This is a genomic window from Streptomyces sp. JW3 (assembly GCF_052216785.1).
Lineage (GTDB): Bacteria > Actinomycetota > Actinomycetes > Streptomycetales > Streptomycetaceae > Streptomyces.
The window spans coordinates 1-42062 of sequence record NZ_JBQOUX010000071.1 but is presented as its reverse complement, the minus strand read 5'-3'; the positions used below and the strand labels follow the sequence as shown (position 1 = coordinate 42062).

General features: G+C 74.9%; 37 protein-coding genes. 22 read left to right on the top strand and 15 right to left on the bottom strand.

All coding sequences use genetic code 11. From position 1 onward, the window contains the following. From ACTT8P_RS25690 to ACTT8P_RS25625, 14 genes are all read left to right on the top strand, one after another. Positions 1-970 (top strand): sulfate adenylyltransferase subunit 1 (locus ACTT8P_RS25690; RefSeq protein ID WP_442834111.1); only part of this gene is annotated, 970 nt, incomplete at its 5' end. 2 nt (positions 971-972) lie between these two features. Next, positions 973-2109 (top strand): aliphatic sulfonate ABC transporter substrate-binding protein, encoded by a 1137-nt coding sequence (locus ACTT8P_RS25685; protein ID WP_442834110.1) that lies wholly within the window; start codon positions 973-975, stop codon positions 2107-2109. A 5-nt stretch (positions 2110-2114) separates the two neighbouring features. Next, positions 2115-2903 carry an ABC transporter ATP-binding protein gene (locus ACTT8P_RS25680; RefSeq protein ID WP_442834109.1) on the top strand — a complete coding sequence of 263 codons (789 nt, stop codon included), beginning with the start codon at positions 2115-2117 and terminating at the stop codon, positions 2901-2903. Then, on the top strand, positions 2890-3786 hold the full coding sequence (locus tag ACTT8P_RS25675; RefSeq protein WP_442834108.1) for an ABC transporter permease: 897 nt from the start codon (positions 2890-2892) through the stop codon (positions 3784-3786). Before ACTT8P_RS25680 ends, ACTT8P_RS25675 begins: the two co-directional genes overlap by 14 nt. A gap of 8 nt (positions 3787-3794) precedes the next feature. Then, entirely contained in the window at positions 3795-4538 is a 744-nt protein-coding gene (locus ACTT8P_RS25670; protein ID WP_442834107.1) for a sirohydrochlorin chelatase, read from the top strand. Positions 4539-4893: 355 nt separating this feature from the next. Next, positions 4894-7110, top strand: coding sequence for a hypothetical protein (locus tag ACTT8P_RS25665; protein ID WP_442834106.1), 2217 nt, complete (start codon positions 4894-4896; stop codon positions 7108-7110). Positions 7111-7114: 4 nt separating this feature from the next. Further along, a complete protein-coding gene (locus ACTT8P_RS25660; protein ID WP_442834105.1) occupies positions 7115-8353 on the top strand; it encodes a TRAFAC clade GTPase domain-containing protein in 1239 nt (412 codons plus the stop codon). Then, positions 8350-10863: a GTPase-associated protein 1-related protein gene (locus tag ACTT8P_RS25655; protein WP_442834104.1), complete on the top strand. Its 2514-nt coding sequence runs from the start codon at positions 8350-8352 to the stop codon at positions 10861-10863. Before ACTT8P_RS25660 ends, ACTT8P_RS25655 begins: the two co-directional genes overlap by 4 nt. Positions 10864-10903: 40 nt before the next feature. Beyond that, positions 10904-11080 carry a hypothetical protein gene (locus tag ACTT8P_RS25650; protein ID WP_442834103.1) on the top strand — a complete coding sequence of 59 codons (177 nt, stop codon included), beginning with the start codon at positions 10904-10906 and terminating at the stop codon, positions 11078-11080. Next, positions 11077-12660, top strand: a complete 1584-nt coding sequence (locus ACTT8P_RS25645; RefSeq protein ID WP_442834102.1) for a TRAFAC clade GTPase domain-containing protein — start codon at positions 11077-11079, stop codon at positions 12658-12660. Before ACTT8P_RS25650 ends, ACTT8P_RS25645 begins: the two co-directional genes overlap by 4 nt. Then, a complete protein-coding gene (locus tag ACTT8P_RS25640) occupies positions 12657-12779 on the top strand; it encodes a hypothetical protein (protein WP_442834101.1) in 123 nt (40 codons plus the stop codon). The genes ACTT8P_RS25645 and ACTT8P_RS25640 overlap by 4 nt, the downstream gene beginning before the upstream one ends. Before the next feature lie 82 nt (positions 12780-12861). Further along, positions 12862-13524 (top strand): vWA domain-containing protein, encoded by a 663-nt coding sequence (locus tag ACTT8P_RS25635; protein ID WP_442834113.1) that lies wholly within the window; start codon positions 12862-12864, stop codon positions 13522-13524. Continuing rightward, a complete protein-coding gene (locus ACTT8P_RS25630) occupies positions 13518-14423 on the top strand; it encodes a protein phosphatase 2C domain-containing protein (RefSeq protein ID WP_442834100.1) in 906 nt (301 codons plus the stop codon). The genes ACTT8P_RS25635 and ACTT8P_RS25630 overlap by 7 nt, the downstream gene beginning before the upstream one ends. A gap of 3 nt (positions 14424-14426) precedes the next feature. Then, the gene (locus ACTT8P_RS25625) at positions 14427-15764 is read left to right on the top strand and encodes a protein kinase domain-containing protein (RefSeq protein ID WP_442834099.1); all 1338 of its coding nucleotides are present in this window, start codon (positions 14427-14429) and stop codon (positions 15762-15764) included. A gap of 33 nt (positions 15765-15797) precedes the next feature. On the opposite strand, the gene ACTT8P_RS25620 is transcribed toward ACTT8P_RS25625, so the two are convergent. From ACTT8P_RS25620 to ACTT8P_RS25590, 7 genes are all read right to left on the bottom strand, one after another. Beyond that, positions 15798-16121, bottom strand: a complete 324-nt coding sequence (locus ACTT8P_RS25620; protein WP_442834098.1) for a hypothetical protein — start codon at positions 16119-16121, stop codon at positions 15798-15800. Then, positions 16118-17620 carry a hypothetical protein gene (locus ACTT8P_RS25615; RefSeq protein WP_442834097.1) on the bottom strand — a complete coding sequence of 501 codons (1503 nt, stop codon included), beginning with the start codon at positions 17618-17620 and terminating at the stop codon, positions 16118-16120. The genes ACTT8P_RS25620 and ACTT8P_RS25615 overlap by 4 nt, the downstream gene beginning before the upstream one ends. Before the next feature lie 34 nt (positions 17621-17654). Further along, on the bottom strand, positions 17655-18215 hold the full coding sequence (locus ACTT8P_RS25610) for a DUF1697 domain-containing protein (RefSeq protein WP_442834096.1): 561 nt from the start codon (positions 18213-18215) through the stop codon (positions 17655-17657). A 98-nt stretch (positions 18216-18313) separates the two neighbouring features. After that, entirely contained in the window at positions 18314-19519 is a 1206-nt protein-coding gene (gene mgt / locus ACTT8P_RS25605) for a macrolide-inactivating glycosyltransferase (RefSeq protein ID WP_442834095.1), read from the bottom strand. A gap of 76 nt (positions 19520-19595) precedes the next feature. Then, the gene (locus tag ACTT8P_RS25600; RefSeq protein ID WP_442834094.1) at positions 19596-20882 is read right to left on the bottom strand and encodes an ABC transporter substrate-binding protein; all 1287 of its coding nucleotides are present in this window, start codon (positions 20880-20882) and stop codon (positions 19596-19598) included. Then, the gene (locus ACTT8P_RS25595; RefSeq protein ID WP_442834093.1) at positions 20882-21715 is read right to left on the bottom strand and encodes a carbohydrate ABC transporter permease; all 834 of its coding nucleotides are present in this window, start codon (positions 21713-21715) and stop codon (positions 20882-20884) included. The genes ACTT8P_RS25600 and ACTT8P_RS25595 overlap by 1 nt, the downstream gene beginning before the upstream one ends. Then, positions 21712-22623 (bottom strand): carbohydrate ABC transporter permease, encoded by a 912-nt coding sequence (locus ACTT8P_RS25590; RefSeq protein WP_442834092.1) that lies wholly within the window; start codon positions 22621-22623, stop codon positions 21712-21714. The genes ACTT8P_RS25595 and ACTT8P_RS25590 overlap by 4 nt, the downstream gene beginning before the upstream one ends. A gap of 148 nt (positions 22624-22771) precedes the next feature. Between ACTT8P_RS25590 and ACTT8P_RS25585 the strand changes: the two genes are divergently transcribed. After that, positions 22772-23638, top strand: a complete 867-nt coding sequence (locus tag ACTT8P_RS25585) for a phosphotransferase enzyme family protein (RefSeq protein WP_442834091.1) — start codon at positions 22772-22774, stop codon at positions 23636-23638. 22 nt (positions 23639-23660) lie between these two features. Here ACTT8P_RS25585 and ACTT8P_RS25580 read toward each other — a convergent pair whose 3' ends face one another. Both ACTT8P_RS25580 and ACTT8P_RS25575 read right to left on the bottom strand, forming a co-directional pair. Continuing rightward, positions 23661-24383 carry a 3'-5' exonuclease gene (locus tag ACTT8P_RS25580; RefSeq protein ID WP_442834090.1) on the bottom strand — a complete coding sequence of 241 codons (723 nt, stop codon included), beginning with the start codon at positions 24381-24383 and terminating at the stop codon, positions 23661-23663. A gap of 102 nt (positions 24384-24485) precedes the next feature. Further along, positions 24486-25745 (bottom strand): SAV2148 family HEPN domain-containing protein, encoded by a 1260-nt coding sequence (locus tag ACTT8P_RS25575; protein WP_361172947.1) that lies wholly within the window; start codon positions 25743-25745, stop codon positions 24486-24488. Here ACTT8P_RS25575 and ACTT8P_RS25570 point away from each other — a divergent pair. From ACTT8P_RS25570 to treY, 3 genes are all read left to right on the top strand, one after another. Further along, the gene (locus tag ACTT8P_RS25570) at positions 25692-25949 is read left to right on the top strand and encodes a hypothetical protein (RefSeq protein ID WP_442834114.1); all 258 of its coding nucleotides are present in this window, start codon (positions 25692-25694) and stop codon (positions 25947-25949) included. The two genes, ACTT8P_RS25575 and ACTT8P_RS25570, sit on opposite strands and share 54 nt — an antisense overlap. A gap of 104 nt (positions 25950-26053) precedes the next feature. Then, positions 26054-28162 carry a glycogen debranching protein GlgX gene (gene glgX, locus ACTT8P_RS25565; RefSeq protein WP_442834089.1) on the top strand — a complete coding sequence of 703 codons (2109 nt, stop codon included), beginning with the start codon at positions 26054-26056 and terminating at the stop codon, positions 28160-28162. A gap of 92 nt (positions 28163-28254) precedes the next feature. Then, positions 28255-30615, top strand: a complete 2361-nt coding sequence (gene treY / locus ACTT8P_RS25560; protein ID WP_442834088.1) for a malto-oligosyltrehalose synthase — start codon at positions 28255-28257, stop codon at positions 30613-30615. 24 nt (positions 30616-30639) lie between these two features. Here the strand turns inward: treY and ACTT8P_RS25555 are convergent, their stop codons facing one another. The 3 genes from ACTT8P_RS25555 to ACTT8P_RS25545 form a co-directional block, all read right to left on the bottom strand. After that, positions 30640-31143: an SSI family serine proteinase inhibitor gene (locus ACTT8P_RS25555; RefSeq protein ID WP_442834087.1), complete on the bottom strand. Its 504-nt coding sequence runs from the start codon at positions 31141-31143 to the stop codon at positions 30640-30642. A 79-nt stretch (positions 31144-31222) separates the two neighbouring features. After that, positions 31223-32590 carry a M14 family zinc carboxypeptidase gene (locus ACTT8P_RS25550; RefSeq protein ID WP_442834112.1) on the bottom strand — a complete coding sequence of 456 codons (1368 nt, stop codon included), beginning with the start codon at positions 32588-32590 and terminating at the stop codon, positions 31223-31225. A gap of 116 nt (positions 32591-32706) precedes the next feature. Next, entirely contained in the window at positions 32707-33258 is a 552-nt protein-coding gene (locus ACTT8P_RS25545; protein ID WP_442834086.1) for an FHA domain-containing protein, read from the bottom strand. 157 nt (positions 33259-33415) lie between these two features. Here ACTT8P_RS25545 and treZ point away from each other — a divergent pair, with 157 nt between their 5' ends. Then, positions 33416-35161 carry a malto-oligosyltrehalose trehalohydrolase gene (treZ, locus tag ACTT8P_RS25540; protein WP_442834085.1) on the top strand — a complete coding sequence of 582 codons (1746 nt, stop codon included), beginning with the start codon at positions 33416-33418 and terminating at the stop codon, positions 35159-35161. 60 nt (positions 35162-35221) lie between these two features. Here treZ and ACTT8P_RS25535 read toward each other — a convergent pair whose 3' ends face one another. The 3 genes from ACTT8P_RS25535 to ACTT8P_RS25525 form a co-directional block, all read right to left on the bottom strand. Next, complete coding sequence (locus ACTT8P_RS25535) at positions 35222-36214, bottom strand: aminoglycoside phosphotransferase family protein (protein WP_442834084.1); 993 nt, start codon at positions 36212-36214, stop codon at positions 35222-35224. Between the two features lie 57 nt (positions 36215-36271). Further along, entirely contained in the window at positions 36272-37399 is a 1128-nt protein-coding gene (locus ACTT8P_RS25530; RefSeq protein ID WP_442834083.1) for an aminopeptidase P family protein, read from the bottom strand. Between the two features lie 148 nt (positions 37400-37547). Then, positions 37548-38144: a PDZ domain-containing protein gene (locus ACTT8P_RS25525; protein ID WP_442834082.1), complete on the bottom strand. Its 597-nt coding sequence runs from the start codon at positions 38142-38144 to the stop codon at positions 37548-37550. A 254-nt stretch (positions 38145-38398) separates the two neighbouring features. Here ACTT8P_RS25525 and ACTT8P_RS25520 point away from each other — a divergent pair, with 254 nt between their 5' ends. From ACTT8P_RS25520 to ACTT8P_RS25510, 3 genes are read left to right on the top strand one after another with little or no spacing between them, the layout of a single operon-like run. Then, on the top strand, positions 38399-39814 hold the full coding sequence (locus ACTT8P_RS25520) for a family 2B encapsulin nanocompartment shell protein (RefSeq protein ID WP_442834081.1): 1416 nt from the start codon (positions 38399-38401) through the stop codon (positions 39812-39814). A gap of 49 nt (positions 39815-39863) precedes the next feature. Continuing rightward, positions 39864-41126 (top strand): family 2 encapsulin nanocompartment cargo protein terpene cyclase, encoded by a 1263-nt coding sequence (locus ACTT8P_RS25515; RefSeq protein ID WP_442834080.1) that lies wholly within the window; start codon positions 39864-39866, stop codon positions 41124-41126. 15 nt (positions 41127-41141) lie between these two features. After that, positions 41142-42017 (top strand): geranyl diphosphate 2-C-methyltransferase, encoded by an 876-nt coding sequence (locus ACTT8P_RS25510; protein ID WP_442834079.1) that lies wholly within the window; start codon positions 41142-41144, stop codon positions 42015-42017. The last annotated feature ends 45 nt before the right edge of the window (positions 42018-42062 follow it).

Below are 42062 nucleotides of genomic sequence, written 5' to 3'. Positions count from 1 at the left end.
CGTCGACGCCCGCAACGGCGTCGTCGAGCAGACCCGGCGGCACGCCGCCATCGCCGCCCTGCTGCGCGTCCCGCACGCCGTCCTCGCCGTCAACAAGATGGACCTGGTCGACTACCAGGAGCCGGTGTTCGCCGCCATCGCCGAGGAGTTCACGGCGTACGCGACCGAGCTGGGCGTCCCCGAGGTCACCGCGATCCCGATCTCGGCGCTGGTCGGGGACAACGTGGTGGAGCCGTCCGCGCACATGGACTGGTACGGCGGCCCGACCGTCCTGGAGCACCTGGAGACCGTGCCGGTCAGCCACGACCTGGCGCACTGCCACGCCCGGCTGCCGGTGCAGTACGTGATCCGGCCGCAGACCGCCGACCACCCCGACTACCGGGGCTACGCCGGTCAGATCGCCGCCGGCACCTTCCGCACCGGCGACCCGGTCACCGTGCTGCCGTCCGGCCGGACCACCAAGGTCAGCGGCATCGACCTGCTCGGTGAGCGGGTCGACGTGGCGTGGACGCCGCAGTCGGTGACGCTGCTCCTCGAGGACGACATCGACGTCTCGCGCGGCGACCTGATCGTGCCCACCCAGGACGCGCCGGCCACCACGCAGGACGTCGAGGCGACCGTCTGCCACGTCGCCGACGCGCCGCTGACCGTCGGCCACCGGGTGCTGCTCAAGCACGGCACCCGCACGGTGAAGGCGATCGTCAAGGACATCCCGGCCCGGCTGACGCTGGACGACCTGTCGCTGCACCCGCACCCGGGGCAGCTCGTCGCCAACGACATCGGCCGGGTGAAGATCCGTACCGCCGAGCCGCTGCCCGCCGACTCCTACGCCGACTCGCGGCGCACCGGATCGTTCATCCTGATCGACCCGGCCGACGGGACGACGCTCACGGCCGGCATGGTCGGCGAGTCCTTCGCGTCCCCGGAGCCGGTCGTGGCCGCGGCGGACGACGACGGGTGGGATTTCTGAGCATGTCCGCCGCCGCTGTCCGCCGCGCCCTGCCGGTGCTCGCCGTCCTGCCGCTGCTGCTCGCCCTCGCCGCCTGCGGCTACGGGTCGCGGGCCAAGGCCGACGACACCGTCAAGGCGGTGCCGGGGGCGGCGAAGACGGACGGTCTGGACTCGGTGCGGATCGGCTACTTCGGCAACATCACCCACGCCACCGCCCTGGTCGGCAACCGCAAGGGGTTCTTCCAGCAGGCGCTGGGCGGCACCGAGGCGAAGTACGCGGTGTTCAACGCGGGTCCGTCCGAGATCGAGGCGCTCAACGCCGGGTCGATCGACATCGGCTGGATCGGGCCGTCCCCGGCGGTCAACGGCTATGTCAGGTCCGGTGGCGCGAACCTGCGGATCGTCGGCGGGTCGGCGTCCGGCGGGGTGAAGCTGGTGGTGAACCCGGAGAAGATCAAGTCGGTGCGGGATGTCGCGGGCAAGCGGATCGCCACCCCGCAGCTCGGCAACACCCAGGACGTGGCGTTCCTGCACTGGGCCGCCGAGCAGGGCTGGCGGGTCGACGCGCAGAGCGGCAAGGGCGACGTGACGGTCGTCCGCAGCGACAACAAGGTCACCCCGGACGCCTTCCGCACCGGGTCGGTGGACGGCGCCTGGGTGCCCGAGCCGACCGCGTCCCGGCTGGTCGCCGAGGGCGGGAAGGTGCTGGTCGACGAGGCCGGCCTGTGGCCGGAGCAGAAGTTCGTGACCACCAACATCGTGGTGCGCCAGGAGTTCCTGACGGAGCACCCCGGGGCGGTCGAGACGGTGCTGAAGGCGTCGGTGGCGACCAACCGGTGGATCGAGGCGCACCCCGAGGCGGCCAAGGCCGCGGCCAACGAGCAGCTGAAGGCCGACTCGGGGACCGCGCTCCCGGCCGACATCCTCGACCCGGCCTGGGAGTCGCTGACGGTGACCGACGACCCGCTGGCCGCCACCCTCGCCGCCCAGTCCCGGCACGCCGTCGCGGCGGGGCTGCTGGACGACCCCGACCTCGACGGCATCTACGACCTGAGCCTGCTCGACCAGGTCCTCGCAGCGGAGGGCGAGCCCGCGGTCGACGACGCCGGGCTCGGCGTCCGGCAGCACCCGCTCCTTTCCTCGTCCTTCAGGAGGTGACGACCATGGCCACGACCTTCGCCAAGGCCGCCGACGGCACCGACGCCGCCACCCGGGCCGCCCGGATCGAGCACGTCTCGAAGTCCTTCGCGGGCCCGGCCGGGCCGCAGCTGGTCCTGGACGACGTCAGTCTCGACGTCGCGCCCGGCGAGTTCGTCACCCTGCTCGGCGCCTCCGGCTGCGGCAAGTCGACACTGCTGAACCTGGTGGCGGGCCTGGACCGGCCCAGCGCCGGCACGATCGACACCGCCGGGCGGCCCGCCCTGATGTTCCAGGAGCACGCCCTGTTCCCGTGGCTGACCGCGGGCAAGAACATCGAACTCGCCCTGAAGCTGCGCGGCGTACCGAAGGCCGACCGCCGGGACCGGGCCGAGGAACTGCTCGGACTGGTCCGGCTGACGGGCGCGTACGGCAAGCGGGTGCACGAGCTGTCCGGCGGGATGCGGCAGCGCGTCGCGATGGCCCGGGCGCTGGCCCAGGAGAGCCGGCTGCTGCTGATGGACGAGCCGTTCGCCGCGCTGGACGCGATCACCCGCGACGTGCTGCACGACGAACTGACCCGGATCTGGCGCGAGACCAGGCTGTCCGTCCTGTTCGTCACCCACAACGTGCGCGAGGCCGTCCGGCTGGCCGAGCGGGTGGTACTGCTGTCCTCCCGGCCGGGCCGCGTCGCCCGCGAGTGGACGGTGGACCTGCCGCACCCGCGCCGCATCGAGGACGCCGCGGTGGCGGAGCTGTCCGTCGAGATCACCGAGGAACTGCGGGGAGAGATCCGTCGTCATGGCCGGCACTGAAACCCGTACCCCGGCCGCGGACACGGACGGCCTGGCCGGCCTGGAGGCGGGCCTCGACGCGCTGGAGACCACCGAGCGGAGCCGTACGTCCGTCCGGCACACCCTCACCCAGAAGGTGCTGCCACCCCTCGTCGCCGTACTGCTGGTGCTGGCCGGGTGGCAGGCGCTGATCTCCTTCGAGATCGTCGACGACCCGACCAAGCTGCCCGCGCCCGCCGACGTGTGGCGGGTGCTGCACGACGCCTGGCTCGAAGGCACCCTGCTCGGCTACATCTGGACCAGCGTCTCGCGCGGGCTGTCCGGTTTCCTGCTGGCGCTGGTGATCGGCACGCCGCTGGGGCTGCTGGTGGCCCGGGTCCGGTTCGTGCGGGCGGCGCTCGGCCCGATCCTGTCCGGCCTCCAGTCGCTGCCGTCGGTGGCGTGGGTGCCGCCGGCCGTGATCTGGCTGGGCCTGAACAACTCGATGATGTACGCCGTGATCCTGCTCGGCGCGGTCCCCTCCATCGCCAACGGGCTGGTGTCCGGCGTCGACCAGGTGCCGCCGCTGTACCTGCGCGCCGGGCGCACGCTGGGCGCGACCGGGCTGAAGGGCACCTGGCACATCACGCTGCCGGCCGCGCTGCCCGGCTATGTGGCCGGGCTGAAGCAGGGGTGGGCGTTCTCCTGGCGTTCGCTGATGGCCGCCGAGATCATCGCCTCCTTCCCCGACCTGGGCGTGGGGCTCGGGCAGTTGCTGGAGAACGGGCGCAACGCCAGTGACATGGCGATGGTGTTCGAGGCCATTGCGCTGATCCTGGTCGTCGGCATCGCGGTCGACCTGCTGGTCTTCAGCCCGCTGGAGCGGTGGGTGCTGCGCAGCCGCGGTCTGCTGGTGAGGAGCTGAACGCCGTCATGTCCGCACCGGTCCTGCTCGTCATCGCCCACGGCAGCCGCGATCCGCGGCACGCCGCGACCGTGCACGCCCTGGTCCGCCGGGTGCGGGCGCTGCGCCCGGACGTCCGGGTGGAGACCGGGTTCCTGGACTTCAACGTGCCGTCGGTGCCGGGCGTGCTGGAGTCGCTGGCCACCGAGGGCGTCCGGGACGTCGTGGCGCTGCCGCTGCTGCTGACCCGCGCCTTCCACGCCAAGGCCGACATCCCGGCGGTCCTCGCGGCCGCGCCGCCCCGGCTGCGGATCCGGCAGGCCGAGGTGCTGGGCCCGGCCCCGCTGCTGCTGCGCGCGCTGGAGCGGCGGCTGTACGAGGCGGGGCTGAGCCCCGCCGACAAGTCCTCGACCGGGGTCGTGCTGGCCTCGGCGGGGTCCACCGACCCGGAGGCGATCGCAGTGATCGCTGACATCGCGCGGGAGTGGCGGCACACCGGTTGGTGCGCCGTGCGGCCTGCGTTCGCCTCCGCGTCCCTTCCGCGCACCGAGGACGCGGTGCGTCAGCTGCGGGCGGCGGGGTGCGCGCGGATCGCCGTGGCCCCCTATGTACTGGCCCCCGGCCGGCTGCCGGACCGCATCGCGCGCGGCGCGGCCGGCGCCGACGTCCTCGCGGACGTGCTCGGCCCGGCACCGGAGGTGGCCCGGCTGCTGGTGCGACGGTACGAGGCGGCCCGGAGGCCGGCCGCGGCGCGGGTGGCCGTGGGGGCGTGACGCCGGGCGCCGCTCGCACCAGGCCCTGGTCGGGGCGGTCCGGGTGCCGGTGCAGCGGGGTCTCGACGCGCCTGCGGGTGGCGACCACCGCGGCGGTCACGGACGAGCAGGTCACGGACGAGCAGGTCACGGCGGACCAGCCGGTCGCCGCGGCGGTCGGGGCCGACCGGGCGCGCCCCGGATGCGCGGGTTGCGGGCGCGGCGTGCGCGGGTTCCGGGAAACCCTTCCCTCCCCGGTCGTTGATCTGCTGGGATGGTGCTTCGGCGAACGAGCGCGGGGGGCACGGCACAGGTGGGGGCAGGTCGGATATTCGGACATCATCTGGGGCTGCCCGGTGCGCTGTCGGGGCTGCCGTTGAGTCCGCTGGTCCCCGGTTACGCCGAACTGACCGCCGCGCAGCACGCGGCCGGTGCCCGGCACGCGGCCGAGATTCTGGTGCCGTCCGGCGGCGGACTGCGGGTCCTGGACGGTCTCGAGGTGCCGTCCGGTCCGCGCGGCCGCAGACGGGTGGACGGCGCGCTGCTCGACCAGGTGGCCGGTGGCGCCGGTCCCGCCGCGGAACTGGCGCGGCTGCTGGCCGCGGTGCACCGGCGGGACGCGCGGGCGCTGCGCCGGGTCGTGCTCTACCAGTTGATCGGCCTGGTGCAGGACCGGCCGCCGGACCAGTGGCAGCAGGTCGTCGCCGAACTGGGCATCCATCCCGGCGAGGCGGCGGGGCTGCTGGCGGCGGCCCGGCTGCGGCCGGTGCTCGACCCGGGACAGCGGGCCGCCGCCGAGGCGCTCGCCGACGCCTGGGCGGACCGCCGGCTGCACCGGGCCCGGGGCCTGCTGGAACGGCTGCCGCAGAGCGACGACCCGGAACTGCGGGCGCTGCGCGCGGAGCTGGCCGGCCGGCTGGCCACCCTGGAGACGGCGCTGGAGACGGCCCGGCACGCGGCGCGGCACGGGGACGCCGAGGCGGCCACCGAGCAGTACCTGCGGGCGCTGGGCGAGGCCGCGGACGACCGGCGGGCGCTGCACGGCCTGGTCCGCACGCACCGGCCCGAACCCGGCCGGCCCGCCGCGCTGCGGGCCGGACTCGCCCTGGACGGCGTGGCGCTGGCCTGGGACGCGGACGGTGCCGAGTCCTGGCGGCTGCTGTGTCTGCTGCGCGACGAGCGGGGCGGCACCGGGCACCGGGAGGTCCCGGCACTGACCGGCACCGCCCGGGACACCGCCGTCGTCCCCGGCAGCACGGTCCGCTACGCCGCGCTGCCGCTGCGGGCCGGCCAGGTGTCCGGCCCCCCGCTGGTGTCGCACCGGCTGCCGGTCGTCCCGGAGGTCGGCACGCCGGACCTCGCGGACGGGCCGGGGCGGGTGACCTGCGCGTGGACCTGCCCGCCCGGCGCCACCAGCGTGACCGTGGAGCACCGGGGCCCGGAGAGCGCGGCCGAGCGGCTGGACGCCGACGCCGACGGGTTCACCGCGACCGGACTGGCCGTCGGCACCCACGCGTTCCGGGTCAGCTGCCACTACCGGGCCCCGGACGGCACCCCGGTCGCCTCGCCGGGCCGGCTGCTCACCCGTACCGTGCACCCCTGGCCGGAGCCGGTCGGCACGCTCACCGCCGAACCCGACGGCGACGTCCTGCGGTTCACCTGGACCGGGGCGCGGGACGCCGACGTCCGGCTGGTGGAGTGGCCCGGCGCCGCGCCGGCCGCCGGCACCGAACTGCGCACGGACGAACTGCCGGCCCGGCTGGACGGCCTCAGCGACCCGCCGGGCCCGGACCCGGCCGATGACGTCGACCCGCCGCCCCGCCCGGCCACCACCTCCGCCCCCACCGGAACCGTCCGCCCCCGCCGCGGCGGGCACCTGCGGATCGCCGCCGTCGCCGTGCGCGGCGAACGCGCGCTGGCCGGGCCCGTGGTCGGGGTCGAGGCACCGGCGCCGGTCACCGCGCTCGCCGCCCGCCGACTGCCGGCCGGGGAGGCCGCCGTCACCCTGGAGTGGCCGGCGGGCACCGGACAGGTCACCGTCGCCTGGGAGCCACTGCCGGGACCGGAGGTCACCGCGCCCGGCGAGGGCGGTGAGCGGACCGTCACCGCGCACGCCTACCGGCGCGGCGGCCTGCGGCTCCCGGTCGGCCCGCACGCCGTACGGGTCCGTGCCTCGGTCGCCCCCCAGGTGCCGGGCGCGGTCCTGCTGCCCGCCGAGCCCGCCGAGGTGCTGCTCGCCGCGGACACCGCCATCGGGTACCAACTGGTGCGCGCCCCGGGCCGGTTCCGGTCCCGCCGCCGCCGGCCGCTGCTGCGGGTCACCCTGCTGGGCCCCGACCCGGCCGGCGCGGACCTGCCCGAGTTCGTGTGCGTGGTGCGCGGCGGCACCCTGCGCCCCCGGCACGCGAGCGACGGCACCACCGTGCTGCGGGTGGCCGGCACCGACCTGACCCGGCACGGCGGCACGGTCGAGCAGGAGCTGCCGGCCGCGCCCTTCCCCGCCCCCTACACGCTGCGCGGCTTCCTGCTCGGCGAGCACGCCACGGCCGTACGCCTCGAAGAACCCTCCCCCGCGACCCTGGTGGTGCGCTGAGCCCATGACGACCGTCACCTGCCCCTACTGCTTCACCCGCGCCTCGGCGGGCCGGCTGCCCTACCGCTGCCAGATGATGCCGAGCGGCGTCAAGGGCGCGCCGTGCGGTCCCGTCCGCGACGACATCTGGGCCGGGTTCACCGGGCCCAACGCTCCCCCGGCGGCCCGGATGCGCGGCCCCGTCTTCGACCCGCCGCGCAGCGTGGGCCGGGTGCTGGGCAGCTCGGCGGGCAGCGTGCCCTGTCCGAAGTGCGGGGTCGGCACCCCGGTCCGGGTCTGCGGGACCTGCCACAACGACCTGCCGAGCGACTACTGCGACCAGGACAGCCGCATCATCGCGCTGGTCGGTGCGAAGGCGTCGGGCAAGAGCACGTACGTCTCCGTGCTGGTCAACGAACTGAACCAGCGGGTCGGGCAGGCGTACCACGCCTCGCTCGCGGCGATGGGCGCCAGCACCCAGCGGCGGGACAAGGAGATGGCCGAGGACCTCTACGAGCGGCTGCGGCTGCCGGACGCCACCCGCCCGGCGGCGCTCGGCTTCAGCGACCCGCTGCTGTACCGGCTGAGCCTGCCCCGGCGCGGCCGGCCCGGCGGCGGCACCCGGCACACCACGCTGGTCTTCTTCGACGCGGCCGGCGAGGACCTCGCGGACGCCGAGGCGATGGACCGCTACACCCGCTACCTCAGTGCCGCCGACGGCATCATCATGCTGGTCGACCCGCTGCAACTGGGCTCGGTACGGGACCGGTTGCCGGTGCACGACGGGCCGCCGCTGCCGGCCGTGGAGACCCCGCCGGAGCAGATCGCCGCCGACCTGGCGACCCAGCTGCGGGCGCACGGGCGACGGGGCGCGCGGGGCCGGGTCAGTACGCCGATCGCGGTGGCCGTCACCAAGACGGACATGCTCGGGACGCTGCTCGACCCGCACTCGCCGCTGCTGGGCAACGCCCCGCACCAGGGCGGGGTCTACGACGACGAGGACCGGCTCGCCGTGCACGAGGAGATGCGGTCGCTGCTGGCGGACTGGGACTCGGGGACGCTGATGCGGCGCCTTGAGCTGGACTTCGCCGAGGTGTCGCTGTTCGGGCTGTCCGCGCTGGGCGCGCCGCCGCCGGCCGACGCCCCGGCGGACGCCCCGAAGTCGGGGCCGCAGCCGGTCCGGGTGGAGGATCCGCTGCTGTGGCTGCTGAGCCGGCAGGGGCTGCTGCGGGTGCGCGGCGCCGGGAAGGGGCGGGTCAAGTGAGCCTCGCCCAGTTGCACTACACGTCCGCGCCGCCCGGACCGGACGGTTCCGGGTTCCGGTTCACCGCGATCAGCGACGGCGTGCCGCAGGGGCTGCTGCGGGAGGCCGAGCAGCTCATCGGGTACGAGCCGCCGCGCGACCTGCCGGCCCGGCCGGACGCCGCACAGCTCAGCGGGTTCCCGAAGGCGCTGGGCTGCCACGAACTGTCCGACGGCGGACGGCTGCTGAGCCGTACCGTCTACACGGGCGCGGACTACAGCGGGCGCTGGGGCAACTTCCACGCGCACGCGCTGTATCTGCCGCCGGGGGCGCGGCTGCCGGACGGGGCGCTGCCCATCACGGCGTGGGAGTCGCCGCGCTGGGCGGATGCCACGCCCGCCGACCGGCGGCCCGCTCCGCTGGACCGGCTGGAGCCGTCCGGGCTGCTGCGCCGGGACGGCCTGATCGCCTTCGCGGCGTCCCGGGCGGACCGGCTGGCCGCGTTCTTCGCCGACCTCAGGGTGCTCGCCGAGCAGCCCGACGCCTGCCAGCTGGTACTGGTGGAGCACGACAGCGCGGCGGTGGCCCAGTGGATCGCGCTGGCCTGCGCGGTGCTGCCCCGGGAGGTGGCGCACCGGCTGACGTTCACGACGTACACCCGCCGTCCGCAGCAGGCCCGGCAGCAGATCGTCGGCGCGCTGCCGTCGTCGGAGCCGTGTCCGCCGGGGCCCCGGCTGCGGGTGCACGACTGCACCGGGCGGGCGGCCGAGGGGGCGGCGGGGGCGGTGCCGGACGCCTGGGCGGACACCTGTGCGCGGGTGTGGGGCGCGGGGCGTCCGGAGCTGTTCCGGGACGCCTCCCTGGATCTCGGGTACCTCGCGGCGGCGGCGCTGACCGCCGGGGTGGCGCTGCGCTCCGACGCCCGGGCCGCCGCCGCCCAGTGGGCGGCCGAACGGGTCGGGACGCTGCCCGAGCCGACCCTGACGGCGCTGATCGGCGTGCTGAGCACGGCTACGGTCGCAGACGCGTCTGCGTCGACGGCTACGGCTACGGCTACGGCGGAGACCGGTGCCGAACGGGCTGCCGTGGCCGCGCTCCTGGACCGGGTCGAGGGGCGGCTGCCGATCGCCGTGACGGCGCCGCTGGCCGGGCGGGTGCTGACCTCGGCGGTGCTCTCCGGCGGACCGGTGCCCGCGCTGCGCGCCGGGTCGCTGACGCCGGTGGTCCGAGGCGGGCTGGCCCGGACGCTGGCCGCGCCGCTGCGGTCCGGCATCGCGGACGTGCGCGAGCCCGCCACCGGCCGTCCGCTGCTCCTGCTGGGCACCGCCGACCTGCTCGACATCGACTGCCAGGACCTGCTGCCGGGGCTGGCGGGGCGGCTGTCCCGGGTGCTGGTGGCGGCGCCGGACGGCACGGCGGGTCCCGGTGGGGAAGAACCACCGCCCGCCCTGCTCGCCGCCGTCGAGGAGCATCCCGCCCTGCGCATCGCTCTGTTCGGCGCCCTGGACGCGCTGGCCGCCGCCGATCCGGCCGCCGTCGCCCGGCGGCTCGCGGGGTCGCGGCTGCCCGTCGCTCTGCACCCGGGCTTCCCGCACCTGCGGATGTGCGTGCTGGCACCCGGCGGCACCGGGCCGGACGCCGCCGACCGACTCGCCCGCTTCCACGGCGTCGTGCGGGCCGCCGGCGTCTCGCCGCACGCCGACCCGGCCGTACTGCGGACCGCCCTGGCCCTGGTCTGGCCGGGCGAGCTGCCGACCAGCCAGGAGGCCAGCCTGCTGCTGAACGAGCTGGGCTCCGACATCCACCGCGCGGCCGGCACCCGTGACGTCCTGGTCGACGCCGCCCTCGCCGCGCCCCCGGACGACGTGGACGTCCCCGTCCTCGCCGCCGACCTGCTGCGCTGCTTCCCGGCCGAACTGCGCCCCGGGCAGCGGGCCGCACTGCTCCTGCTGGAGTTCACCGGCCTGCTCGGCACCGGGGGCGAGGGCGAGGAGTGGGTCGGCCGGGCGCTCGGGCTGCGCGCCGGGGCCGCCGAACCGGTCCCGGACACCGTCACCGAGCGGGTCTTCGCCGCGCTGGCCCGGCGGCTGGTCGACGGCCCCACGCCGGACAGCGAGCTGTACGGGCTGGCCCGGTCCGGGGAGACCCGGCTGCTGGCCGCCTACGAACGGACGGTCCACGCCGAGCGGGTCCGGGACCGGCTGCGCACCTCGCCGGAGTACGCCGCCGCCTGCTTCTGCGCCTGGAGCGCCTGCCCCGGCGTCCATCCGGCCTGGGACGAGACCCGTACCGCCCTGCTGGCCAAGGTGCTGCGCCCGGTGCTGCGGTCGCTGCCCGCCGCGGAGCTGGCCGGGATCGAGGACACCCTCGACCGGGCGGGCGGCGGCCGGCTGGACGCGTTCCGCGCCTGGAACCGGCCCGGCGCCCTGGGCCGCCTCACGGGCCGCTTCGCCGGCCGCGCCCGCCGGGCCGAGCGCCCGCCGGTGCGGCACGGCGACGTGGAGCCGCCGGCCGGGGAACGACGCCCGTGACGCCCGGCGACGGACGGCCCCCCGGCGCGGGAGGCCCGCCATGACCTCCGACCTCACCCCACTGCTCATCCTCGGCTGCGGGACCGCCCTGGTCGCCGCCGGCGTGTGCGCCGGCCGGGCCGGGTGGGAGCTGGCGGCCGCCAGGCTGGACGCCGTATGGCGGCGGCCCGGACCGTGGCGGGCCGGGCAGGCCCCCGGCGCGGGAGGCTCACCATGACCTCCGACCTCACCCCACTGCTCATCCTCGGCTGCTGGACCGCCCTGGTCGCCGCCGGCGTGTGCGCCGGCCGGGCGGCGTGGGAGCTGGTGGCGGCCGGGCTGGGGGCCGTGTGGCGGGGGCTCGGGCCGTGGCGGGCCGGGGAGGGGGACGGGCGGCTCGGGCCGCCCGGTCCCGGTGAGCCCGCGCATCTCGCCTACTACTGGCGGCAGCTGTGGGTGGACGCGGCCACCGCCGCCGCGCACGGCCCGCGCACCGTCTGGCGGGACCTGGCCGACCCGTGGCTGCGGCGGACCGCCCGCCACCTGTTCACCGGGCGGCGCCCGGACGGCCGCCGGGTGGACATCCCGGTCAACCGGTTCCTGCTGGCGGTGTTCATCGCCCCCGGCACCGCCGCCGGCGCGGCCCTCGGTGCCGTCCTCGCCTGCGCCGCCCTGACCGCCGTACTCACCGTGTTCGCGCTGCTGCTCGGGCTGGTGTGGCTGGGTTGGGCGGCGGCCGTACCGGCGCTGCGCGCCCTGGAGCGCGGCCGGCGGCTGCTGCGCGGGGTGCGCGTCAAGTGCCCGCACCCCGGCTGCTACCGGCCCGTGCCGCTGGCCCTGCACCACTGCCCGAACTGCCGCGCCGAGCACCGCGCGCTGCGCCCCGGCCGGTACGGCGCGCTGTGGCACGTCTGCGGCTGCGGGCACCGGCTGCCCGCCACCCGGCTCACGGGAGGCGGCGCGCTCACCGCGCACTGCCCGTACTGCGAGCGGTGGCTGCCCGCGGCCGCCGGCACCACCCGCGTCGTGCACGCGCCGCTGATCGGCGGCGCCTCCGCCGGCAAGACCATGTTGATGACCGCGATGACGGAGGGACTCCAGGCGTGGGCCCGGCAGGGCGGGCTGTCGGTGGAGTACGCCTCGGACGCCGACCGGCGGGCGGCCGGCGATCTGGCCCAGGAGGTCCGGCGCACCGGCTGGGCGCACGCGACGACCGGCGGGCAGCCACGCGCCCTGATGCTGCTGGTGCGCCGGGGCCGGCGGCGCCGGCTGCTGTATCTGTACGACCCGATGGGCGAGTCGGTGAGCGAGGCCGAACGAGCGCGCGGGGAAGGGTACTTGGCGCACGCGGACGGGGTGGTGCTGGTCGCCGACGTGCTGGCGGCACCCGAGGTGCGCCGCCGGCTCTCCCCCGAGGACGCCCGCCGGGTGACCGACGCCCGCCCCGCGGCGCAGGGGCCCTGGGAGACGTACCAGCGGCTGACCGGGGAGCTGGCGGCGCTGACCGGGCGGCGGGCCCGGCTGCCGGTGGCCGCGGTGGTCACCAAGCGGGACGTCGTCGAGCAGCTCGGTTCGCTGCCGGTGCCCGGGGCGCGGATCGACGACTGGCTGACCGAGATCGGCCTCGGCGCCCTGGTGCGCGCCCTCGGGCACGACTTCCGGTCGGCGCGCTACTGGACGGTGAGCGCCCACGCCGCCACCTGCGCCGGCCCGTTGGAGAGCGAACAGCTCCGGGCGGCCGAGCCGGTGCTGTGGCTGCTCGCCGCCTCGGGGCTGCGGACCGGCGGCGCGACGGAGAGGACGGGCACGCAGGCATGACTGGGGCCCGGGTGACCCCGGCCGTCGGCCGCGGCCGGCGGCTGGTGGCGACGCTGTTCCTCGTCTCCCTGGCGGTGACACCGGCAGCGGTGGCGGCGCTGCTGTGGTGGCTGCTGTGACCGATCCGCACTCCCTTTACCCGCTGACAGACCCGACTGACAGAAAGGCGACGACCACGTGAGCGACATCCCCGGCGGGCCGATGGCGAACCGGCCGGTCCACTTCATCTGGCTGCTCGACTGCTCGTACTCGATGCAGGGCGACAAGATCGCCAAGCTGAACTACGCGATCCGTGAGGCGCTGCCCGAGATGCGGGCGGTGGCCGACGACAACCCGGCGGCGCAGTTGCTGCTGCGCACCATCACCTTCTCCACCACGGCCCAGTGGCTGCACCAGGCGCCGGTCCCGGTCGACGACTTCACCTGGCAGGACGTCGAGGTGGACGGCATGACCAACCTGGGCGAGGCACTCACCCTGGCCGCCCGGGAGCTCCAGACCCCGCCGATGCCGCAGCGCGCGCTGAAGCCGGTGCTGGCGCTGGTGTCGGACGGCGTGCCCACCGACGACTGGCGGGCCGGCCTGGCGGCGGTCGACGCGACGCCCTGGGGCCGCAAGGCGGTCCGGATCGCCATCGCGATCGGCCAGGACGCCGACAAGGGCGTACTCCAGGAGTTCATCGGCAACCCGGAGTTCAAGCCGCTGGAGGCGCACAACGGCAAGCAGCTCGCCGCGGCCATCCGGTGGGCGTCCACCGCGGCGGTGAAGGCCGCCTCGCAGCCGATGGCGGGACAGGAGGACCCGACGGTCAAGCAGCCGTTCGCCCCGCCGGTCCTGGACGACGACGATGACGACGACGTGTGGTGACGCTCCGGGTACGGCCTTGGGAGACCCTCGGCGAGAGCGTCCCGGGCGTCGGCAAGCGGTGCAATCAGGACTGGTACGTGTGCCAGGGCGCGGGCAGCGCGGCGGACCCGCTGGTGCTGGCGGTGGCGGACGGCCACGGGTCGCCCGCGTACGCCCGCAGTGAGCTGGGCGCGCGGTTCGCCGTGGACCGCTTCACGGTGCTGGCCGCCGAGTTCGGCCGGGCGGCCCACGACTGCCACGATTCGGGCCGGCTTGCCCGGCTGATGACGTACGCCCGGGACGACTTCCCGCGCGCCCTGGTGCGGGAGTGGCGGGCGGCGGCGCTCGGGCACTGGGACCGGCACCGCCCGGTCGCCGACGGCACCGGGCCGCGGCCGGGGGCCGACGAGAGGCTGCGGCTGTACGGCACCACGCTGATCGGCGCGGTGCTCACGCCGTGGCTGCTGGTGGCCTGGCAGCTCGGCGACGGCGATCTGGCGGTGGTGGCGCACGACGGCACGCTGGAGCGGCCGTTGGCGCCGGCCGAGGAGGCGCTCGGGGACGAGACGGACTCGCTGTGCGCGCCGCGTGCCTGGCGGCAGATGCGGATGCACTGGGCGCCGGTGTTCGAACAGGCCCGGCTGCCCCGGCTGGTGGTGCTGTCGACGGACGGGCTGTCCAAGAGCTTCGCGGCGGCCGACGGGTACGCGGCGTTCGTCGCGGACCTCCGCGACCGGCTGGCCGCGGACGGCGGCGGCGCGGGCGTACGGGATCTGCTGCCCCAGTGGCTGGCGCAGGCCGCGCGGCACTCGGGCGACGACACCACCCTCACGGCGGCACTGCGGGCCCCGGGCCCCGAAGCCGAAGCCGAAGCCGAAGCCGAAGCCGAACGACTATGCGAACGAAAGACGGAGAGCTGAGACATGAGCGGCATGCTGGACGGCGGCACGCGGCTGGCCACGGAGCACGGGGACGAGGTCGAGATCCTCGGCCTGCTGGGGGCCGGCGGGCAGGGGGAGGTGTACCGGGTCGCGACCTGGACCGGCGAGAAGGCCCTGAAGTGGTACTACCCGACGTCGGCCACCCCGCAGCAGGAGGCGATCGTCCGGGACCTGGTGCACCGGGACTTCCACGACGACCGGTTCCTGTGGCCCGAGGCCCATGTGGGGCCGTACGGCGGTTCCTTCGGCTATCTGATGGCGCTGCGCCCCGAGCGGTTCAAGGGGCTGCCCGAGCTGTTCCGCCGCCGGCTGCGCACCAACACCCGGGCGCTGCTGCGGGCCTGTCTGTACACGGTGGAGGCGTACCAGGCACTGCACATGCGGGGCGTCGCCTACCGGGACATCTCCTGGGGCAACATCTTCTTCGACCCGGCCACCGGCGAGGTGCTGGTCTGCGACAACGACAACGCGGTGGTGGAGGGCGATGTCAGCGGCATCTCCGGCACCATGAAGTTCATGGCCCCGGAGCTGGTGCGGGGCGATCCGGGGGCGCACCCCGGCACCCAGTCCGACCTGCATTCGCTGGCCGTGCTGCTGTTCATGCTGCTGATGAACCACCACCCCTTCGAGGGCCGCCGGGAGCTGGGCATCCACTGCCTGGACGACGCGGCGGAACGCAAGCTGTACGGCCGTGATCCGCTGTTCGTGTTCGATCCGGCCGACGACGCCAACGCGCCCGACCCGATGGAGCACACCACCGTGCTGGCCACCTGGGAGGCGACGGCGGAGCGGCTGCGGGAGCTGTTCCGCCGGGTCTTCACCACCGGGCTGCGCGATCCGGCGACGCGGGTGCGCGAGTCGGAGTGGCGGGACGCGCTGCGGGCGGTGCTGGACGCGGTGGTGGAGTGCGCGGCCTGCGGGCGGCAGAACATGACGGAGCCGGGTGCGAACCCGCCGCCCCGGGCCTGCTGGGGGTGCGGGGCGCAGGTGGTGCTGCCGCCCCGCCTTGAGGTGACCACGCCGCCGCCGCGCGCCGGGCACCACATCCGGCTGGGCCGGGCGGCCCGGGTGCAGGCGCACCATCTGCTGCCGGAGCCGGAGCGGCACGACTGCTCGGACGCCGCGCTCGTCGCGGAGCTGGTGGAACACCCCGCCAAGCCGGGCCGGTTCGGCATCGCCAACCGCTCCGAGCGGACCTGGACCGGCACCCGCTCCGACGGCACCCTCCAGCGGATCGGGCCCGGCCAGACGGTCCCGCTGCGGGCCGGCCTGGAACTGGACCTCGGGGAGGGGGCGCGGGCGGTGGTGCACGCGAGGTGACGGCACCTCACAGGCGTGCCAGGTGAGGGGTCGTCACAAGCCCAGCGCACGCCCCAGTTCCTGAGCCAGCGCCAGGCTGCCGCTGCCCGCCGCCACGCCGACGCCGATGGTCTCCAGCGCGGCCCGGATGCGGCCCCGGTCGGCGGCCCGGCCCTCCTGGCCGGCGCGCATCAGCTCGCCCTGGATGACCTCCGCGTCGGCCGCCAGCGCCGGCTGCTCCCCGCGCAGCCGCTCCACCAGCCGGTCCGCGAGCGCCAGTACGGCGGCCGGGTCCGGACCGTGGTTGATCTCGATCCGTCCGTGGTCGCCGAAGTTGGCCGGGCCGCTGATGTTCCCGTGGAAGTTGTACGTGCTCATGGGGTGGGTCCTCCCTGGCCCTGGGCCGCCGCCGGACCGCCGGGGCCGTGCGGCCCGGGCGGTCCGTTGACGGTGATCTGGCCGCCGGTGCCGATGTTGCTGGGGCCGGTGATGTCACCGGAGATGTGGTACGTCTGCGTGCTGATGACCTGCCGCGCCCGGTCGAAGGAGCTGGTGTCGATGTGGTGGTCCGTCAGGAACCGTTCGGTGGCCACCAGTACGCCCTGCTGAAGCCGGAAGAGGTAGTCCTGCGCGTCGATCCGCTCGGCGTACCCGGCCTCCGCCCAGTCGCCGAGCCGGGCCCGCACACTGCCGTCGGCGCCGTGGTCGACCAGCAGGTGCTGGTCGGTGATCTCCCGGCGCCGCCTGGCCAGCGCCCGCGCGTCCTGCCGGGCCCGGCGCCGGCGGGCGCGGCGCCGTCCCGGCGCGCCGCGCAGGTCGGGCCACAGGTGCGAGGTGGCGTACGCGACCAGGCTCCACGACCGGTCGAACGGGGCCACCGGCAGCCGGTCCACCCGGTCGAAGCGCCCGCCGAGCGGCGGGATGACGTAGGCGGCCACCTCCCAGGTCAGGTGGGGATGGTGCAGGATCGCCCGCAGATACATGCTGACGACCACCCGGCCGCCCTCGCCGACCCGTTCCAGGCACAGGTGGGTGCGCATGCCCGCGCCGGGGGTGAGCAGGCCGGCCTGCACCAGCTGTTTGGGGAGCTGGGCGCGCGGGCGGGCGGTGCGGTCGGGGACCAGTTCGGGCAGCAGGTGGGCGTGGCTGCCGAGGACGTAGAGCCGGTTCCTGACCCGCAGGCCCGCGAGGCCCGCGATGGACTCCATCTGCCGGGCCACGTAGGTGTGCAGGTCGACGGCGTCGAACGGGCGGGGCGGGAGGGTGCCGCCGCCGGGTGCCTCGGCCGGCCGGCTGACGTCGACGGGCTGCCAGACCACTTCCTTGATCTTGGTGCCGCTGCCGACGAAGGGGGTGGTCAGGGCGGCCGCGTCGGCGTAGGGCAGCGCGTTGGCCCGCTTGAGTTCGTGCAGCCACGCCTCCGTCTCGGGGTGCACCGGCGGGGCGAGGGCCTCGGCCTTCCCGGTGCCCACGAACACCGCGCGGGCCGCGGCGCGGGCCTGGGACTCCGCGCGGTGGATCAGCCACCAGGAGGCGCCGAGGACGGTGAGCGGCCCGTAGATCCCGACCAGGGCGACCGAGTCGAGCCCGGCGACCAGTCCCCACCCGGCGACCAGCAGCGCGGCCACCAGGGCGGCGGCGAGCCAGGTGAGCTGCCGGTCCAGCGTGTCGCGGCGCACGACGGCGGCGCGGGCGTGCCGGGCGAGGGCGACGAAGTTGATGCCGAGGGTGAGTCCGGGCGAGGTCAGCCGGTCCCCGGTGAGCTCCCGGTCGGCCCAGCGGGCGAACCGCTCGTCGAGGTGGACGGCGGCGCACAGCCGCCGGGTGACCCCGTCCTTGCGGTACTGCGGCAGCGCCGGCAGTGTCCTGGCCCCCACGGTGCCACGCCCTTCCCCCGTACTCCGGCCCACCTTAACCAGCGGCTCGGGGCGCCGTCAGCTCCACCAGCTTCTCGACGGTGTTCCAGTTGCGGGTGGTCGCGACGACGCCCTTGGTGACGCGCGGCCGGGAGAGCAGCTCGGCGAGCCTGGAGCGGCCGAGGCCGTCCGGCGCGTAGAGGTAGAGGGCCCGGTCGCCGAGCCGGAACTCCTCGGGCAGACAGGCCGCTCGGTCGATCTCGGCGAAACGCCCGGCGTCGACCGGCGCGGAGAAGTAGGTGACGTGCAGTTGTTTGGGCGCGAGTTCGGCGGCCGGGAACGGGCACGCGTCGACGACGGCCCGCAGATAGGCGTGGTCGCGCACGATGACGTCCACCGCGAACCCGAACCGCCGCTCGATCGCCGCCGCCAGCCCGGCCGCCAGCGACTCCTCGTCGCCGGACCCGGCACGGAACACGGCCTGCCCGCTCTGGAGATGGGTGCGCACGGCGCCGTGCCCGAGCTCTTCGAGCAGCGCCCGCAGGTCCGCCATCGGGACCTTCCTGCTGCCGCCCACGTTGATCCCGCGCAGCAGCGCCGCGTACGTCGTCGTCATGCGCACACGATAGAGCGGGCCTCTGACATCCGGGCGTACGGCGGCCGTCGTGCCCCGGGGGGCGGGCCCGACGGCCGCAGGTCCGCGCGGCTCCGCTCCTACCCCTTCCGCGCGGCGGCCAGTTCCGCCTCGATCAGGTCGGCCGCCCGCCGGGTACCGCCCTCCGCGGCCATCTCCGCCTGGATGCCCGCCAGCCGCCGGGCCACCTCCGGGTCGTCGAGCAGGGCGAGCGCGGCCGTGCGCAGCGCCTCGGCGGTCGCCTCCTCGGTCAGCAGCTTCCGGGCGACGCCGAGCCCCTGCAGCAGGTCCGCGTTCCCGAACTGGTCCACGGCCTGCGGTACGGCGATCATCGGGGTGGCCGTGGCCAGTCCCTCCTGGCTGCCGCCCGCGCCCGCGTGGGTGACGAAGAGGTCCGCCTGCCGCAGGATCGCCAGCTGCGGAACCCAGGACCGCACCTCCACGTTCTCCGGCAGGTCGCCCAGCTCGGCCGGGTCGACGTGCCGGCCCACCTGGAGCACCAGGTGCCAGCCCGGCAGCGCGCCGAACGCCCGCACGCACTCCCGGTAGAAGGCCGGCTGCTTGGTGAAGGACGAGCCGAGCGAGACCAGCACGACCTTGTCGGCACCGGTCGGCCGCTGCCACGTCCCCTCGGCGCTCCGGTCCCCCTGGCAGGCGCCGACGAACGTGTACGTCGACTCGTCGACCCGGTCGGCGTTCGGCTGGAGCGCCTTGGGGATCAGCACCAGGGAGCGGTCGGGACGGCCGGCGAACGGGTCCGGGTGCTGGGTGATCCCGTTCGCCGCGAGCCAGCCGCTGAACCGGGCGTAGTACGCCTGTCCGCGTTCGGTCTTCAGCGGCTCCTCCCACATCGGCTCCGCGACCTCCTGCTCGTAGCCCTCCCAGGCGACCAGGTTCGGGGAGAGGGAGATCGCCGGTACGCCCCAGCGGTGGGCGAGGACCCGGGCCGGGTAGGAGGTGATGTCGTGCAGGACGAGGTCCGGCTCGTCGCCCTCGTACGCCGCGACGAGCTGCGGCAGCGCCTGGATCGCGTCGGCCAGGAACGGCTCCACGTTGTCCAGCAGGGTGCTGCCCCAGGCGGCCGGGTCGGCGTCGGGGCCGGGCAGCGTGCTGTTCCAGAGCTTCGGCTCGGCGCCGGTCCCGGCGACCTTCGCGGCGAACGCGGGCGGGATGGCGTACGTCACCCGGTGGCCCCGGGCGACGAGTTCGCGGATCACCTCCAGGCTGGGGTTCACATGGCCGTGGGCGGCGACGGAGAACATGGCGAGATGGGCGCGACTGGTCATGCGCCGACAGTAGGCGAGACGAGACGTCTCGTACAATTCATTTCGCCGTCCCGGCGCCGGCTCCTCACCGCGAACATCACCGCTGATAGCGGGCCAGCACCAGATTCCCGTCCTCCTCCAACCGCTCCCGCAGCTCCCCCGCCCCGATGGCCCCGCTGTAGTACTCCTGGAACGCGGGCGTGGCCACCTTGTCCTTCCACTCGGCGTATCCCCGTACCGACTGGGCCGGGGCCGGCCGCAGCGAGCCGGCGAGCGCCGTTCCGACAGCCCAGCCGTCCCGCTCCGTGCGCAGCGCGGGACTGCGCAGGGCCGCGGTCCCGGTGGGCAGCATCCAGTCCCCGAGCGCGAGCCGCACCATGTTGCGCGGCCGGAGCAGGAAGTCGAGGAAGGCGGCGGCCGCCGCCTTGTGCGGGCTGTCCGCCGCGATGGACAGCGTCTGCGGACTGACTCCCTGGGCGAGCCCGCCGGCCCCGGCCGGCGCGGGCAGCACCCGCCACTCGAACCCCTCGGGGGCCTGCTGCGCGATCTGCTGCCGGTAGGAGAACCCGAGCGGCACCATCGCGTACTTGCCGCCGAAGAACCCGGGCAGCGTGTCGGAACCGCCGCTGCCCAGCGTCGTCGGCGAGGCGCTGCGGTCGGTGCCGACCTGGTCGTGGATGGTGCGCGGCACCACCTCGTCGCCCGCCTCGACGCGGACGGTGACCTTGCCGTCCGCCCCTCGGTGGAAGAGCCGGCCGCCCGCCGACAGCGACAGGTTGAGCGAGGCCGACACCGGCTCCTTGAGCGGCCAGGCCACCCCGTACCGCCCGGGTCCGCTCAGCCGCTTGGCCACCTGCCGGAACTCCGTCCAGCTCCACGGCCGTTGGACCGTCGGTATCCGCACGCCCGACGCGTCCAGCAGCTTCGCGTTGGCGATCAGCACCCGCGGCTCCTGGAGGAACGGCACCCCGTAGATCCCGTCGCCGAAGGTGACCGACTGCCAGCCGCTCGCAGGGATGTCCGCGCGCAGTCGCGCGGGCAGCAGGTCGCCGAGGTCGGCCAGGTAGCCGCCGTAGGCGAAGTCGGCGAGGTCGTCGGAGGCGTCGTGGATGACGTCCGGCGCCTCGCCGCCTTCGAAGGAGGTGAGCAGCTGGTCGTGGACGCTGTCCCAGCTGCCCTGGACGTACTCGACGTGGATGTCCGGATGGGCGGCGTTCCACTCCGCGACCAGGTCCTTGGTGGCGGCCACGGACTCCTGCTGCCAGGCCAGCGACTGGAAACGGAGGGTGATCCGACCGTCGTCGTCCCCGGCGCCGCCGCCTCCGGTGCAGCCCGCGAGCAGCAGGAACAGGACGGCCGTCAAGGCGATGATCCTCGTCCGCATCAGCTCTTCACCGCCCCGGCGAGCATGCCGCCCGTGATCCGTCGCTGGATGACGGCGAACACCACCAGTGAGGGCAGTGTCGCCAGGAACGCCGCCGCCGCGAGCGGGCCGAGGTCGGCCGCGCCCTCGGCGCCGAGGAAGTGGGTGAGCACCACGGGGAGCGTCTGTTTCTCCGGGGTCTTCAGCAGCACCAGCGCGAAGAAGAACTCGTTCCAGGCGGTGATGAACGCGAACAGTGCCGTCGCCACGATGCCCGGCGCGAGCAGCGGCGCGGTCACCGACACCAGGGTGCGCAGCCGCCCGGCCCCGTCGACCGCCGCCGCCTCCTCCAGTTCGGCCGGCACGGCGCGCACGTACCCGGCCAGCATCCACAGGGCGAACGGCAGTGACCACACCACGTACACCAGCACCAGACCCGGCGCCGAGTCGATCAGCCGCAGGTTCTTCAGCACCAGGAACAGCGGGATGATCAGCAGCACGAACGGGAACGCCTGGCTGACCACCACCCAGCCGGTGGCCGCCCTGGTGAGCCAGGAGCGGCGCCGGGCCATGACGTACGCCATCGGCGTCGCGATCAGCACCGCGATCAGCGCGGCGCCGAGCGCGGCCAGCAGGGAGTTGAGCCCGGCGCGCAGCAGCGGCTGTTCGTCGAAGGCCCGGCGGAAGTTGGCGAGGGTGGGGTCGTGCGGGATCCAGCTGGGGTGCAGACTGGCCAGCTCGCGCGGCGGCTTGAAGGCGGTGGAGACGAGCCAGAGGAACGGGAAGGCGAGGAAGATCAGGTAGGCCAGCAGTGCGGTGTACTGGCCCGCGCGGGCCCGGATCGAGGTCCTCAACGCTCGTCACCTCCCTTGAGCCGGCCGACGAGGAAGACGGCCAGCAAGACCGATATCACGGCGACCAGCACGCAGCCCATCGCCGCCGCGTAGCCGAACTGCCCGTAGCGGAACGCCTCTTCGTAGGCGAAGAGCATCGGCAGCCGGGTGCGGCCGCCGGGGCCGCCGCCGGTGAGCACGTAGACCAGGGCGAAGGAGTTGAAGTTCCAGATCAGGTTGAGCGCGGTGACGGCGAGGGCGACCGGTCTCAGGGCCGGCCAGGTCACCGCGCGGAACCGGCGCCAGGCGCCCGCGCCGTCGACCGCGGCGGCCTCGTGCAGTTCGCGCGGGGTGTTCTGGAGCCCGGCGAGCAGGGTGACCGTGGTCTGCGGCAGGCCCGCCCAGACGCCGACCACGATGACGGCGGGCAGCGCGGTCCCGAGGCCACTGAGCCAGTCCCGGCCGTCGCCCAGACCGAGGTCGCGCAGCGTCTCGTTGAGGAGGCCGGCGTCCGGGTTGTAGACCAGGCGCCACATGATGCCGACGACCACCTCGGGCATCGCCCAGGGGATGACGGCCAGCGCGCGGGCCAGCCAGCGCAGCTTCAGGTCCTGGCAGAGCAGCAGGGCGAGGCCGAGGGCGAGCAGGAACTGCGGCACGGTCACGCCGACGGCCCACAGCAGGCCGATGCGGAACGACTCCCAGAACAGCGTGTCGTGCAGCAGGTCCTGGAAGTTCAGGGTGCCGATCCACTCGGTGGGTTCGGTGCGGCCCGACTGGGCGTCGGTGAAGGCCAGCAGGACGCCGTAGAGCAGCGGGCCGACGCTGAGCACCAGGATGGGGATCAGGGCGGGCAGCACCAGGAACCAGGCGCCGGGCCCGGCGGCGCGGCGCGCGGGTTTCCTGGCCGGCTCGGCCGTCTTCGTCACCGGATCAGCTCCTTTGTGCACCTTTGCGCGACACGGACGGGCCTGGTCATGGTCATGAAGCCGGCGCGCCCCGTCAAGGGACCTCGCACCCCGCCCCGACCTGTGTGAATGCGACACTGGGTCGGGATTCGGAGCACGGAGGCGAACGATGGACGAGGCACGGGCGCGGGAGGTACTGGGCGCGGCGGACGTGTTGCCGCCCGGTTCGGCGGCGCACGCGCGGCTGCTCTCGCTGGGCGAGAACGCCGTGTTCGCCGCCGACGGCCTGGTGGTCAAGGTGGGCCGCGACGCCGGGCTGCTGGACCGGGCCCGCCGGGAGCTGGCCGTCGCCCTGTGGCTGGCCGGGGCCGGGGTGCCGGCGGTCCGGGCGGCCGCGCCCGAGGCGCTGTCCGTCGAAGGCCACCCGGTGACCGTGTGGCACCGGCTGCCCGATCCGGTGCGGCCGGCCGAACCCCGGGACCTGGCGCCGCTGCTGCGGGTCGTGCACGCACTGCCCGTTCCCTCCTTCGGACTGCCGCCGCGCGAACTGCTGGGCGGGGTGGAGCGCTGGCTGCGGCTGGCGGGCAGCGCGATCGATCCGGCCGACGCGGAGTTCCTGCGGGCCCGCCGCGACGGTTTCGCGACGGCCGCCGCGGCGCTGGTCCCCCAGTTGCCGCCGGGCCCGATCCACGGTGACGCGCTGCCGCGCAACGTGCACGTCGGCCCGGACGGTCCGGTCCTGGTCGATCTGGAGACCTTCTCCACCGACCTGCGCGAGCACGACCTGGTGGTGCTCGCCCTCAGCCGCGACCGCTACGGCCTGCCCGCCGAGGCGTACGACGCGTTCACCGCCGCCTACGGCTGGGACGTGCGCGACTGGGACGGCTGCGCGGTGCTGCGCGGCGCCCGGGAGACGGCCAGCTGCGCCTGGGTGGCCCAGCACGCGCCGAGCAACCCGAAGGCACTGGCCGAGTTCGAGCGCCGGGTGGCGTCGCTGCGGGACGGCGATCCGACGGTGCGGTGGTATCCGTTCTGAGTCCGCCGCCGACCGGGCGGACTCAGACCCGCTCGTCCACCGCCGCCCGCACCGGCCACACCCCGTCGACCACCGCCGTGGCGTCGCCCTTGCGGCGCAGGAAGTTCTGGAAGTCCGCCGCCCACTCGGCGTACCACTCGATCTGCCGGCGGTGCAGCTCGGCCGGGGCCAGGGCCGCGACCTTGGGGTGCCGGCCGGCTATCGCGCAGGCCAGCCGGGCCGCCGCGAGGGCGTCCGACAGGGCGTCGTGGGCGGTGTCCAGCGGCACGCCGTACTCGGCGCAGACCGCCTCCAGGTTGCGTTTGCCCCGGCGGTAGCGGTCGACGGACCGGTCGATGGTGTACGGGTCGATGACCGGGGCCGGGTCGAGGCCGCCCAGTCGGTCGGGCAGGGACGGCAGGCCGTACCGGTGCAGTTCGGCGGTGAGCAGGGTGAGGTCGAAGGCCGCGTTGTAGGCGACGACCGGGACGCCCGTCTTCCAGTAGGAGACGAGGACGTCGGCGAGGGCGTCGGCGACCTGGTCGGCGGGCCGGCCCTCGGCCACCGCGCGCTCGGTGCTGATGCCGTGCACGGCCACCGCGCCCGCCGGGATCTCCACGCCGGGATCGGCCAGCCATTCCCGGCGCCCCAGCGGCTCGCCGGCTCTGACCTCGATCACGGCGCCCGTGACGATGCGCGCCTCGCGCGGATCGGTGCCCGTCGTCTCCAGGTCGAAGCCGACCAGCAACTCCCGGTGCCAGCCCATGGGTGGCCCCCCTTCTCGGTGCGTTTCCCCCAGTGGCCTCCACCTTCGCACGGGCCACTGACAATCCGGCCGCCCGCACCCGGACACCGACCGGGCGGCCGGTCAGGAAACCGGTCGCGAATCCGCCCACATCAGCTCGAACTCCTCGCGATAGGTAGGGAAAAGCCCGCCTTCATCCGCATGGTCCGACTTGACGACCTTGCTGCCGTTTCGTCCGTTGCGCAGCACCAGCACCGGTGCCTCCATGCCCCGGGTGCGGCGCAGATAGGACTGCACGACGGCGATGCCGTCGGCGCCGTCGCCGTCGACCAGGTAGGCGGTGAAGCGGGGCGTCTCGTCGAAGACCTGGATCTCGAAGGCCCCCGGGTCGCGCAGCCGGGCCCGGACCCGGCGCATGTGCAGGATGTTGGTCTCCACGGCCCGGCCCAGCTCGCCGCGTTTGATGCCGAGTTCGCGCTCGCGCCGCTTCAGGGCGCTGGAGGCCGGGTTCAGGAACAGCAGCCGGACCCGGCCGCCCGCCTCGGCGAGGCGGACCAGCCGGCGGCCGGAGAAGTTCTGCACGAGCAGGTTGAGGCCGATGCCGATGGCGTCGAGGCGGCGGGCGCCGCCGAAGAAGTCCTCCGCCGGGAACTGGCGCAGCAGCCGCACCCGGTCCGAGTGCACGGCGACCACGTCGGCGTACCGGTCGCCGACCAGGTCCTCCACGGCGTCCACCGGCAGCCGCCGGGCGGAGGGCACGTCGCCGCCCGCGCCGAGCATCTCCAGGAGCCGGGCGGCGGCCCGCTCGGCCTGGTTCAGCACCGCCTCGGACAGCGCCCGGTTGCGGGAGACGACATTGCGGGTGACCTCCAGCTCGTCCAGGGCCAGCTCCACGTCCCGGCGGTCGTCCAGGTACGGCTCGAAGCAGGGCCAGTGCTGCACCATCAGCTCGCGCAGCTGGGGCAGGGTCAGGAAGCTGAGCACGTTGTCGTCGGCCGGGTCGAGCAGATAGCCCTTGCGGCGGCTGACCTCGCGGACCGCGACCGCGCGCTGCACCCACTCCTGGCCGGCCGGTCCGGCCGCGGCGACCACCCATTCGTCGCCGCCGTGCACCGGTTCGTAGACCGGCCGCAGCACGGCGGCCACCACGGACCGCAGCCGCTGCTCGACCAGGTTCAGCCAGATGTAGGCGCGGCCGGCCCGCTGGGCCCGGGTGCGCACCTCGTGCCAGGCGTCGGCGTCCCACTCCAGCTCCGGACCGATCGCGCCGGCGTCCATCGGCCGCGCCAGCGAGACCGCACCGGCCGGGACGTTCGTGGAGCTCCCCTCATGACCCTCGTGACCCTCGTCACCAGGGGGCAGCTCCAGCCCTCCCGAGCCCACCCGCGCACCGCCTTCCGCTCCCCCGACCTGCCCGTCTCAACGATCAAGGAAGGGTACTCCGCGAGCGGCGCGCGGTGCAGCCTGATGCGCAGGCTCGTCCGCCAACTGCCCGACCGGACCGGCTCGTTCCGCGCGCCGGGCGGTGCCCGAGTGAGCGGATTCATAGCGGTGACGGGCGGCGCGAGCGGGGCACTCCTGTGGTAAGGGCAGAAGTCGACCGCGCCTGCTGGGTTGCTTCCCTCAGTTTCGGGGAGACTCGGGGCCGAAGGCGCCCCCACCGGCGCCGTACACCTGAAAGAGTCGTATCCATGCAGGTCTGGCCTGGAGAGGCATATCCACTCGGTGCCACGTACGACGGCGCGGGCACCAACTTCGCGGTCTTCTCGGAGGCCGCCGACCGAGTAGAGCTGTGTCTGCTGCACGACGACGGTTCGGAGACGGCGGTCGAACTGCGGGAGAGCGACGCGTTCGTGCGGCACGCGTACCTGCCGGGCGTGATGCCGGGGCAGCGGTACGGCTACCGCGTGCACGGCCCCTACGCGCCCGAGCACGGGCAGCGCTGCAACTCGGCGAAGCTGCTCCTCGATCCGTACGCGCGTGCGATCAGCGGCTCGGTGCAGTGGGGTGAGGAGGTCTACGGCTACCACTTCGACGACCCGGACCGGCGCAACGACCTGGACTCGGCGCCGCACACGATGACCTCGGTCGTGGTCAACCCGTACTTCGACTGGGGCGACGACCGGCGGCCGCGCACCGAGTACCACCACACGGTGATCTACGAGGCCCATGTCAAGGGTCTGACGATGCGGCACCCGGGGCTGCCCGAGGAGCTGCGCGGCACGTACGCGGCCCTGGCGCACCCGGCGATCATCGAGCACCTCACCGAACTGGGCGTGACGGCGCTGGAGCTGATGCCGGTGCACCAGTTCGTCAACGACCACCGGCTGGTCGACATGGGGCTGAACAACTACTGGGGCTACAACACCATCGGCTTCTTCGCCCCGCACAACGCGTACGCCTCCTGGGGCGACCGCGGCCAGCAGGTGCTGGAGTTCAAGTCGGCGGTCAAGGCGCTGCACGAGGCCGGCATCGAGGTGATCCTGGACGTCGTCTACAACCACACCGCCGAGGGCAACCACCTGGGCCCGACGCTCTCCTTCAAGGGCATCGACAACCCGTCGTACTACCGGCTGACCGACGACCCGCGCTACTACATGGACACCACGGGCACCGGGAACTCGCTGCTCATGCGGTCCCCGCACGTACTCCAGATGATCATGGACTCGCTGCGCTACTGGGTCACCGAGATGCATGTCGACGGGTTCCGCTTCGATCTGGCGGCCACCCTGGCCCGGCAGTTCCACGAGGTGGACCGGCTCTCCTCGTTCTTCGACCTGGTGCAGCAGGACCCGGTGGTCTCCCAGGTCAAGCTGATCGCCGAGCCGTGGGACGTGGGCGAGGGCGGCTACCAGGTGGGCAACTTCCCGCCGCTGTGGACCGAGTGGAACGGCAAGTACCGGGACACCGTGCGCGACCTGTGGCGCGGCGAGCAGCGCACCCTGGCGGAGTTCGCGTCCCGGCTGACCGGTTCCTCCGATCTCTACCAGGACGACGGCCGCCGTCCGCTGGCCTCGATCAACTTCGTCACCTGCCACGACGGCTTCACCCTGCACGACCTGGTGGCCTACAACGACAAGCACAACCACGCCAACGGCGAGGACAACCGGGACGGCGAGAGCCACAACCGGTCCTGGAACTGCGGCGCCGAGGGCGACACCGACGACCCGGCGGCGCTGGAGCTGCGTCGGCGCCAGATGCGGAACTTCGTGGCCACGCTGCTGCTGTCCCAGGGCGTGCCCATGATCAGCCACGGCGACGAGTTCGCCCGCACCCAAAAGGGCAACAACAACGCCTACTGCCAGGACAACGAACTGGCCTGGCTCAACTGGCCCGCCGACGACCCCGACCTGCTGCGGTTCACCCGCGCGATGGTGTGGCTGCGCAAGGACCACCCGGTCTTCCGGCGCCGCCGCTTCTTCCACGGCCGGCCGGTGGAGGGCACCCACGACGAGCTGTCGGACATCGCCTGGTTCACCCCCGAGGGCCGGGAGATGACCCAGCGGGACTGGAACTCCGCGCGGGCCTCCGCGCTGACCGTCTTCCTGAACGGCAACGCGATCTCGGAGCCGGGGGCGCGCGGGGAGCACATCGGCGACGACTCGTTCCTGCTGATGTTCAACGCCTCGCCCAAGCGGCTGGACTTCGTCGTCCCGGTGGACCACGGCCGGCAGTGGGAGGTGGTCGTCGACACCGCCCTGCCGGACGGGGTGCCCGCGGACACCGGCCGCAAGGTGCAGGCCGGCGACCGGCTGTCCCTGGTGGACCGGAGCCTGACCGTGCTCCAGCGGCCGGTGTAGGGCCGCGCGTACGCCCTCGTGCGGGAGCCGCGCGTACGCCTGTGCGGGGGGCCGGTGACACGAAAGGCGGCGGGGCGGGTACGTAGCTCTGCATGACACCTGAGCGCCCCGCACCGGTCCCCAGGGCCACCTACCGGCTCCAGCTCCAGCCCGCGTTCCCGTTCGGGGCCGCGGCGGCGGCCGTGCCGTACCTGGCCTCGCTCGGCGTATCCCATCTGCATCTGTCCCCGGTCCTGGAGGCCGTCCCGGGCTCGGCGCACGGCTACGACGTCGTCGACCCCGCGCGGGTACGCGCGGAACTGGGCGGCGAGGAGGGCCTGCGGTCGCTGTCGCGCACCGCGCGGGAGCACGGTCTGGGCCTGGTGGTGGACATCGTGCCGAACCACATGGCGATGTCCCCCCGGCACAACCGCGCCCTGTGGGAGGTGCTGCGGGAGGGGCCGAAATCGCCGTACGCGCGGTGGTTCGACATCGACTGGGCGGCGCAGGGCGGCCAACTGCTGGTCCCGGTGCTCGGCGCGCCGGTCGGCGAGGTGCTGGACCAGCTGCGGGTCGACGGCGACACGCTGCGCTACCACGACCACGCCTTCCCGCTGCGCGAGGGCACCGAGCGGCTGCCGCTGCCGCAGCTCCTGGACGCCCAGTGGTACCGCCCGGTGTGGTGGCGGCTGGCCCGCACCGAGCTGAACTACCGGCGCTTCTTCAGCATCTCCGAGCTGATCGGCGTCCGGGTGGAGGACCCGGAGGTCTTCGAGGCCACCCACGCCACCGTCCTGCGGCTGCTGCACGAGGGCGTGGTGGACGGACTGCGGGTCGACCACCCCGACGGGCTCGCCGACCCGGACGCGTATCTGACGCGGCTGCACGAGGCGAGCGGCGGCCGGTGGACGGTGGTGGAGAAGATCCTGGCCGACGGGGAGCGGCTGCCGGCCGCCTGGCCGGTGGCGGGGACGACCGGGTACGACGCCCTGCGGCACGTGGACGGGCTGTTCACCGACCCCGAGGGGTACCGGGAACTGCTCGCCGCCTACCGGCGGTTCGCGGCCCCCCAGACCGACCGGGGCGGCGACTGGGCGGCGACCGTGCGGCGGGCCGCGTACAAGGTGCTCACGCACGAGCTGGCCACCGAGATGAACCGGCTCACCCGGGTCGCGCACCGGCTGTGCGCGGCGGCCCCGGACCCCGCTCTGCGCGACCGCGCGCCGTGGGCGCTGCGGCTGGCCCTGACGGAGCTGCTGGTCCGCATGGAAGTCTACCGCCCGTACCCCTCGACGGACCCGGCGCGGGTGCTCACCGAGCAGGCGGCGGCCGAGGCCCGGCTCGCGTTCACGGTCCCCGAGGAGGCCGGCGCGGTCGAGGTCGTACGGGACCTGCTGCTGGGCCGGGCGGGGGACGGACCGGACGCGCGGGAGCTGCGGACCCGGTTCGCGCAGACCGCCTCGGCGCTGCGGGCCAAGTCGGTGGAGGACACGGCGTTCTACCGCTTTGTGCCGCTGCTGTCGGCCACCGAGGTCGGCGGGAATCCCGGGCGCCCGGCGGTCTCGCCCGAGGAGTTCCACGCCTACTGCGCGCGGGTGCAGCGGGACTGGCCGCTGACCGGCACGGTGGTCTCCACCCACGACACCAAGCGCAGCGCCGACGTACGGGCGGCGCTGGCCGTGCTGACCGAGTGCCCCGCGCGGTGGACGGAGGTGCTCGCGCAGGCCGCGCACGGCGTCGAGGAGGTGCCGGACGGGCAGCTCGCCTGGGCGGCCTGGCAGACGGTGTTCGGGCTCGGGCCGGCGGACGGGGAGCGGGTCCGGGAGGCGCTGCTGAAGCATGTGCGCGAGGCGGGTATGTACACCAGCTGGACCGAGCCGGAACCGCCGTACGAGGAGGCGGTGGCCCGGTTCGTCGCGGCCGGGCCGGCCGGGCTGCCGGGCGAGCGGATCGCCGCGTTCCGCGAGGCGCTGGAGCCGCATGTCCTGGCCAACGTCCTCGGTACCGCCCTGGTGCAGCTGACGATGCCGGGGGTCCCGGACCTCTACCAGGGCACCGAGGGCGAGTACCGGGCCCTGGTGGACCCGGACAACCGGCGGCCGGCCGCCTTCCCGGACGAAGGAGGGTCCGGCCAGAAGGAGGCGGTGACCCGGGCGGCGCTGGCGTTGCGGGCCCGGCGGCCGGGGGCCTTCGGCGGTTCGGCTACGTACGAGCCGCTGGTGGCCGAGGGGCCGGCGGCGGCGCACTGCGCCGGGTTCGTCCGCTCCGGCGAGGTGCTCACCGCCGTGACCCGGCTGTCACTGCGGCTGGCCGAGGCGGGCGGCTGGCGGGAGACCCGTCTGCCGCTGCCGCCCGGCCGGTGGGCGGACGCGCTGACCGCCGGGCGCGAGTTCAGCGGGCACGCGCGCGTGGCGGACCTTTTCGAGCGGCTGCCGGTGGCGCTGCTGGAGCGGGTGGAGCCGGCGGGCGGCTGAACCGGGCGCGGCGGGCGCGGTGGTTCACGCCGGCGCGTCCGCCGGTGCGAACAGCGTCCCGGTCCGGGAGGTCATCACACAGGCGTTGGGGAAGGTCTCCTCGTACCGCACCGGCCGCCCCCGCCAGGTGCCGCGCGCCTGGGCGGTGACCGGGGCGTGGATCATCGGGCAGATGGCCTTGCGCTGCGGGATGGCGCCGATGTCGCCGCGCGCCGCGTCCAGTTCCGCGCAGGCCGCGGCGGCGCGGGCGGGGCCGCGGGGCGGGTCGCACAGCAGCAGGGTGCCGCCGTCGGTGGCGGACGGGGCACCGCCCCGGGTGACGGTGAGCAGCAGCCAGTCGCCGGACGGCCCGCCGCCGGGCTCGGTCGCCTGCGCCGGGGCGGCCCAGGCGACGAGCAGGGTCACGGCCGCCAGCAGCCCGGCCCGTACCGCTCTCGCGGCCGCTGTCGTGGGGGCTGTCGTGGGGGCTGTGGGGGTGCGGGGGTGGGTGTTGGTGTGCGTGTGGGTGCGGGTGTGCGTGTGCGTCATGCCCGGTGCATCGGCACGCCGGCCCGCGAGCCCCACCCCGGCTCACCCGAACGGAAGCCGACCGGCACCTGTCGTTCCCTCACTCCCGACGTGTCGGCACCGCGGCCCGCCGATCCCGCCCCGGCCCACCCGGACGGGCGGCGGCGGACGCCTGCCGGCCCGCCAGTTCGAACGCGGCGAGCACGACCCGGCACTGGTACTCCGCCTGCCGGGCCACCGGCACCCAGCGTGCCGCGCAGCCGTCGCGGTAGTCGGCGCACCAGCGGTCGAGCAGCCGTTCCAGCTCCGGCAGGACGCCGGCCGGGTCGCGGCCGGCCGCCGTCACCGCCTGGTGCAGCAGCCCGGCCGTGCGCAGGGCGAGCCGCCGCCCCGCGATGCGCAGGGCGACCAGGTGGGCGGTGCTCAGCGGCGGCAGCTCGCGGCCCGTTCCGTCGTCGGTGCCGGGGTCCCAGGCGTCGGCGAGCCGGGGGCAGACCAGCAGGTAGTCGTCGACCGGCGCGAGCAGCCGCGCGGTGTCCGCGGTGCCGGGCAGGTGCGGGCGGAGCCGGGCGACCAGGCGGTGCAGCAGCCGGGTGTCGCGGCGCAGGGTGCCGCTGACCGCGCGCAGCGCCGCGTCCCGGTCGGCGGGCGGCGAGCCGTCGGCCACGGTGTCCACCGCCCACATGGGCGCCTCGACGACGGCGGTGACGGTGCCGTACCGCTGCGGATGCGTCCAGGTGGAGTCGACGGCGGCCTCGGTGATCGCGGCGGTCAGGCTGCCCCGGCGGGGCGGTGGTATCCGGTAGACGGCCGGGCCCAGGACCGGCCAGTACAGGGCGTCGTAGGAACCCAGTTCGCGGGGTATGCCGAGGCGCACCGAGGCGTGTGCCAGGCGGCGGGCGAGGCCGGGCAGGTCGTGGGTCAGCTCGGCGAAGCCGCCGCCGACGTCGGCGCCGTGCAGGGACACCTGGAGGAAGGGCCGCAGTTCGGCCTGGAGGGCGAGCAGGGCGCGGGTCTCGGGCAGCGCCGCGCGGTCCGGGCCGTGCGGCAGCCACTCGGGCTGTTCCATGAAGCACGGCCGGAAGAACTGGCGGACGTAGCGGCCGAGGGTGTACGGGCCGGACAGCCAGCCCTCGTTGCGGCGCAGTCCGTCCGGGTCCAGGCAGAGCAGCAGGTTCCAGGTGGCGCCGGCGCCCTCGGTGAGCCGGGCGTCGCCGAGGAGGCGCGCGGCCAGCCGCAGCACGGTGGCGCCGCCGACCGGTTCGTTGGCGTGCGGTCCGGCGACGACGAGGGCCTGGCGGTCGCCGCGGCCGATGGACAGCAGCCACAGCGGGTCCCCCGCGCGGGAGGTGCCGACCCGGCGCAGCCGGGCCCGGCCGGGATGCCGGGCGGCGAGCGCCGCGGCCCCGGCGCGCAGTTCGTCGACGGTCGGATAGCGCGGGAGGGGCGGCAGGGCACACACCTCCACGATGCGGTGCCGTCGGTTCACCGGCGGGCGCGGCGTACGCACAGTCAGTCACGAGTTCGGGGGTACGTCAACACCGCCTCGGGCCCGCCGGACGGCACGGGCGGGGCCGGTCCGGCTCAGTGCGCGGCGAGCCGGAACGCCATCCGGCCGAACTCGATCTGGTCGCCCTCGCGGACCACGGCGGCGCCGATGACGCGCCGGCCGTTGACGGTCGTGCCGTTGGTCGAGCCGAGGTCGCGCAGCACCCACATGCCGCCCTGGCGGCTCAGCTCGGCGTGCGCCCGGGAGACCGTCTCGTGGTTCAGCCGCAGTCCGCTGCCCGGGTCGCGGCCGATGCGCAGCGGCTGCCCGGTGCCCGGGTGCGGCAGCAGCAGCTTGGGCAGCCGCTCGGCCCGCCAGGCCCGGCGCAGCCGTACCCCGAAGCCGGACACCGCCTCGACGGTGCCGAACACCAGGCGCCCGACGCGGCTCTCGGTGGGCAGGTCGGCGGTGAGGGCGGCCAGTTCCTCCGAGCGGCGGGCGGTGAGCGCCAGCTCCATCCGGTGCACGAACGTGTCGTGCGACAGCCGCCCCGCCGCGACCCCGTCCCGCAGCACCCGCAGTGCCTGGTCGCGCTCCGCGTCGGACAGCCGCGCGGGGTACGTGGGGAACTCGAAGGACGACGTCACGAAGGTGATTGTCGGTCAGCGCGCCCGGGGTGTCCAGGAAACGGCGGGCGCCGGGGGTGACGGCCCGCGCGGAACGGCCGGTTCGACGACGGATCGGCCGTCTTTGCAGGACCATGGACGGGCTACGTCACTGTGAGCAGACGAAGGGGAACCGTCCGTGCAGTTCGAGGTGTGGGCACCTGAGACCGACCGTGTGACGCTCCACTGCGACGGGGTCGCACAAGCCATGGAGCGCGATCCGGAGCGCGCGGGGTGGTGGCGGGGTGCGGCGGGGGCCCGGGACGGCTCGCGGTACGGCTTCGCGCTGGACGACGGCCCGGTGCGCCCCGATCCGCGCTCCCGGCGCCAGCCGGACGGCCCGGACGGGCTGAGCGCGGTCGTCGACCACGCGCGGTACGCGTGGCGCTCGCAGTGGTCCGGACGGCCGCTGCCCGGCGCCGTCCTGTACGAGCTGCACGTGGGCACGTACACGCCCGAGGGCACGCTGGACGCCGCCGCCGAGCGGCTGGACCACCTGGTGCGGCTCGGGATCACGCACGTGGAGCTGATGCCGCTGTGCCCCTTCCCGGGGCGGCACGGCTGGGGGTACGACGGGGTCGCGCCGTGGGCGGTGCACGAGCCGTACGGCGGGCCCGAGGCGCTGAAACGGTTCGTCGACCGGGCGCACGGGCTGGGCCTCGGGGTGGTCCTGGACGTGGTCCACAACCACCTGGGCCCGTCCGGCAACTACCTGCCCACCTACGGCCCGTACTTCACCGACCGTCACCACACGCCGTGGGGCGTGGCCGTCAACCTGGACGCGCCCGGCTCCGACGAGGTGCGGGGGTACTTCGTGGGCAGCGCGCTGGCCTGGCTGCGCGACTACCGGATCGACGGGCTGCGCCTGGACGCGGTGCACGCGCTGGTCGACACGCGCGCGTGCCACTTCCTGGAGAAGCTGTCGACGGCGGTGGACGCGCTGGCCGAGGAGAGTGACCGGCCGCTGTTCCTGATCGCCGAGACCGACCTCAACGACCCGCGGATCATCACCTCGCGCGCGGCGGGCGGCCTGGGGGTGCACGCCCAGTGGAACGACGACTTCCACCACGCCCTGCACACCGCGCTGACGGGCGAGTCGCAGGGCTACTACGCCGACTTCGCGCGCGATCCGCTGGCCGCCGTCGCCAAGACGCTGACCGGCGGCTACTTCCACGACGGCACCTACTCCAGCTTCCGCGGCCGGCACCACGGGCGCCGCCTGGACCGCTCCCGGGTCGGCGCGCACCGGCTGCTGGCCTACACCCAGACGCACGACCAGGTCGGCAACCGGGCCCGCGGCGACCGCCTCGCCGCCCTGGTCTCCCCCGGGCTGCTGGCCTGCGCGGCCACCCTGACGCTGACCGGGCCGTTCACGCCGATGCTGTTCATGGGCGAGGAGTGGGCGGCGGGCACGCCCTGGCAGTACTTCACCGACCACACCGATCCGGAACTGGCCGAGGCGGTACGCCGGGGCCGGCGCCGGGAGTTCGCCGCGCACGGCTGGCAGGAGGCGGACGTGCCCGACCCGCAGGACCCGGCCACCCGGGACCGCTCCTGCCTCGACTGGTCCGAGCCGGACCGCGAGCCGCACGCGCGGGTACTGGACTGGTACCGCCGGCTCATCGCCCTGCGCCGCGAACGGCCCGACCTCACCGACCCCGGACTCACCGGCACGAAGGTCGCCCACGACAGCGCCGCCCGCTGGCTCGCCTTCCGGCGCGGCGACCTGCGGATCGCCGTCAACCTCGGCGCGCACGAGGCGGCGATCCCCCTGGGCGGCCGGCCCGCCCGGGTACTGGCCGCCTGGGCCCCGGTGGCGGCGCCGGGGGCGGACGGGGTACTGCGGCTGCCCGGGGAGTCGGCGGTGGTGCTGGTGCAGGAGTGACCGGGAAACGGCGGGCGTCGCTGGGGCAGCGGGTGGTGCGGGTCGACGGACGTCGCGGGGTCAGTGGCCGGTGTCCTCGGCGTCGTCCTCGCGCAGTTCGGTGACCCGTTCCAGCAGGATCGGCTCCCAGGCGCGGTGCAGGCGGTCGGCGAGGAGGGCCGGCGGCTCGGTGGCGGGGCCGGTGAGGGCCTCGGCGCAGTGCAGGAGGCCGTCGCAGCGGGCCAGCCACAGGCCGCGCAGGCAGGGGCGGGCGCCGTAGCCGGCCAGGGTGGCGGCGCGGACGGCGGCGGGGGAACCGACGGCGAGCGCCAGCGCGGCGATGTCCTCGGCGGGGTCCCCGACCACCGCGCCGGTCCAGCCCAGCACCCCGCGCACCCGGCCGTCGGCGTCGAGGACCAGGTGATCGGCGGTGAGCCGGTGGTGGACCAGGACCGCGGTGCCGGGCTGGGCGGCGAGCTGCGCGGTGGCCGCCGGGGTGAGCTGGGCCGGCCGGGCCGGGTCGAACTCACCGGCCCGCGCCAGCCGCGCGGCGGCCCGCTCGGCGGCCCGGCGCAGCGCCTCCAGCGACCGCGGGGCGGCCCGCGGCACCCCGAGGGCCTCGGCCCGGCGGACCGGCACCTCGCGCAGCCCGCCCAGCAGGCCCGCCAGGTCGGTCTCGCCGACCGCGGACACCTCGTGCGCGTCGGCCGGGCCGCCGGGCACCCTGGTGTCCAGCGTGCAGGGCAGCCCCGGCGCCCACTCGCCGCGCGCCACGCTCACCGGCACGGCGACGGGCAGGTACGGCCGGACCAGGTCGCGCAGCCGCAGCTCACGGCGGAGCCGGACGGCGGCCTCCCGGTCGGGCGCGAGCCGCAGCACGTGGCGGACGCCGACCCACCAGACGCTGCCCGCGCGCCCCGCGGCTGCCTCGCCGCCCTCGCCCGCGTCGACCGTGTCGCCCGCGTCGACCGGCCGGACCTCGGGCCCGTCCGCCGGTCCGGCCCGGTCCTCGCCGAGCAGGGAACGGACCAGGGGGCGGACGGTCGCCGCGGAGGGGGTGGGTGCCTGGGTCATGGTCGCGCCGTTGTCTTCCGGAGACGTGCGGGGACGATGGGGCCGGTGCGGGACCGGTCAGTCCACGACGACCAGTTCCCGCTCGGAGTCGTTCAGACGCCGGCCGCCCTCCTCCGTCACCGTCACGATGTCCTCGACGCGTACCCCGAAACGGCCCGGGAGATAGATGCCGGGCTCGACGGAGAAGCACATCCCGGGCACGAGGGGCTGCCGCTCGCCCTCGATCATGTACGGCGGCTCGTGCGTGGTGACCCCGATGCCGTGCCCGGTGCGATGGATGAAGTACGGCCCGTAACCGGCCCGCTCGATCACCGCGCGGGCGGCCCGGTCGACCTCCTGGCACGCGACCCCGGGCCGCACCGCCCGGAACCCCGCCTCCTGGGCCTCGCGCACGATGTCGTGCACCCGGCGCTCCTCGTCCGTGGGCGTACCGACGTGCACCGTGCGGGAGGTGTCGGAGCCGTAGCCGCCCAGCAGTCCGCCGAAGTCGAGGACGACCATGTCGCCGTCCGCGATGACCCGGTCGCCGGCCTCGTGGTGCGGGTCGGCGCCGTTCGGCCCGGCGGCGACGATGGTGAAGTCCACCACCGAGTGTCCGTGCGCGCGCAGCAGCCGGTCGAGGTCGGCGGCCACCTCCGCCTCCCGGCGACCGCCGAAACGCACGTTCCGGATCTCCTCGAACGTGGCGTCGGCCGCCGCGCCGGCGGCGGCGAGCCGTGCCAGTTCCGCCGCGTCCTTGACCGCGCGCAGCATCGGCAACGCCTCGGTGAGAGCGGCGTACGAGGTGCCGGGCAGGGCGCGCTGGAGCGCCAGGAGGTGCAGCGCCCAGGCGTTGTCGCTGACGCCGAACCGCCCCGAGCCGTCCAGCAGGGCGGCGGTGATCGCGTAGGGGTCCTTGCCGTCGGTCCAGTCGCGCAGGGTCAGGGCGGGCGCGCCGGGTGCCTTCTCGGCGTCGGCGGCCTCCAGCGTCGGGACGACGAGGACCGGGTCCTGTCCCGGGGCGAGCACCAGCAGGGTGAGCCGCTCGGTGGCCGCGGTGGGCGTGTAGCCGGTGAGCCAGACGAGGTCCGGGCCCGGTGCCACCAGCAACCCCGCCAGACCGGCGTCGGCCGCCGCCCGCGCGGCGCGCTCCAGGCGCGCCCGGTAGTCGTCGGCGGTGAACGGGGCGGGCGCAGTGCCGGTCATCCGAGCCTCCCTGGCCTGGACGGGTGAAGGACCACGGCAGCATCCTGCCCGCCGCGCGGGGCCGACGCGAGCCGATTCCGGCGCCCCGCAGGTCCCGCCCCCGCGGCCGGGCTCCTCGGGCTCCTCGGGCTCCCCGGGCTCCCCGGGCTCAGGTGAGCACGCCCGGCACCACGACGAGCTGCTGGTAGCCGCCGCCGGCCCGCCGCACCGTCAGCTTCACCTCGTCCCCGGGGCGGGCTGCGGCGACCGCGCGGGCCAGGTCGGCGGCGGAGTCGACCCGGGCCGTACCGAACGCCAGTACGACGTCACCGCGGACCAGGCCCGCCGAGTCCCCCGGGCCGGGCGCGTGCACGCCCACCACCAGCGCGCCGGGGCCGGCGTCGTCCACCGCCGCCACGCCGAGCGCCGCACCGGGCGACGGCGCGGCGGACGGACCGGCGGCGGACGGACCGGCGCTCGGCGCGGCGGCCACCGTGGCGGGCGGCGCGGCGGCCGGGATCCCGCCCCGCTGCCGCAGCTCGGCCAGTTCGCTCATGCCCAGCGCCGTGCTGCCCATCGCCCCGATCCCCGCCCCGGCCAGCACCAGCACCGTCCCGGCGAGCAGGCCGCACAGCACGGTGCCGAACCGGCGCCGCGGCCGGCGCTCCGGCGGCCGCGCGGGAACCGGTCCGGTACCGCCGCCGGGATCGCGGCCCGGCATCGGCTTGGGACGCAGCACGGCCTGTTCCGACACAGTCTGTTCCATCGATCGCCTCCGGCAGGACCCCTACCCGGGGCCCCACCGGGCGACGAGCCACGAACGAGTGAGACTGATCGGCGCCACCGTGGCGCGATGTCGCCCACCGCACCGATAAACCGCATTCAAGTGATTGTCACCGTTTCGAGGTAAGCGGCTGCCTTCCCGGGCCGACACGCCCCGGCCCGCGACTACGTTCCTGCGGGTGGACGGATTCCGCGATCCTCCCCGCCCCAGTCCCACGCAAGGAGCAGCCCCTCTCCATGACCGTCGACAGCAGTCCTGAAGCACCGGCCGCGGCGGCCGTGCCGCAGCAGTCCCTGAGCACCGCCGCCGCCCGCAACCTCGCCACCACCACCAAGTCCGCCCCGCAGATGCAGGAGATCACCTCCCGCTGGCTGCTGCGGATGCTCCCCTGGGTCGAGACCAAGGGCGGCGCCTACCGGGTCAACCGGCGGTTGCGCCACACCGTCGGCGACGGCCGCATCGAGTTCGTGCAGGAGGGCGCCGCGGTCCGGGTGATCCCCCGGGAGCTGGGCGAACTGGCCCTGCTGCGCGGGTTCGAGGACATCGAGGTGCTCACCGCGCTCGCCGACCGCTGCGCGCAGCGCGACTTCGGGCCGGGTGACGTCCTCGCCGAGCGCGGCGCCCCGGCGGACCGCGTCCATCTCATCGCCCACGGCCGGGTCCGGCAGACCGCCGCGGGCCCGTACGGCGACGAGGCCGGCGTCGGGGTGCTCGCGGACGGCGACCACTTCGGCGCGAACGCCCTGCTGGACCCCGACGCCCGCCACGACCGCACGGTCACCGCCGAGACCTCCGGCACCCTGCTCACCCTCTCGGGCGCCGACTTCGCCGCCGTCCGGGACGCGGCGCCCGGCCTCCGCGCGCACGTCGAGGAGTTCGGCTCCGCCGCGCGGCAGCGGCAGAACAAGCACGGCGAGGCCGAGATCGCGCTGTCCGCCGGGCACGTCGGCGAGGCCGAGCTGCCGGCCACCTTCGTCGACTACGAGGCGAAGCCGCGCGAGTACGAACTCTCCGTCGCCCAGACCGTGCTGCGCGTCCACACCCGGGTCGCCGACCTCTACAACGGCCCGATGAACCAGACCGAGGAACAACTCCGGCTCACCGTCGAGGCGTTGCGCGAGCGCCAGGAGTACGAGCTGATCAACAACCGCGAGTTCGGGCTGCTGCACAACGCCGACTACAAGCAGCGCCTCCAGCCCCGCTCCGGCCCGCCGACCCCGGACGACATGGACGAGCTGCTCTGCCGCCGGCGCGGCACCAAGCTGTTCCTCGCCCACCCGCGGACCATCGCCGCGATCGGGCGCGGCTTCAACGCCTGCGGGATCTATCCCGACCACGTCGACCTCGGCGGACAGTCCGTGCCGGCCTGGCGCGGGGTGCCGATCCTGCCCTGCTCCAAGATCCCGATCAGCGAGCAGCAGACCAGTTCCATCATCGCGATGCGCACCGGCGAGGAGAACCAGGGCGTCATCGGTCTGCGGCAGACCGGTCTGCCGGACGAGTACGAACCGGGCCTGTCGGTGCGCTTCATGGGCGTCAACGACCAGGCGGTCACCTCCTACCTCGTCAGCACCTACTACTCCGCCGCGGTCCTCCTGCCGGACGCGCTCGGCGTGCTGGAGAACGTGCGGATCGCCCCCGGCCGGGACTGACCTCCCACTCCCCCCTACCCCCCGCCCCTCTTGGAGCAAGGAGCCACGGATGCCCGACACCGGGCCCCTGGAACCACCCCCGCCGCGGCCGCCGGCCCCGGACTTCCTGGCCGCGCTGCATCCACCGGTCGGCCTCCCGCACCCGCCCGCGCCACCACCGCCCGCACCGGCGGCCGCCTCCGCCGAACCGGAGACACCCCCCGCACCCGACGTGCCCGACGCTCTCCAGCGAGTCCTGCACGGGCCCAGCGGTCCGGGCACCGCCGCGCTCTCCCTGGCCGAGCGGCTGAGGTCCGCGCTCCCGGAACCGGGCCCGGCGCTCCCGCCGGCCGAGGGGCGGGCCGTCCCCGGGCTGTACTTCCACCCCGTCCCGGAGCCCGACCCGGCGCGCGTCGCGGAGGTGAGCCGCCGGATCAAGCTCTGGGCCGAGGACGAGGTGCGGCTCTACCCCGAGGAGTGGGCGGGCCAGTTCGACGGCTTCTCGGTCGGCAGCTACATGGTCGGCTGCCACCCCGACGCGCCGACCGTCGACCACCTGATGCTCGCCACCCGGCTGATGGTCGCGGAGAACGCGGTGGACGACTGCTACTGCGAGGACCACGGCGGCTCACCCGTCGGTCTCGGCGGGCGCCTGCTGCTCGCGCACACGGCGCTCGACCCTCTGCACACCACCGCGGAGTACGCCCCGGCGTGGGCCGAGTCGCTCACCTCGGACGCCCCGCGCCGGGCGTACCGCAGCGCGATGGACTACTTCACGCGCGCCGCCACGCCCTCCCAGTCCGACCGCTACCGGCACGACATGGCCCGGCTGCACCTGGGCTATCTCGCCGAGGCCGCCTGGGCGCAGACCGGGCACGTCCCGGAGGTCTGGGAGTACCTGGCGATGCGCCAGTTCAACAACTTCCGACCCTGCCCGACGATCACCGACACCGTCGGCGGCTACGAACTCCCCGCCGACCTGCACGCCCGGCCGGACATGCAGCGGGTCATCGCGCTGGCCGGCAACGCGACCACCATCGTCAACGACCTCTACTCGTACACGAAGGAACTCGACAGCCCCGGCCTGCACCTGAACCTGCCGGTGGTGCTGGCCGAACGCGAGCGACTCGCGGAGCGCGACGCGTATCTGAAGGCGGTCGAGATCCACAACGAGCTGATGCGTGCCTTCGAGGCCGCCGCGGCCGACCTCGCCGCGGCCTGTCCGCTGCCCACCGTGCTGCGCTTCCTGCGCGGCGTGGCCGCCTGGGTGGACGGCAACCACGACTGGCACCGCACCAACACCTACCGCTACCGCCTGCCCGATTTCTGGTGACGAACGGAAACCCCTGTGACGACTGAAACCACCTCCACCCGCGCGGCCAAGATCCCGGCCCCGGCGACCCCCTACCAGGAGGACATCGCCCGCTACTGGAACAACGAGGCCAGGCCGGTCAACCTGCGCCTCGGCGACGTGGACGGGCTTTACCACCACCACTACGGCATCGGCGCCGTCGACCACGCCGCGCTCGGCGACCCGGCGCACAGCGAGTACGAGAAGAAACTGATCGCCGAACTGCACCGGCTGGAGTCCGCGCAGGCCGAGTTCCTCCTCGGCCACCTCGGCACGGTCGGACCCGGCGACACCCTGGTGGACGCCGGCTGCGGGCGCGGCGGGTCCATGGTGATGGCCCACCAGCGCTTCGGCTGCCAGGTCGAGGGCGTCACCCTGTCCGCCGCGCAGGCCGACTTCGGCAACCGGCGGGCCCGGGAGCTGCGCCTCGAGGACCACGTCCGCTCGCGGGTGTGCAACATGCTGGACACGCCCTTCGAGAAGGGCAGCGTCACCGCCTCGTGGAACAACGAGTCGAGCATGTACGTCGACCTGCACGACCTGTTCGCCGAGCACTCCCGGTTCCTCAAGGTGGGCGGCCGGTACGTGACGATCACCGGCTGCTGGAACCCGCGCTACGGGCAGCCGTCCAAGTACGTCTCCGAGATCAACGCCCACTTCGAGTGCAACATCCACTCCCGACGTGAGTACCTGCGGGCCATGGCCGACAACCGGCTGGTGCCGCAGACCATCGTGGACCTGACCCCCGAGACGCTGCCCTACTGGGAGCTGCGGGCCACCTCCTCGCTGGTCACCGGGATCGAGGAGGCGTTCATCAACTCCTACCGGGACGGCTCCTTCCAGTACGTGCTGATCGCGGCCGACCGGGTCTGAACCGGAAAGCGCCGGGGGCCGGGACCGTCGGTGACGGTCCCGGCC

What these genes read in the sequence shown, in the direction of transcription:
- ACTT8P_RS25685 (WP_442834110.1), top strand. Translation starts at nt 973, where the DNA reads ATGTCCGCCGCCGCTGTCCGCCGCGCCCTGCCGGTGCTCGCCGTCCTG.
- ACTT8P_RS25680 (WP_442834109.1), top strand. Translation starts at nt 2,115, where the DNA reads ATGGCCACGACCTTCGCCAAGGCCGCCGACGGCACCGACGCCGCCACC.
- ACTT8P_RS25675 (WP_442834108.1), top strand. Translation starts at nt 2,890, where the DNA reads ATGGCCGGCACTGAAACCCGTACCCCGGCCGCGGACACGGACGGCCTG.
- ACTT8P_RS25670 (WP_442834107.1), top strand. Translation starts at nt 3,795, where the DNA reads ATGTCCGCACCGGTCCTGCTCGTCATCGCCCACGGCAGCCGCGATCCG.
- ACTT8P_RS25660 (WP_442834105.1), top strand. Translation starts at nt 7,115, where the DNA reads ATGACGACCGTCACCTGCCCCTACTGCTTCACCCGCGCCTCGGCGGGC.
- ACTT8P_RS25650 (WP_442834103.1), top strand. Translation starts at nt 10,904, where the DNA reads ATGACCTCCGACCTCACCCCACTGCTCATCCTCGGCTGCGGGACCGCC.
- ACTT8P_RS25645 (WP_442834102.1), top strand. Translation starts at nt 11,077, where the DNA reads ATGACCTCCGACCTCACCCCACTGCTCATCCTCGGCTGCTGGACCGCC.
- ACTT8P_RS25640 (WP_442834101.1), top strand. Translation starts at nt 12,657, where the DNA reads ATGACTGGGGCCCGGGTGACCCCGGCCGTCGGCCGCGGCCGGCGGCTG.
- ACTT8P_RS25635 (WP_442834113.1), top strand. Translation starts at nt 12,862, where the DNA reads ATGGCGAACCGGCCGGTCCACTTCATCTGGCTGCTCGACTGCTCGTAC.
- ACTT8P_RS25625 (WP_442834099.1), top strand. Translation starts at nt 14,427, where the DNA reads ATGAGCGGCATGCTGGACGGCGGCACGCGGCTGGCCACGGAGCACGGG.
- ACTT8P_RS25620 (WP_442834098.1), bottom strand. Translation starts at nt 16,121, where the DNA reads ATGAGCACGTACAACTTCCACGGGAACATCAGCGGCCCGGCCAACTTC.
- ACTT8P_RS25610 (WP_442834096.1), bottom strand. Translation starts at nt 18,215, where the DNA reads ATGACGACGACGTACGCGGCGCTGCTGCGCGGGATCAACGTGGGCGGC.
- mgt (WP_442834095.1), bottom strand. Translation starts at nt 19,519, where the DNA reads ATGACCAGTCGCGCCCATCTCGCCATGTTCTCCGTCGCCGCCCACGGC.
- ACTT8P_RS25600 (WP_442834094.1), bottom strand. Translation starts at nt 20,882, where the DNA reads ATGCGGACGAGGATCATCGCCTTGACGGCCGTCCTGTTCCTGCTGCTC.
- ACTT8P_RS25585 (WP_442834091.1), top strand. Translation starts at nt 22,772, where the DNA reads ATGGACGAGGCACGGGCGCGGGAGGTACTGGGCGCGGCGGACGTGTTG.
- ACTT8P_RS25580 (WP_442834090.1), bottom strand. Translation starts at nt 24,383, where the DNA reads ATGGGCTGGCACCGGGAGTTGCTGGTCGGCTTCGACCTGGAGACGACG.
- ACTT8P_RS25570 (WP_442834114.1), top strand. Translation starts at nt 25,692, where the DNA reads ATGACCCTCGTGACCCTCGTCACCAGGGGGCAGCTCCAGCCCTCCCGA.
- glgX (WP_442834089.1), top strand. Translation starts at nt 26,054, where the DNA reads ATGCAGGTCTGGCCTGGAGAGGCATATCCACTCGGTGCCACGTACGAC.
- treY (WP_442834088.1), top strand. Translation starts at nt 28,255, where the DNA reads ATGACACCTGAGCGCCCCGCACCGGTCCCCAGGGCCACCTACCGGCTC.
- ACTT8P_RS25555 (WP_442834087.1), bottom strand. Translation starts at nt 31,143, where the DNA reads ATGACGCACACGCACACCCGCACCCACACGCACACCAACACCCACCCC.
- ACTT8P_RS25535 (WP_442834084.1), bottom strand. Translation starts at nt 36,214, where the DNA reads ATGACCCAGGCACCCACCCCCTCCGCGGCGACCGTCCGCCCCCTGGTC.
- ACTT8P_RS25530 (WP_442834083.1), bottom strand. Translation starts at nt 37,399, where the DNA reads ATGACCGGCACTGCGCCCGCCCCGTTCACCGCCGACGACTACCGGGCG.
- ACTT8P_RS25525 (WP_442834082.1), bottom strand. Translation starts at nt 38,144, where the DNA reads ATGGAACAGACTGTGTCGGAACAGGCCGTGCTGCGTCCCAAGCCGATG.
- ACTT8P_RS25520 (WP_442834081.1), top strand. Translation starts at nt 38,399, where the DNA reads ATGACCGTCGACAGCAGTCCTGAAGCACCGGCCGCGGCGGCCGTGCCG.
- ACTT8P_RS25515 (WP_442834080.1), top strand. Translation starts at nt 39,864, where the DNA reads ATGCCCGACACCGGGCCCCTGGAACCACCCCCGCCGCGGCCGCCGGCC.